Below are 50924 nucleotides of genomic sequence, written 5' to 3' on the forward strand. Positions count from 1 at the left end.
GCGCAGTGAGTTCAGGCGTTCATAAGAAAAATCCCCTTAGATTTATAGAAATACGTAGTCGGAGAGCCGTAGGAATGCCAACTCCCCAATCCCGCGTCTCCGCCTCAGCAAAAAAAAAGACGCCGGGAGTAGCGGCGCCTTTTTTTGGAGTATCTATGTGATTATACGTAGAAGAGTAGGTCTACGTATGTTGGAAATGGCCAATTAGCTGCAGATACCATTGTTTCCAATTCATCTGCTACCATACGAAGTGTTTGCATTGCTTCAAATACATATTCTCTATAGTATTTAGCAAGGTCAAGCATATCTTCATGATTTTTAGCATCAAGTAAAATTTCATCTAATTCATCAATTTTACTCATGAATGACTCTGTAAGGTTTGAGAGTTTAACTGCATAGCTTTGTTCTTTTTCAACACTTACATTTAAGCCAAGGTCTTGTTTTACTTTTAATGTTTTAAATACCTCTTTATTGTATTTTAAAACAACTGGTAAAATCTCTTTTTTAGCCATATCAAGCATTGTTAATGCCTCAATATTAATTGTTTTAGCGTAGCCTTCTAATAAAATTTCTGTACGAGATTCTACTTCTGCTCTTGAGAAGATGCCATGTTTTTCAAATAAAGCAACGCTCTTTTCTGATGCAAATGCTGGAATAGCATCAACCGATGTTCTAAGATTTGGAAGACCACGTTTAGCAGCTTCTTCAATCCATTCATCACTGTAGTTATTGCCATTGAAAATAATGCGTTTATGATTTTGCATTGTGTCTTTTACAATGGCAAGGACTTCTGTTGTAAGATCACTTGCCTTATCTAATCTATCTGCAAATTGTTCAAGTTCTTCTGCAACAATTGTATTAAGTACAATGTTTGGACCAGCAATAGATGCTGTAGAACCTAATGAACGGAATTCAAATTTATTTCCTGTGAAAGCAAATGGAGATGTTCTGTTACGATCAGTTGTATCTTTTGCAAATTTAGGAAGTGCAAGGACACCTGTTTCCATAAATGCTTTAGCTGTGTCATGTGCTTCTTCACCTTTTTCAATACTTTCAAGAATAGATGTAAGTTCATCACCCAAGAACATAGAAATGATTGCTGGAGGTGCTTCATTAGCACCGAGTCTGTGGTCATTTCCAGCACTTGCCACAGATACACGAAGTAAATCTGAGTATTCATCTACCGCTTTGATAACAGCAGATAAGAATAATAAGAACTGTGTATTATCTTTAGGTGATTTACCTGGTTCAAGGAGGTTTTCTCCTTCACTTGTTGAAATAGACCAGTTATTGTGTTTACCAGAACCATTTACACCCGCAAATGGTTTTTCATGAAGTAAACATACAAGACCATGTCTTTCGGCTACTTTTTTCATCATTTCCATTGTAAGTTGATTGTGGTCTGTTGCAATATTCGTTGTTGCAAAGATTGGTGCAAGCTCATGTTGAGCTGGTGCAACTTCATTATGTTTTGTTTTAGCTAAAATACCAAGTTTCCAAAGTTCCTCATCTAAGTCTTTCATATATTCAGAAACTCTTGTTCTAATATTTCCGAAATAGTGATCTTCAAGTTCTTGACCTTTAGCTGGCTTTGCACCGAAAAGTGTTCTACCTGTTAAAATAAGGTCTTTACGTTTTGCGTACATTTCTTTATCGATTAAGAAATATTCTTGTTCTGGTCCAACTGTTGTTGTAACTCTTACAACATCTTTGCCAAACTTTTTAAGAATACGGATTGCTTGAACGTTAATTGCTTCCATTGAGCGAAGAAGAGGTGTTTTCTTATCAAGTACTTCACCGCTATAAGAACCGAAAGCTGTTGGGATATATAAAGTATCATCTTTTACAAATGCATAAGATGTTGGGTCCCATGTTGTATAGCCTCTAGCTTCGAATGTTGCACGAAGCCCTCCTGATGGGAATGATGAAGCATCTGGTTCACCTTTAATTAATTCTTTACCTGAAAACTCCATAATGATTTTCCCGTCACCAGCTGGAGCAATAAATGCATCATGCTTTTCAGCAGTAATGCCTGTCATTGGTTGGAACCAGTGTGTATAGTGTGTTGCTCCTTTTTCAATTGCCCAATCTTTCATAGCACTTGCTACAACATCAGCAACTGAAGAATCCATTTCTTTACCTTCCGCCATTGTTTTCTTAAGTGCCTTATATACATTTTTAGGTAATCTTGCTTGCATTACTGATTCATTAAATACATTACATCCAAAAATTTCACTTACTTGTGTCATAACTAAATCCTCCTCAAGATTCTATTCTTTTATTATTTTTAATATCTCTAATTTATGGTTCTAAACGATGAACATCCCTTGGGAACATACTTGCCTGCCTTACATTTTGTAAATCTAAAAGCTTCATCGTTAGTCTCTCAAGCCCTATCCCCAAACCTCCATGTGGTGGCATACCATACTTATGAATATTAAGGTAATACTTGAAATCTTCTGGGTCCATCCCCATTTCTTTCATCTTATTAACTTGTTCATTATAATCATGTATACGCTGTCCGCCTGTTGTAATTTCTAAGCCTCTAAATAGTAAGTCGAAACTCAGTGCAAATCTAGGATCCTCTCTATCGTTCATGGCATAGAAAGGTCGTTTAGATGCTGGAAAATGTGTGATAAACAAGAATTCACTATTCCAGTGTTCTCTTGCATATTCACAAAGCAATACTTCATCTTCAGGCTCTAAATCATATTTATTTTTACCACCTTTACCTTTAATGAAATCTAATGCTTCAGAAAAAGTAATAGTTGGAATTGTATCAATCACAGGTAACTTAGCGCCTAGTATTTCTAGGTATTCACTGCAATGTGATTCTAAATAAGCTATTAAATACTTCAACATAGCGGTCTCCATTTCCATAACATCACTCATGCTATCAATGAATCCCATTTCAAAATCTAGTCCAATATATTCATTTAAATGTCTTGAAGTATTATGCTTCTCAGCACGATATACAGGGGCAATTTCAAATACGCGGTCAAAAAATGCTACACACGTCTGTTTATAAAACTGTGGGCTTTGTGCCAGATAAGCATCTTGGTTAAAATAATCTAACTTAAAGATGTTTGCCCCACCCTCAGCACCTGCTGCTACGATCTTTGGTGTATGCACCTGCGTAAAGCCTTGGCTTTCCATAAATTCACGAAAACCTGAAACTACACCTTCCTGTACCTTAAAAATTGCTCTTTCATAAGGATTTCTGAGGGCGACTGAGCGGTTATCTAAGTTCGCCTCAAGTCCACATCCTAATTTTTTATGTGCAACATTCAAAGGATATTCTGCTGCAGGTCTACTTAACACTTCAAATTCTAATAAACTCAGTTCAAAACCTAAGTTAGCTCTTTCATCTGCTCTAACTTCACCATTTGCTCTTACGTAGCAACCTTCTTTGATATCATCAAGTGAACTCTTGCATTTATTTTCTTCATAAACCCCCTGTATCACATACTGGCCAGTTCTTAAAAGTACAAATGCAAAGCCACTCATTTTTCTAATCTTGTGTATACAAGCTTCAACAGTTATCACTCTGCCTGGCTGGTCTTTAACCGTCTTAAAATCAATAACTGCTCTAACTTCTTTACCACTGATGGTCTCCATTGTCGCCTCTCCTTTCTAACTTGTTCATCCTGTTTTCTCTATCCTTCACACCTTCATCAACTTACTCTACTCTATTCACATTCCTTTACTTTGCTTATCCTTTAGTTTGCTTAAAGTAAGCTCAAGTGTCCCCTTAATCATCCTTGGATTTGCTCGACCTGCCAAGCGTTTACTGCATTGTCCCATCAAGAAACCAAATAGCTTTTCTTTGCCAGCAAGGTAACCTTCCACCTCGCTAGTAAATTCACCTACAACACTGTTTACTACCTCTACAATCTCATCAGTGTTATTGTTCATTAAGAAACCTTGTTCCTTCGCAATTACTTCTGGATCTTGTGCACCTTCTACCATAAGTTTTAAAATGGCCTTACCGTTATTACGATTCACTACATCTTCCTCTATCATCTTCACAAGCTTTGCAAAATCCTCTGGGGAAAATGGCATTTTACTGCTATCTAATTCACCTTCATTCACATATCTTAAAAGCTCAGCAATAACCAAATTTGCAACTTGCTTATAGTTATTATAGCACTTTACAGATTTATCATAAAAATCAGATATTTTTTTATCTGCAACTAATATCTTTGCATCTGTCTTAGTTAATGCATATTTATTCATATATATATCTAATCTTTCATCAATAAGCACTGGCATTGTTGCTTTAATTTTTGCAATATCATCTTCACTGATATGAACTGGAATAACATCTGGTTCCTTAAAATATCTATAATCATGTGCATTTTCTTTCGAACGCATTGCACTGGTTACACCGCGGTTATCATTAAACTTTCTTGTTTCTTGAATAATAGGTTCACCTGCATTAATTAATTTAGTTTGTCTTTCAATCTCATAATCAATAGCTCTCACAATTGATTTAAGAGAGTTTAAGTTTTTAATTTCAACTTTTGTGCCAAGTTTTTCTGCATCTTCTCTTTTAAGCGAAATATTTACATCAGCTCTAAGTGAACCTTCTTCCATTCTACAAAGGCTTACACCTGCATATTGCAGAAGCCCTGCAATCTTTTCTATATAAGCTCTTGCTTCTTCAGCTGAAGACATATCCGGCTCAGAAACAATCTCTAAAAGCGGTACCCCACATCTGTTGTAGTCCGCAAGGCTTGTATTTTCAATATCATCATGAATAAGTTTGCCGGCATCCTCTTCAATATGTGCATGATGAATACGCACATACTTTTCACCATCTTCTGTATCTATTTTTACTTTTCCAGCTAAACAAATAGGTGCATCAAACTGTGAAATCTGATATGCCTTAGGTAAGTCTGGATAAAAATAATTTTTTCGATCTATCTTAGAATATCTTCCAATCTCACATCCTAATGCAAGACCAGCTTTGATACCGCATTTAACAACCTCTTTATTTAGAACTGGTAGCGTACCAGGTAGCCCCGTGCATACTGGGCAACAACGTGTATTAGGATCACCACCAAAATCTACTTCACAGCTACAAAAGATTTTTGTCTTTGTTAAAAGCTGTGCATGTACTTCAAGTCCTATTACTGGAACTAATTTTGCCATCTTTGTCACCTCCCCTTTCTAAACACTTGCCGCCACTGGTGTAAATTGTTTTTCAAATGCATCAGCTACCCCAATAACCTTAGCATCATCAAATGCTTTACCCACGATAGACATTCCTATTGGCATGCCTTCATGATCATATCCACAAGTTGTTGAAATAGCTGGAAGTCCTGCAATATTTACAGTTACTGTACAAATATCAGCTAAATACATCTTAACCGGATCATTTTCATTGGCGCCTATTTTATACGCAACAGTAGGTGCTGTTGGTGTAATCATAACATCACACTGTTCAAAGATTGCTGCATATTCTGCTTTAATTTTTTCTCTAATATAAAGTGCCTTCTTATAGTAAGCATCATAATAACCACTTGATAAAGCATACGTTCCAAGTAAAATTCTACGTTTTACTTCATCTCCAAAGCCTTCTTGTCTCGTACGTGTAATACGTTCCTCATAGGTTTTAGCCTTAGGTGTACAGTAGCCAAACTTAATGCCATCATATCTTGATAAGTTTGAACTTGCCTCTGCTGATGAGATTAAATAGTATGCAGCAATAGCATATTTTAAGCTTGGCATTGATACTTCTATAACTTCTGCCCCTTGTGATTTATACCAATCAATTGCTTTTAAAACTGTTTCTTTAACTTCTTCCCCTATACCTTCCCCAAAGAATTCTTTAGGAACTGCTATCTTTAACCCGTCGATTTTTTTATCTAATTCACTCGTAAAATCAATTTTTACTGGTACTGATGTGCCGTCATTTTTATCTGCTCCTGAAATTACATTAAGCAATAATGCACAATCTCTCGCACTTTTTGCAAGTGGTCCAATTTGATCTAAAGAACTGCCGAATGCTACCAGTCCAAATCTAGAAACCACACCATAACTAGGTTTCATTCCTGTCACTCCACAAAAAGCTGCTGGTTGTCTTATTGAGCCGCCTGTATCCGAACCAATTGTTACCGCGGCCATTTTAGCAGACATAACGGCTGCACTCCCACCTGAAGATCCACCTGGTACCCTTGTTAAATCATATGGATTCTTCGTTTTTTTATAATAAGAAGTTTGTGTTGATCCTCCCATAGCAAATTCATCCATATTAGCTTTCCCAAGTATTACAGCATTTTCATCTCGCAACTTCTTAATAACTGTCGCATCATAAGTCGGTTTAAAATTATATAGCATTTTAGATGCACAAGTTGTGAGAATTCCTTTTGTACATATATTATCTTTAATGGCTACAGGAATCCCTGTAAACATTTTACTTTCACCTTTAGCAATTACTTCATCTGCTACTTTAGCAGCTTCAAGTGCCTCTTCTTCACAAACAGTGATGAACCCGTCTACCTGTTCATCTGCTTCTTTAATTCTATCTAGGTAATATTTAGTAAGTTCAACTGCTGAAATTTCTTTATCATCTAGCATTTGTCTGAGCTCTATTAGCCCCTTATCACATAGCGACATAAGTCTCCTCCTAACTTATTTACTCCATAATCTTTGGTACAACAAAGAATCCATCTTTTTTATGTGATGCATTCTGAAGAATTACTTCCGTATTATAGGACGCAATACTTTGATCTTCACGAAGTTGTTCAAGTCCTACGACCTGGCGATTTAGGCTATCTTCTTCATTCATTTCAACTTCATTTATCGTATCCATAAGTTCAACAATTGCACTCATTTCAGTAACGAACTTTTCTTTTTCAGCCTCATCCACGCCAAGCTTTGATAAATCTGCTAAATAAGTAATTAATGCTGTATCTAACACTTTTTTCACCACCTACTCCATGATTTCCTTTTCTAATCAGTAACACTCATTAAATTAGTTATCCTGATTTTTGTTGTATAGACTACTCTTGTTCTATACACTACTCTCTGTTCTACTCTCAAAATTTAGGGCTTTTTAGCTTTATTCATTTATTAGCCTTATTTCATTTATAAGTTTATAAGTTATAAGTCACATGCTAAATCTCACTTCAAGTTATATACTGTTAAATTTTTCTAGTTAAACAAGCAAAAAAGACGCTACCTACAAACACCTTGGGGTGTTATAAGATAGCGCCTTTGCTATTTCGTTTATTCTCTTGTGCTCAATTATATATGGTCATTATTAAAAATTCAAGACCTATTTTAAAATATTATTTTGTTTTTATTTAATTTAAAACTTTAACCCATAATTAGCACTATTTAAATTTAAGTATTTATATTTAGAATATTTTATTTATAATTCTTATATTTATTAATATGCAGATTTGTATTAGTCTGTGCTAAAAATTGAATTCCTCTACTAAATTAAAATCAAATTTTACAAGTTTTGTACTTACCTAGTTTCTTTAGTTATTTTATTCTAAATTTTTAGCATTTATGAATTATTACAGATTATATCTTGCAATTTTGTTGACATTATTCCGTATAAATGTTATAAAAGAGGTATACAGATGAACAAAGGCGTTCTTCGAGTAAACCCTACTCGAAGTGCGCCTTTTTTGTTTTTCAAATTTGGAGTATTAAATATGTGTGAAGGAGTAATGAGTATGCTTAAACAAGAAGGTGAAGTTAGAATCCCGTCAGGATGTGCTATTTCTGGTTTCATTAATAAAAATGGTAAACGCATCGCTGGGGATCAAATTGTCAAATCCATATCTTATATGCACGACCGCTCAAATGGTCTTGGCGGCGGTTTTGCTGGTTATGGTATTTATCCTGAATATAAAGACCTCTATGCTTTCCATGTTTTCTATGATAATAGCTTATCTAGAGAAGAAACTGAACGTTTCCTTGAACAGCACTTTGATGTTGTTAACTTAAGCCGTATCCCTACTAGAAAACATAAAAACATTACAAACGAACCACTTATCTGGAGATATTTTCTTTCTCCTCTTCCTACTAAACTTGCAGCAAGTCAACTTGAAGAAGATGAATTCGTGGTTCAATCAGTTATTAATATTAATACAAAAATTAAAGGTGCTTACGTATTTTCTAGCGGCAAGAACATGGGAGTATTCAAAGCCGTTGGTTTCCCTGAAGATGTAGGTGAATTCTACAGACTTGAAGAGTATGCAGGGTACGCATGGACAGCACATGGCCGTTATCCAACCAATACACCAGGCTGGTGGGGCGGCGCCCATCCATTTGCACTTTTAGATTATACAATCGTTCATAATGGTGAGATTTCATCTTATGATGCTAACAGACGTTATGTAGAAATGTTTGGCTATAAATGTACACTTCTTACAGACACCGAAGTTATTACATATATTATTGACTTTTTAAATCGTAAACAACACCTCACTTACGAAGAAATTGCTCAGGTTATTGCTGCACCTTTCTGGAGCAAGATTGATAAAATGTCACCTAAGGATAAGGCAAAAGCTACACAGCTTCGTAATATGTTTGCAAGTCTATTAATTACAGGGCCTTTCTCTATTATTTTAGGCTTTAATGGTGGACTTATGGCGCTTAATGACCGCCTCAAACTACGTTCAATGGTTGCTGCTGAAAAAGATGATATGGTTTATATGGCAAGTGAAGAATGTGCTATTCGTGCAATCTGCCCTGATGTAGATCGCATTTGGTCACCTAAGGGCGGCGAACCTATTATCGTTACTTTAAACAACTACGGAGGTGACAAATAATGGCTATCAATTATTTCTATCCTGACTATGAAATCGTTAGAAATCCAAATAGATGTATTAAATGCGGCGCTTGTGCACGCCAATGTGCAAATGAAGTGCATGCTTTAGATGAAGAATTAGGCATGATGGTTGCAGATGAATCAAAATGTGTTAACTGTCAAAGATGTGTTTCTATCTGTCCTACTCGTGCTCTTAAAATAGTAGAAACAGATAATAAATTTAAACAAAACGCTAACTGGTCACAAAAAATTATGACTGAGACTTACAAACAAGCAGCTACAGGTGGTGTCCTTCTTTCTAGTATGGGTAATCCTGAACCATTTCCTGTATACTGGGACAAAATGCTCATTAATGCGAGTCAGGTTACTAATCCACCTATTGACCCATTACGTGAGCCTATGGAAACACAAACTTTCTTAGGAAAGAAATCATCAACTATTAAATTTGATAAGGACCGTAATATTATCTCAAATGAGCACCCTAATCTAAAACTTGAAGTACCTATTATGTTCTCAGCAATGTCATATGGTTCTATCAGTAAAAATGCTCATGAAAGTTTAGCTAGAGCAGCTGAAGAACTTGGTACTTTTTATAATACAGGTGAAGGTGGCCTTCACAAAGATTTTTATAAATATGGACCACATACTATCGTTCAAGTCGCTTCAGGACGTTTCGGTGTTCACAAAGCATACCTCGAAACAGGTGCTGCTATTGAAATCAAAATGGGTCAAGGTGCAAAACCGGGTATTGGCGGTCACCTTCCTGGTATTAAAGTTGGCGATGATGTTTCTAAAACACGTATGATTCCAAAAGGTTCTGATGCAATCTCTCCTGCACCACACCATGATATTTATTCTATTGAAGACCTCCGTCAGCTCATCTTCTCTCTTAAAGAAGCAACTGACTACAAAAAACCGGTTATCGTAAAAATAGCTGCTGTTCATAACGTTGCTGCTATTGCCTCTGGAATTGCTCGTTCAGGTGCTGATATCATTGCAATCGATGGTTATCGAGGTGGTACAGGAGCCGCACCTACACGCATTCGTGATAATGTAGGTATTCCTATTGAACTTGCCCTTGCCGCTGTAGATCAACGACTTCGTGATGAAGGTATTCGTAATGAAGTTTCTGTAGTCGTTGGTGGTAGCATTCGTTGTGCCTCTGATGTTGTTAAAGCCATTGCCCTTGGGGCAGATGCGTGTTACATCGCTACTGCTGCTTGTCTTGCTATGGGCTGTCATCTCTGCCGTAGCTGTCATACAGCTAAATGTAATTGGGGTATTGCAACACAAAGACCTGACCTTGTTAAACGCCTTAACCCAGAAGTAGCCTACAAACGTCTTGTAAATCTTGTAGAAGCTTGGGACCATGAAGTTAAAGAAATCATGGGCGGTATGGGTATCAACTCCATCGAAGCGCTTCGTGGTAATAGACTTATGCTTCGTGGCATTGGTTTAACAGAAAAAGAATTAGAAATCCTTGGCATCGCTCATGCCGGAGAATAAGGGGAGGCAAAACAATGAAAAGAGTATATGTAAATGAAGATTGGTGCCTTGGTTGTCATCTTTGTGAATACTACTGCAGTTTTGCAAATAGTGGTGAAACGGATATGTTCAAGGCTTTTAATAGAGATAAAAAAACAACACCTCGTATCACGGTTGAAGAAGGTGGCGACATTAACTTCGCTGTTCAATGCCGCCACTGTGAAGACCCTGTTTGTGTAAAAGGCTGTATTGCTGGTGCCTTATCTATTAAGGATGGCGTAATCTCTGTAGATGATAATAAATGTGTCGGTTGCTATACTTGCGTCCTTTCCTGTCCATATGGTTGTATCGTTACAGATAACGAAAAAGTTATCAAAAAATGTGATTTATGTACTTCAAATTCTAACGGTACACCCGCTTGTGTCCAAGGTTGCCCAAATGCAGCAATCGTATTCGAAGAAAGGGGTTAAGCTATGAACTATGTGATTATTGGTAACTCTTCTGCTGCTATCGGCTGCATTGAAGGGATTCGAAAAGTAGATACAACAAGTAACATTACTGTGATTTCAGATGAAACTTATCATACTTATGGACGTCCTCTTATTTCTTACTGGCTTCAAGGCAAAGTTTCAGATGAAAATATTTATTATAGATCAAGTGATTTTTATGAAAAGAATAATTGTAAATTGATGTTAGGTGAAACGGTTACTTCTATTATTCCTAATGAATCAGTGCTTACACTTCAAAGTGGTCAAAAAATCCCTTATGATAAACTACTTATTGCTACAGGTTCAAGGCCCTTCATTCCACCAATGAACGGTCTAGAAAATGTCAAAAATCAATTTACATTTATGAAATATGATGATGCTAAAGCAGTCAAGAAATCTCTTAAACCAGATAGCAAAGTACTTATTATCGGTGCTGGACTTATTGGACTAAAAGCTGCTGAAGGTATTTATAATACAACTAATGATATTACTGTAGTTGACCTTGCAGACCGTATTTTACCTAGCATTCTAGATATTGAAGGTTCTGCAATGGTTCAAAAGCATTTAGAAAGCAAGGGAATTAACTTCCTTTTAAATGATAGTGTGGCTCAGTTTACTTCCAATACAGCTACCTTAAAAAGTGGTGTGACATTATCTTTTGATATTCTCATTATTGCTGTAGGTGTTCGTCCTAATATTGAACTTGCAAAAGAATGTGGCATCAATGTAAATCGTGGAATTCTCATCGATGAAACCTGTCGCACTTCTGCTGTTAACATTTATGCTGCAGGTGACTGCACAGAAAGCGTTGATATTACCACTGGAGAACAAAAAATATTAGCACTACTTCCAAATGCTTATATGCAAGGTGAGGTTGCTGGAATCTCTATGGCTGGCGGCTCTAAGACTTATAGAAAAGCTATTCCAATGAATGCTATTGGCTTCTTTGGACTTCATATGATTACTGCAGGCTCTTATACAGGTGAAGCCGTTACAACTCGCCTTGATGGTAACTACAAAAAATTAGTTTTCAAAGATAATGTGTTAAAAGGCTATATCATGATTGGCGATGTAAAACGTGCAGGAATCTATACTTCTATGATTAAAGAACAAATTCCTCTTGAGGATGTAGACATTAATCTTTTAGAAGAGAAACCTCAAATGATGCTTTTTAATAAGGCACGCCGCGTAGAAAAATTAGGAGGTGTTAAACTTGGTAATTAATGCAGAAGGACTTCACTTTCAAGTTTTAAATGATGCTTTAAAATCAAGCAAGGATTCAAATATTAAAATTACAAACTGCCTTGGACATCGTTATATTGGTTCAGGCGTTACAAATAAAAATATCGATATCTATGGTACTCCAGGCAATGCCCTTGGTTCTTATTTAGCCGGTAGCACAATTAATGTCTATGGTAATGCCCAAGATGCTACTGGTGACACTATGGATAGTGGTGAAATTATAATTCACGGTAACTGTGGTGACACAACTGGTTATGGTATGCGTGGCGGAAAAATATTCATTCACGGCAACGCTGGCTACCGTGTAGGTATTCATATGAAAGCTTATGAAGAACATCAACCTACTATTGTTGTTGGTGGATGCGTAGGTGATTTCTTAGGTGAATATCAAGCTGGCGGTCGTATTGTTATACTTGGTTTAAATAATAATGGCAAAATCCCTGTTGGCGATTTTTGTGGTACTGGTATCCATGGTGGTGCTATTTATATTCGTTCAAATGAATTACCAGATTTACCAGCTCAAGTTGCAGCTTCTGTTGCTACAGATGACGACTTAGCTGATATTATGAGTGACATTGAGGCATTCTGCGAGTACTTCAATGAATCAAAAGAAGAAATTTTAAAGGGAAAATTTTATAAATTAGTAGCTAATTCAAAAAATCCATATAAGCGTCTTTACACTCATAATTAAATCGATTACACTGTTCTTAATTATTTACTTATTGTGAGGAGGAGTTTTTCATGTCTTTTAATAAACTTGGCGCTTTAAGATTTGTAGAAGAAAATGATGTTAAATTCATTAGACTTCAATTCTGTGATCTTTTAGGTGAACTTAAGAATATTTCTATCTCCCCAAAACAACTTAGTAAAGCCTTTGATGAGGGCATCGCTTTTGATGCCTCCTCTATCAAGGGCTTTACTACAATTGAGGATTCAGAACTATTTTTATTCCCAGATCCAACTACCCTTTGCATCTTACCTTGGAGACCTCAGCATGGGAAGGTAGCTCGTCTATTTTGCGATATTAAAACATCTGAAGGTACACCTTTTATAGGTGACAGCCGCTACATTTTAAAACGTGCTTATGAAAAAGCTAAAAATATGGGGTATATCTTTAAAGTTGGTGCAGAATGTGAATTCTTCTTATTTAAAACAGATTTAGAAGGTAACCCTATTCCTGAACCTAGCGATAAAGCTAGCTACTTTGATGTAGCCCCTCTAGATCAGGGTGAAAATACACGTCGTGAAATTTGCTTAACCCTAGAAGAAATGGGATTTGAAATAGAATCATCTCATCATGAATCTGCTACTGGCCAACATGAAATTGATTTTAAATATGATAATGTTATAGAGTCTGCTGACAATATCCTAGCTTTTAAAACAGTTGTTAAATCCATTGCAGGCCGCAATGGTCTCTATGCTTCTTTCATGCCTAAACCTCTTATGAATACAAGTGGCTCAGGTATGCATATTAATATGTCTCTTTACAAAGATGGAGAAAATATATTTGATACAAAATCTCCTACTGCACTTCCTAAAGAGGCTGGACATTTCATAGCAGGTATTCTTAAACATATTAAAGAAATCTCTGCTATTGCTAATCCACTTGTAAACTCTTATAAAAGGCTTAATTCTGGTTTTGAAGCACCTAGACAAGTTTCTTGGTCATTTAAAAATCGTTCTGCACTCATTAGAGTACCATCTAGCACCACTGGATATAATAGAATCGAACTTCGTAGTCCGGATCCTACTTGTAATCCATATCTTACACTTGCGCTTCTTTTAGAAGCGGGTCTTGAAGGTATTCAAAATGAATTGCCACTTATGCCAGAACTTAACCTAAATGCATATAATCTAAATGAAGATGAACTAACTGCTCTAGGTATAGAATCATTACCTGAAAACTTATCTATTTCACTTATGGCAATGAAACAAAGTGATTTTATTAAAAAAGTATTGGGACAACATATTTTTGAAAATTACTTAGCAATAAAAAACGGCGAATGGAATATATATAACCAGACTGTTCATGAATGGGAAGTCCAGAACTACCTGTAAATAATATGAACAAAACCAAAAAAATGATTATAAAGGAGTAGGAAGCGTGGAAAAGATATTAATTGTATCTACCCAAAGAGAGTCTTCGAATGCCTTGTATGATATCATTAGCCCTCTTGGTTTTTCTGGTTATGAATATGCCGCCTCTGGCAATGAGGCAAGAAGAAAGTTTGACTATACTGATTATGATCTCATTATAATCAATACACCTTTAAGCGACGAGTTTGGCTCCGAACTTGTTCTAGATATTGCAGAAAAATCCTTATCTGCTATACTTATCCTTGTGAAGTCAGATATTAAAGAGCAAGTTCAAGATAAAGTAGCTGTAACTGGCGCTTTTGTCGTAGGTAAACCAATTAATAAACAAGTCCTACTGCAATCCATTCCATTCGTTCTTAATTCTAAGCAAATCATCTCTACTTTAAGAGAACAAAATAAAGCTTTGAAGAAAAAAATGGATGATGTAAAGGTTATTGAGCGTGCTAAATTTTCTCTTATTAAGTACTTAGGCCTTGATGAAAAACAAGCTCATAGGTATATTCAAAAGCAAGCCATGGATTTACGTGTTTCACCTAGGGTTGTTGCTGATAATATTCTCAAGACTTACGAAGTATAATTTAAAGGGTGTGAATATATGAAAAAAATTAATTTTACAAAAATGCACGGCATAGGTAACGACTATGTTTATGTTGATGGCTTCAAAGAAACAATTGAAAATCCTAGTGCCTTCTCTGAATTTATCAGTGATCGCCATTTTGGAATTGGTGCTGATGGCTTAGTAATGATTTTACCATCTGAGATTGCTGATTTCAGAATGCGTATGTTCAATGCTGATGGTTCTGAAGGTAAAATGTGTGGTAATGCCACAAGATGTATTGGTAAATTTGTATATGAAGCTGGTTACACAGATAAAACTGATATTTCACTTGAAACCTTAAGTGGTATTAAATACCTTAAACTAAATGTTGAAGATAATAAAGTTGCTTCTGTCGAAGTTGATATGGGGCATGCTATCCTTGCTCCAAAGGAAATTCCTATTCTTTCTGATAGCGAAACTTTCATTAATCAACCTATCAACATAGATGATACAACTTACTTTATTACAGGTGTCTCTATGGGAAATCCTCATGCCGTTCTATTCTGTGACACTGATATTGATAATCTCTCTCTTGAAACAATTGGTCCAAAATTTGAGTTCCACGAACTGTTTCCTGAGAGAATAAATACAGAGTTTGTACAAATAATAAATGAAAATACAGTAAAAATGCGTGTTTGGGAACGTGGTTCTGGTGAGACTTGGGCCTGTGGAACAGGTGCTTGTGCTGTAGCAGTAGCTTGCGTCCTCAATGGTTATTGCAAACAAGGTGAAGAAATTACTGTTAAATTACGCGGTGGCGACTTAAAGATTACTTACAACAACGACGGAACAGTCCTTATGAAAGGGCCTGCTACTAAAGTATTTGACGGTACCATTGAGTATTAAAATACTCAATGCATTAAAATACTCAAATGGAGTATTAAAAATTTCAATATGATATTAAAATCTCAAGCGAATACTTAGTATTCGCTTAAAATTACAAAGCGTTTAAAGGGAGGCTTAAAATGGCTTTTATTAATGATAATTACTTAGAGCTTAAAGACAGTTACTTATTCTCTACTATTGCTAAAAAAGTTAACGAATTCGTAGCTGCACATCCAGAAAAAAAATTAATCCGTATGGGTATTGGTGACGTTACTCGTCCACTTGTTCCAGCCGTACTTTCTGCCATGCATTCTGCGGTAGATGAAATGGGGCAAAAAGAAACATTCAAAGGTTATGGGCCAGAACAAGGTTATAACTTCTTACATGAAGCTGTTCAAAACTACTATGCTAAAATGGGCGTTTCTCTTGAAACAGATGAAATCTTCATCAGTGACGGTGCAAAAAGTGATGTTGGTAACATTACAGATATCTTTGGTAATGAAAATATTGTTATGATTCCAGACCCAGTATACCCTGTATATGTAGATACAAATATTATGTCAGGTCGTGAAATCGTTTATTTAGATTCAAATGCAGAAAATAATTTCTTACCACTTCCTCCAACAGATGAAGAAGTAACTCCTGACCTTATCTATCTCTGCTCACCAAATAACCCTACAGGATCTGTTTATAACAAAGAACAACTTGCTGCATGGGTTGAATATGCTAAAAGTAATGGTGCGATTATCCTTTATGATGCAGCTTATGAATGTTTTATTCATGATGCTTCTCTTCCAAGAAGTATTTTTGAAATCGAAGGTGCTAAAGAATGTGCTATCGAATTCTGTAGTTTATCTAAAACAGCTGGTTTCACAGGAACACGTTGTGGTTATACAGTTGTTCCAAAATCACTTACAGCTATGAATAGCGAGGGCGACTCAGTTGTTCTTAATAAACTTTGGCTTAGAAGACAAACAACTAAATTTAATGGTGTACCTTATATCATTCAAAAAGGTGCTGCTGCTGTTTTCACAGAAGAAGGCCAAGCTCAAATCAAAGAAAACATTGCTTACTACATGGAAAACGCACGTATCATTGCCGATGCCATGAAAGCAAAAGGTATTGAATACTATGGCGGAGATAACTCTCCTTATATCTGGCTCAAATGCCCAAATAATATGAAATCATGGGATTTCTTTGATTATCTCCTTAACGAAATTGCAGTAGTTGGTACACCAGGTGCTGGTTTCGGTAATAATGGTGAAGGATTCTTCCGCCTCACAGCTTTCGGTGACCGCGAAGCAACTATCGAAGCTATGGAACGTTTCAAATCATTAAACTTCTAATGCACAACTAAAAAAGGATTTGTCACGAAACTGTTTTCGTAACAAATCCTTTTTTTATGTTATTTTTTTCTTCCTATACCAGCTATTAATTATTTACTTAATACAACTACATTTCCTTCAGTAAAGTTAGTGAAATTAGACCAGTCTGAATTTGCACTACGTGTTTGAATGCTTACTGTACCACCCTGTGGTTTTAAAATTATAGTACTATCAATTGTTATTTCAAGATATTTACCTTCACTATCTTCACCAAATGTTCCATTTACATTTGATGTAAGTGCTTGATACCAAGGTGCTTCATTTAACTGCGCTGCTGCATGATCACACCAGAATTGCATTGATGTACTATCATCCTTATTAAAGTAATAACGAATTGCTAAATTAGATAAATCAATACTCTCTGAACCTGTAGCTGAAATAGTATATGTTTGTGCAATAGAGTTACTTACCTGAGTTGTAACATTTACTTCTACACCATCTACAGTTGTCCCTGGATTTGGATCAGGGGTTGGTGTTGGTTCTGGCGTTGGGTCTGGAGTTGGGGTTGGATCTGGTGTTGGATCTGGTGTTGGTTCTGGTGTTGGATCTGGTGTTGGTTCTGGCGTTGGTTCTGGCGTTGGGGTTGGATCTGGTGTTGGATTAACTACGCTAATATCACCATCCGTAATAATTCCAGCTAATGCCATAACTAAACCTGCGTTATAGTCAATACCTACCTCTGTTTCTGTATATTGATTTGGATCATTTGAATATGAATCACCATTTCCAGGACCACCTACTAAAGCGCCCGTTAATATATGTTTTGCATCTTTTAAGTTATTATTATCATTAAATCCTTGATAGCCATTAGCTGCTCTATGATGTGGTTTAGTTGGATACTTGCTACCAAAACCAATCATATAAGACATGCTATTAGGATTATCTCCTAAAATATAATTAACTTGACTCATTGCTAAATCTTTAGCCTTTGTATCTCCTGACATCTTGTAGTATTGCATTGCAATAGCTGATGCAGCTGCAGAGTATCTTAATGATCCCCAGCTATTTAAAATCTTTAAGCCCCCTGGTGTTTCTGACATATTGTACCAATATTCCATATTATGTTTAACAGAGTCTTTATACTTTTCTTCCCCTGTTAACTTATATAATTCAACCGCAGTTGGTATGTACATATCATCCCAACACATCGTCCATTCATTAGTTGCTACTACATTTGCATTAGTTGATGAAGCCGAATACTTTTCAGCATCAGTTAAATATTTTGCTTCACCAGTTGCTCTATATAGCCATGTTGCAGCCCATGCTAAATCATCCTTATAACTACTACTTGAATAAAAACTCTGATATTGAGCTATTCCTTGATTAGATATTCCTAGTACGTATAAAGATTTAGCTGCTGATAAGCATCTAGATGCATATTCAGGATCTCTATCTTTACTATTTAAGTACATAATAGATAATGCTGCTGATGCACCACCTGCAATATCTGAACCTGCTGAACCAGAATTTAATGTAAAGTATGTTTGTCTATCACCTTGTAATTCCGGTGATCCCCAATAACTGTGATCTACATTTCCATCTCCTACTTGATAATAAAATGTATTAGCATTTGGATGACACTTTAATAAATAATCTGTAACATATTTTAATGTGTCATACATCTTATCAGAGTTACCTGTCTTCTCAAAAGCATCTCTATAATCTAAATAAGTCCAACCAAGTACACTCGCTGCGTAGTTTTGTGTTATACCAAATTTTACATGGTCACCACAGTCATGAAAACCACCAGTTAAATCAATTCCCTTATCACTACCATCATTAACATGGCATGCACTACGCCAATCAAATTCATTATTATCAGCTACATTTGGTCCACATTTATTTGCATCATAGAAAATAACACTGTCTTTTAAGGCTAAATTATAATCAAATGCTGATGCAGTTGATGAAGCTATCAGCGGCATTCCTGCAAATGCTGATAATAACATACTAAAACTTAAGAAATATACCCCTTGTTTTTTCATTCTTTGTAAAAGTTTCATATTACTCCTCCTATTATTTATATTTTTCCTTTCTTATGTACCTTAATTTCTCCTTTTCATTTCCCCTTTTGCTATTATCTAAGTCACCTTTACTCTAGACTTATTATAAAACTTATTCATATTTACATGTTTAAAAATGATTAACATGTAAAATTTTGTGACATAACATAATTTATTTACTTTCCCAACAAAAAAAGTGTACTAGATGATGAATTTTCTTCCTCTTCTAATACACCTTTTGTTAATTTATTCTATATTTAAACATTTACACTTTCATTAAACTTCTTCTATATTAACTTCTCTTTCTAAATTAACATGATCTGGTAAACCTTGCTCTCTGGCCTTAAGATGATCCATATACTTCTTAGTTTCTGCTACAACTACACCTGATAGGAGAATAAGTCCAACTAAGTTTGGAAAAGCCATCAATCCATTTACGATGTCTGCAAGTACCCAGATTACTTCTAATTTAATGAATCCACCTATTGCAACCATTGCTAAAAATATGATTCTATAAATTGTGATTCCTCTTACACCTGCTAAGTATTCTAAACAACGTTCACCATAATAGCACCAGCCTAAAATTGTTGTAAACGCAAATAGTGTTAAACAAATCGTTACTAAAATTGGCCCTGCAGTTGGTAAGACTTGTGCAAAAGCATCTTGTGTCATGTTTGCTCCAACGTTTTCACCTTGCCATACACCAGTTACAATAAGTGTAAGGCCCGTTAATGTACAAATAATGATTGTATCAATAAATGTACCTGTCATTGAGATAAGCCCTTGTTCTGCTGGCCATTCTGTCTTAGCAGCAGCTGCTGCAATTGGCGCGCTACCAAGGCCAGATTCATTAGAGAATACGCCACGTGCAATACCTGCTTGAATAGCTTTCGCTACTATTGCACCTGTAAATCCTCCAACTGCTGCTGTTGGTGTAAATGCACCTTTAAAAATCATTGCAAGTGCAGGAATAACCTGCCCTGCATTATTTCCTAAAATAATAACTGTAAAAATAATATATGTGATTGCCATAAATGGTACAACTTTTTCTGCTACCTTAGAAATACTTTTAATACCACCAAATACAATAACGCCAATTAAGATTGCCACTATAACACTTGTAATTCTAGTATCTACACCAACTGTAGACTGAATACTTGTTGCAATGGAGTTAACTTGCGAAAATGTCCCGATTCCGAGTAATGCTACTAAAATACCACTTACTGCAAAGAAAATTGCCAACGGTTTAAACTTCTTGCCAAGTCCACGTTCAATGTAATACATAGGTCCACCTGATACTTGGCCATTATCATCAATTGTTCTATATTTAATTGCAAGTACGCCTTCTGCATACTTAGTTGCCATTCCAAAGAATGCTGCAACCCACATCCAAAATAATGCACCAGGTCCACCTGCTCTAATAGCAGTTGCCACACCAACAATATTTCCAGTACCAACGGTTGCTGCCAGCGCTGTACATAATGCACCGAAACTATTAATATCACCTGTTCCATTATTTTCTGCCTTAAAGATTAACTTGAAGGCTTTAGGTAGTTTAATTACTTGTATAAGACCTAATCGTATTGTAAATAAAATACCTGTACCTACTAATAAAGTTAAAAGTACTGGTCCCCATACAATATCATCAACACCTTGTAAAAATCCTAAAATATCCATAAAAAAATACTCCCTTCTTTAATTAAAAATTCAAAGTCGAGGAGTTCCTTAAGTTTATAGACTATTGCGGTACATAATATTTTCATTCCTATAATTTAACCCTATATAAATAAAATCATATAATATTATAGATTCCCAGTTTCTATTACCTATATCATCTAAGAATAACTAATAAACTAAAATAGACACATCTATATAATTTTTATTTACCCTAAGAAAATATAAATAAGATTCCTCCGGAAATACTTTATTTATATCTAAGCTTCATATCACGTCTTTAATATTATGTACTATGCTCTGTCCTTTTGCCTGAGAGATTAAACAATTTCTATTGCAAAAATTGCTTTTGCCCCTTCGGCGCCCATAACTTGAGTCTCTCCAGAGTCCGTCAGCCATGCAGTTCTCACTTTATTAAGTACCTGAGAGTGTTACTCCTTCGGTGGATCTTAATGTTTATCATTTTAATCACTCTTCTGTATAGCTTCATCCGGTTATGTATCCTAATCATATAATATTAAAAAAATAAAGTCAACAAATTTATGTTGATACACATAGTATGTTGACTCTACTTTAATTTAACTTGATTATACATTTATTTCATAAGATATCTTATGTTCTTTTAATTTTTCTTCCATATTATATAATTCATTACTAGATATTCTGTTAACTAAGCACGCTTTTCCATAATGATAAATACTGTAAATAGGTTTTACACTATATACATTCTCTAAAAATGATATTTCAAACCATTTAAGTTTTTCTGTATAACTATCTACTTCATCTTGGACAAACTGTTTTATTTCTGGCGTAATTTCACCTATATACCATTGCTGCTGACTCGTCTCACAAGTTTTAATCCTTCTACATTTAAGATAGAATAATAATTCTTTTATTTTTTCTGTTTCATTTTCCCAGCATCCAATACTAATATACTTACTTTCTCTAAAACCAATTGCTAAAACTTTTTTCATAACATGATTTTTAAATATCTCATTTTTTTCTTCATCATTATAAATACGTAAGCATATATCTTGCTTTAAATTAACTTCTTCTATTAAATACGTATCTTCTGTACTACTTATTTTATTACTACTTTGATATATCTCCTTGCATAATATACTTTCAAATGTAAGCTTGGGCTTATTATCTTTTATTTCTAATACTACAAAATGTCCCCTATCATTTTTATCTTTCATCAATGCCCCTGGTTCAATAATATTCGTATTAAAAAATGGTTCTTTAACATGAATTAATTGTTGTAAATGCCCCCCGCTACAGAAAATATAATCATAGTACTCACCACTAATAATTTTTCTATTACTATGAGCTATTTTCTGGGAAATTTCTGCGAAACCATTGAGATGCATCATTAATATTTTCATATTACCTAATTCAATACTCTTAATGCTTGGTAGTTGCCTAATTTTCTCCTGTAGGTCTAAACTGAGCTTTTCCCTTGCCCACTCTAAAGTCCCTACCCCTTCTTCCTGTACATTACCTTCTAATATTTTATCCTCATCATAACCTCGGATATTAATAAACCTTTTATCCTTTAATACCTTTTCAACTACCTCACAAGGATATGGCCCCTCACTCACAAAATCTCCTAGGTTTATTACTAATTCAATTTTTTTCTTTTCTACATAATTTAAGAAAGTATCCAACATATACAGGTTTGCATGGAGGTCTGAAATAATAGCAATCTTATTATATTCCATATCACTCACCCCTATTTTCCTCTTACTATTATTTCTTTCGGTCCATTATTAAATTAACTTAATGTTCTCTGTAAACAACTCAAGGTTATAAGTACTGAATCTATATAAATATTTACCTCATGCTAATATTTACTATTCTAAATTCAAATGCTTGCTCAAAATAGTATTAATGCCGAAAAATAATCCTATGCATATTATTATTACGACAGTTATTCCGCTTAAAATTATAGCCTGAGCAGATGCTTCACTAAGGTTTATGCAACGTGCAAAAATGGCTGTTAATACATTATTAACTAAAATATTAAGTACAAAAAATGTTCCAAAAGCACTCAGCCCTCTATGTTTAGAAAATACCGGAAGTTGTGCAACTGTGAGTGAACCGTAAATTATTAAAATAAATTCTATATAACTTGCAGCTCCGCCTATTGCTATACAACTTATAAATACCCCTGCATTCATGTGAATTTGCTCTGTAATTTCTTCATTAAAACTATGCCATAAAACTTGTATTTGACTAATTACTTCTTTTATAGAGTACCAATCAATATATGCACTAAATAGAATAATAAAAGATATTATAGCTACCAAACCACTAATCACTGTCCACATAAGTGTCACAAGCAACTTAGAAATAATAATTTTCTTACTATCCACAGGTAACGTAAACATCAAATATCCTTCATCCCCCAGTAAATTTTTATTAAATCTTTGTACTGCCATAATTACAGTTGTTACACCTAATGCTACAAACAAGGCTACTACAATACATCCTGTTAAAACCTTTCCCCTCTGAAAATTAAAGGTATTAAATAGCTTGTTAAATATTGATAACCCTATAATTGCGAGATACATACATACAAATACCATAGCTGTAGCCTTCACTTCATACTTTAATAGTTTCCTTAACATACGAATACCTCCCTAAACAATGCATCTATAGACTTTCCTCTTTCTTCTCGGATTTCATCTACGCTCCCTTGTAATACGATGCTGCCATATGCTAAAAATATAATCTCATCACATATACTTTCTATTTCTTGGATTAAATGTGTTGCTATTAAAATTGAACTCTCAGATGTATAATTCTTAATAATTGTTTTTAAAATATAATCCCTTGCTGCTGGATCAACCCCTCCAATAGGCTCATCTAAAATATATAAATCTGCCTTACGTGACATAACTAAAATAAGTTGAACCTTCTCTTTGGTTCCTTTTGACATAGTTTTAAGCCTATCATTAATATCTATCTTTAACTGTAACAACATATCTTCTGCTCTTTGCCTGTCAAAGTCCTCATAAAAATCCTCAAAAAATTGAAGTAAATCTTTAACCTTCATCCAATCATTTAAATACGTACGTTCTGGTAAATAAGCAATTATTTTTTTTGACTCAATCCCTGGTTTATTCCCCTTAATGGTTACGGTACCACTAGTTGGTTCTATTAAACCATTTATAATTTTAATCAAGGTGCTTTTACCACTTCCATTAGGTCCTAATAAACCAACAATCTTACCTTTTCCTATATTTAAATTTAATTCCTTTAACGCTTCCTTTGCACCATAACTTTTACTTAATCCCTCTATCCTTAACAAATCCTCCATTTTAATACCCCCTTATCTATTTTCTAATTACAACTACCTATCCCTAATACGCCCCTTAAAATATCTCTAATCTCATCCTTGCTATATCCTAAAGATGTTAATACTTCATTAGTTTCTTTAAGCTTTTTGACTGCTACACTTTCCTTGATATCTGCTATAACTGTATTCATTATATCTGAATATGTTGAACTAACCCCTAAATATTTTTCCATACTAACTTACCTCCTCCAAAAAAACACTAACCAGTTCAATTAATTCTTTTCGTGTATATCCTAGCTGTAATAATGCCGTCGTTAATTCTTTTACTTTTTCCTGGGCATATTCATTTCTTATACGCTTAATAAGTTCCCTATCTTCCGTAACAAATCTCCCACTTGTTCTTTGAGTAAATACCAATTCTTCTCTTTCTAATTCTGCTAATGCCCTCTGCATTGTATTTGGATTAACACCAGCTTCTTGCGCTAAGTCTCGAACTGAATCTAGCTTGCTGCCTGTTTCAAGGACGCCTGATATAATTCTTAATTTAAGTTGATCTAAAAGCTGCCTATAAATCGGCTCGTTATTATTAAATTCCCACGCCATTCAAATACCTCCTTTTATACTCCCAACTGCTACATCTATTTTGTAATATTAACTTATTGTATTAATCACTTAATACAATAATATTCCCGTATTTCATAATTGTCAATTTATTTTTAGATTTTTTATATCATATAGATTTCACATTTATAAATTTTAGTTATAACTCACTATTCACCCCTTAATTTTATTTGTCTCCACTCATCCTCAAGGATAGCCATTAAAATATCATCTGCATACTCTTCGCCATCATAAATGGCATCACGTAATACACCTTTACGCTTAAATCCCACTGATTGATATGTTTTTTCCATGACCCAATCCCTTTTTGTCGCTCACTTGTCTGAAAGATTGCAATACGGAAATTAGCACTGCGTAGTTTCCAATCAATTTCATTAATAACACTCTCTCCTACAATGCTCCCATCTGGTGCTATTATAAGAAAATCATAGCGGTCATTATCTTCTACATTTTGTAAAAAGAAATTAACTATCTCATCATATGTAAATACTTCTTTGCATCCCGTAAGTCGTGCACCTCTGAATCCAAAGGATTAAATTTTTGATAAAAATATTCTTTAGCATCTTCTGCTCGTGCAGGCCTTAGGATAAAACCATCTTTTGTCCATATTTGATTTAGTTTACTCATTATATCTATTTCCTCCAAGATTAATTATTTACTTTTATAATTTCATCATTTCAAACCTTGAGTTGAAATTCTAAAGATAGAAGACCAAATTTTTCACTTCAAAAAGAGGGCATTGTATACTTATCACAATGCCCTCTCCTCTACTACTTCTATATTCAATTCATAGGCTAATTACTTGCTTTTAAGAGCTTGTTCAATAGCTTCAATTTCTTCATCAGATAAATTATACGTAGATTTTCCATTTCGAATAGGTTTAGCATATGTATAAGACCCATCTCTACTGTATATGCCGTTTAAAACAATACCATCATTTTGATGATCTAATAAAGCAATTGCAAATGATAAATCTGCCCCTGTATTAGCAATTGCTTTATATCTTACAATGCCTACCTTTTGTATGCAGTAGTTTAATTTTTCATTTACAGATTTCATTTCTGCTCGAACTTCTTTTTCACTTTCTAGTAATGCATTTATATCGTTTGTATATCTTCCTAAAAGACCTTCTAAGTCTAATTCATCGCCACCCATGAAAGTCTCAAATCTTCTTTGTAGCTTTTTTAATTTGCTTTGTGTCATACACACACAAATTAATAATATTAGTACTAATGCGCCTAAACTTGCTACAATATACATTGCATAATCATTAAATATCGCTATAGCCTGTTCCATCATTTTTCTCTTCTTCCCTTTTATATTAATCCATGTTTATTATTTGTATAATTCTAGCTAATTCTTCATCTGAATAATATTCGATTTCAATCTTTCCTTTTTTAGCCCCTTTAGAAATAACTACTTTTGTCCCTAATATTTTTTGTAAATTTTCTTGTATTTCTCTATAAAAAGGATTATATTTTGCTTTATCTTCTTCTTTTTTCTCTTTTTTATTACTTAAAAGTAACTGAATATACTTTTCAGTTTCTCTTACACTTAGAGACTTTTCAATAATTAAATCTGTTACTTGTTTCTGTGTTTTAATATCTTTTAATGCTAATAACGCCCTAGCATGTCCAAATGTAATTTCATCTTCTCTTAATTTTTCTTGTACATATGGTGTTAAATTAAGTAATCGCATAATATTTGCAACTGAAGATCTATTTTTACCTACTTTATCAGCTACCTGTTCTTGTGTTAAGTCAAAACGCTCCATTAGTAAACTATATGCACAAGCAAGCTCCATTGCATTTAAATCTGAACGTTGAATGTTCTCTACTAAGGCTATCTCTAAAGTTTGTTGATCCGAAAAAGACTTAATAATAATTGGTATCTCTGTTACCTTTGCCATTCTCGCTGCACGATATCTTCTTTCCCCCGCAACAATTTCATATTTACCATTTTTCTCCCTTACAATAAGAGGTTGTAAAATACCATGTTCTAATATAGATGAACTTAATTCTTTTAATTCTTCTTCATCAAAATTCTTTCTTGGTTGTCCAAAATTAGGCTCTATCTCATTAATATCGACGATTTTAATTGTCTCCTCCTTAGCATTTGATGCACTTACAAGCTCATCTGATAATAATGCATTAAGCCCTCTTCCTAATCCTCGTTGTTGTTTCATTAACATTAATTCCTTTCCACAAATTCTTTTGCTAATTGGCGATATTGCTCACTACCTTTAGCTCTTGAATCATACTTAATACAAGACATTCCAAAGCTAGGTGCCTCACTTAATCGTACACTTCTTGTAATCTTAGTTTGATATACCGTATCACTAAAATGTGTTTCTACTTCTTTTACTACCTGTGCTGATAAATTTGTTCTATTATCAAACATTGTAAATAATATTCCTTCTAGTACAAGCTGCGGATTAATGTTTTTCTTTACTAACCCTACTGTTTGTACCAATTGAGATAGTCCTTCTAATGCATAGTATTCACATTGCATAGGAATTAGTACGGAATCAGAGGCTGTTAATGCATTGATTGTTAAGATATTTACGGCTGGTGGACAATCTATGAAAATATAGTCGTATTCATCTTTTATTGTATCTAATTGTTTCTTTAAAATGAATTCACGCTGTTTAGTATTCACTAATTCCACTTCTGTCCCCGCTAAATTCATATTAGATGCAACAATATTAATTGGTTCATTTTCTGATTGTTGAATTGCCTCTTTTATATTTGTGTTATTTACTAGTATATCATATACTGTACTACTTACTTGATTTTTTAAAATACCACATCCACTTGTTGCATTTCCTTGTGGGTCAATGTCTACAATAAGTACTTTATAATCCATTTCAGCTAATGCAGCTGATAAATTTACAACTGTAGTCGTTTTGCCGACTCCTCCTTTTTGGTTAACAACAGCAATTACTTTACCCATAACATTCTCCTTTTTTATTTTTCTCTATCCGACTAAAATTAGTATAGCATATCCCTATTTTTTTATAAATATTTGAACCCTGATTTCTATAAATTAATTCATATTCTGTTTAAACTTTTTCTCCAATATTCCTTAATATGGCATCCTTCTATCTTTTTTCTTTATTTATTTCTTTTTACTTTAAGCATTTTATGTGATTAAGAATGTTCCACGTGGAACATTTATCTTCTTACATTATTTATCTTCTTCTTTACAAATTAATAAGGCTGATTAGATTGTTCCACGTGGAACATCTAATCAGCCTCATTAATTATTACTATAGAATTTATTTTTATGTATACTGCATTACTGCTGACTTATTCATGTCACAAATATAAATGATATTAACAGCTTTGCCCTTATCTCTTAATTTTAAAGTCATTTCTATATAGAGAAACCAACTAAAAACTTGAAATATACATGTACGTAAATTGTTTTCTCTCGTTGATTACACATTGCTAAAAACTATGAATAACTAAAACTTATAAATGTGAAATCTATAGAGAAACCAACTAAAGGCTTGAAATAACATGGAGGTAAATAAGTTTCTCTCAATGATTTCACATGACTAAAAACTATGAATAACTAAATTTTATAAATGTCAAATCTATATATAAGTAATATAGCATCATTAACCCACTCATTATTAGCATAATCAAATACGCTCTCTGAACTTTCCTCAAAGCCACATTTTATATGAGTACGTCTAGATGCTACATTATTTATATTTACATAACTTCTCATCTCAAAATCACCATCTTGCTTTAATTCTTCTATTACACTACTTATAAGTTTTTCAGCATATCCTCTTTTTCTATATAATGGATGAGTTTCTAATGCTTCCATAAAATATATACTGCCTTTAATTTTATAAAGACGCATAGCACTTACCCATATACCATTATCCTTCCAAATATAATAGCATGTATTATTTCTTTTAAGAAAATCATTTCTTATATATTCCAAGTATGCTTTATTTGCTTTTTTTATTCCCTCTTCTATATCTATTATTTCAGGAAAAAAATATGATACATTGTTTTTACTACTTTCCTGATATATGTCCATTAATGAGGTAGTATTACTATCTAATAATTCTCTTATTTTTAGTAACATTATTTTTCCTCCCCTTATTACAAGAGTGTTCCACGTGGAACATTTTAATATGTTTCTTCTAAAATCATATATACTACTTATTTTTTAGCTTGTTTTTAGCAAGAAGTTTCTTTTCTATCATATCTCTTGTCTGTTCTACTTGCAGTTTTTCTAAGTCTCTCTTTGGCAGGATTATTGCTTGTTGAATATTAACGAAGATCATAAAGTATTTCTTATTCTCATAAGCTCTGTACATTAAAGGCCATTCATATTTACTCGTTGAATTAATACTTTGAGTTATAATACCTTCATCATTGATGACTATTTGCTGTGCTACTCCTAAGCTCATCTTATCTGTCTTAGCCATTCTTCTACATATAAACTCTACCTCTATAGGTAATAAAATCATAATAACCACTACAAAATAATCAAAATATAGTTCAAATCCTTCCACTCTTCTAATTCCTGCTAAATGTAATACTAGCTCAAATACTACAATTAAACTAATTATAATAAAAAATGCTGCTCTAATTTTAGTCTTAGTAAAGATATTAAAATATACAATTGAACGATAATCTTCTTTATTAATTGTTGTTTCTAACCTTATTTCATTATTTTCTTTTTGCATCTTTGCCTCCCTTTCTACTTTCTTTCCTTATACTATTAATTTACTGTTTTAAACAATATACCATTATAAATTTTCCTGTTATGTTGCTCTTATAGAGAAACCAACTAAAACCTTAAAATATACAGGTAGGTAAATAGATTTCTCTCAATGATTTCACATGACTAAAAACTATAAATAACTAAATTTTATAAATGTGAAATCTATATATAAAAGTATATCATAAATATAATCTATTTATAGAGGAATAAACTATAACCTTAATTTATACATCACATAAATAGGTTTCTTTCAATGATTTCACATGACTAAAACTATGAATAACTAAATTTTATAAATGTGAAATCTATACATAATGAATAACTATCTTTTGCAAATATGAAATCTATACTCTCACACTACATTAAAAACAAAAACCCTATCACGAAACTAATTTCGTGATAGGATTTTTATTTAACGTTATTACATTTGAACTGGTGCACTAATTCCTAATAATGCTAATGCATTTTTAAGTGTGTATTTAGTTGCAGCTACGATTGCTAAACGTGAATTTTTAACTTTTTCATCTTCTACTAAGATTGGGTTTTCATTGTAGAACTTATTGAATGCTTGAGTTACATCTACAGCATATCTAGCAATGTAAGATGGTTCATATTTATTTCCAGCTTCTCTGATTGTAGCTTTGAAGTCTGCAATTTCTTTGATAAGTGCTACTGTTGATTCATCTGCAAGTACTGTGTAATCAACTTCGAAGTTAGGAATATTATCTACTTCAATACCAGCTTTACGAAGTACGCTGCAAGCTCTTGCATGAGCATATTGTACATATGGACCCGTTTCTCCATTGAAATCTAATGCTCTTTCCCATGAGAATTGAATATCTTTGATAATGTTATTATACATATCATCGAAGATAATTGCACCAATCCCTACTTGTCTAGCAACTTCTTCTTTATTTTCAAGACTTGGGTTTTTCTCTTCAATAATTTGTTTTGTTTTATCTACTGCTTCTCTTAAGATATCTTCTAAGAAAATTATGTTACCATTTCTTGTAGATAATTTAGCGCCACCTTCCATACTTACCATACCAAATGGTACGTGCACTAAATCTTTATGCCATTCATGGCCCATTTTTTCAATAACTTTAAACCATTGTGCAAAGTGAAGGTTTTGTTGAAGTGCTGTAACATAAATACATTTTTTGAAGTCATAAGTTTTTTTACGGTACTCAGCAGCTGTAATATCACGAGTTGCATATAATGAACTACCATCATTTTTAGTAATTAAACATGGTGCCATGTTTTCTTCATCTAAACGAACTAATTTTGCTCCTGCATCAACTTCGATAAGACCTTTGTCCTCCATCTCTTTGATAACTGCATCCATTTTATCATTGTAGAATGCTTCGCCATTATAGCTATCAAATTCTACTCCTAATAATTTATACACACGTTCGAACTCTTTTAAGCTTACTTCTTTGAACCACTTCCATAATGCTAATGATTCTTCATCACCTTGTTCCATTTTTGTAAAGTAATCTCTAGCTTCTTGTTCCATTTCTGGATGTTCTTTAGCTTCATCATGGAATAATACATAGATTCTAAGTAATTCAGAGATACCCTTTTCTTCAATTTCTTCTTTACTAGAATATTTTTTGTAAGCTACAATTAATTTACCAAATTGTGTTCCCCAGTCTCCTAGGTGATTAATCCCTACACAGTTATAACCAAGTGCTTCAAAAATTTGATATAAGCTATTTCCAATTACAGTTGAACGTAAGTGACCTACGTGGAAAGGTTTTGCAATATTAGGTGAAGAATAGTCGATAACTACATTTCCTAAGTTTTTCTCTTTAGCGAAACCATATGTTTCTTTTTCAGCTAATACATCTGTAATAACTTCTTTTACGAATTCTACTTTATTAACGAAGAAATTGATATATGCATTTACGTTTTCAACTTTTTCTAAGAAGTCTACTTCACCTAACTCATCAACAATATCTTTTGCAATCATTGGTGGTGCTTTTCTTAACTCTTTTGCTAATTTAAAACAAGGGAATGCATAATCACCCATTGCTGCATTTCCTGGCACTTCAATCATGCTATAAATTTCTTCTACTGATAAACTACTAATTTTACTGCTTAAAAGTTGTGCGATTTCTAATTTAAAATCTTTCATCTGTATGCTCCTTCGACCTTGATTTATATTATTATATTGTAACTAAATATCTATATCATAGCAAGTTTTACGCTTAAAGAATTAGGTTTCTTTCCTTATATATTAGCATTGCCTAATTTAGGAATTTTTAAAATGACTTTACCTTAGACAACATTATTATTTATAATCTACTAAGCTATTTCCTTATAAAAGCAGCTACTTCTATAATTAGTAGCTGCTTTTATAAACCTTACACTCTATTTTTTATTTAGTTAATAGGAATTTTAATTCTTATTTCATATCCATCGGCTTGTTCTTTCATGGTGTATTTAGCATCTACACCTGCTTGTTGAATCATATTTACAGCTTGAGTAATTGTATTTGTTACAAGTCTCATGTCCTTGATATATGATTTAACTTTTTGATTTGATTTATGCTGAATCATATTATCTCTAGTAATGTCTACTAGCATCTGTTCAATAAGCTGCTCAGATTTCTTTACGTTAAGTTCTTGTTTTATAATTTTTTCAAGAGCTACTAATTGGAACTTTTCATCTGGCAATTTTAATAATGCCCTTGCATGTCTTTCAGTTAAATTATTTTCTACTAACAACTTCTGAATAGTTGGTGATAATTTAAGTACCCTTAGCTTATTTGCAACAGTCGATTGATTTTTTCCTAATGTATTAGCGAGTTCTTGTTGTGTATATCCGTAGTCTTGCATGATTGTATAATATGCTTGACTTTCTTCTAAAAAGTTTAAGTTTTCACGTTGTAAGTTTTCAATTAGGGCTAGTACTGCACTATCTTTAGTATTCACTTCTACAATTACTGCAGGAATTGTCTCAAGCCCAGCTAATTTAGATGCTTTTAACCTTCTCTCACCTGCAATAAGCTCATATGAATCACCTATCATTCTTACAGTAATAGGTTGCATAAGTCCATGTTCTAAAATAGAATTTGCAAGTTCTTGTAGAGCGGCATCAGAAAAAACCTTTCTTGGTTGATAAGGATTTGGTCTAACACGGTCCACAGCAACATTTTCTATTTTTAAATCTTTTTGCATTCATTCTGCTCCCCTCTAAAATAACGTTTTTGCTACCTATCAGTATAACATATTTTGTCCACAAAAACTATATTCACTCAAAATCATTCACAATTCAGCAAAAATATCCACACGTTAAAAGGAAATTACATCTCCTGTGTAAAACCTGTGACTTATGTGGATATTTTTCACTCAAAAAATTTTTCACTTTTATCCACAGGCTTTTTCCTATTTTTTATAAAAAAATTATCCACACCTCTCAACACCTAAAAAAGGCTGTCAGCACTTTTGTGCGACAGCCTAATTCTTCTATACCCCAAGAGGTGACTTCGTTGGTTCCCCTGCTTTTCTAGGATATTTACTAGCAGTTGGTTTTACCTTTTTAATTTTAGCGATTTTATGATTTAAGTCTGTAAACGGTACTCTAGCATCTACTACTTCATCTAATTCGCCACCTAGAATCTTAATAGCTTTTCTACCTTGTTCTAATTCTTCATCTAACTTTTGCCCTTTTAAAGCGATTAAATAACCATCTACTTTAACAAATGGTAATGTATATTCGCTAAGTACTGCTAAGTTAGCTACAGCTCTAGATGCACAGATATCAAAGCCTTCTCTATAAGTCTTATTCTTTCCTAAATCTTCTGCTCTTGAATGAATACATTCAATGTCTGTAAGCTCCAATTTAGAAATAACTTCTTCTAAGAAAACTAATCTTTTCTTTAATGCATCTACTAAAGTTACTTTTAAATTTGGAAAGGCAATTTTCATTACAAGACCAGGAAACCCTGCTCCTGTGCCAATATCAATAACAGTTTTTTTCCCACTCATATCTAAAGCATTTTTTACTGTCATACAGTCTAAGAAATGTTTTGTAATAACCTCTATATCTTCTGTAATAGCCGTTAAATTCATCTTTTCATTCCACTCTTGCAGTAATGCTTTATACATCATAAACTGTTCTACTTGTCTTTCTGAAAGCTCAATACCAAGCTCTCTTGCACCATTAACTAATAACTCTTTTTGATCCATTAACATTCCTCTTTTTCACTATTTTGAGCTTTTTCCATACGACCTTTTTGCTCTAGGTAAACTACTAGCATAGAAATATCTGCTGGAGAAACCCCCGATATACGAGAAGCTTGTCCAATTGAGATAGGTCTTACTTGTTCAAGTTTTTGTTTTGCTTCAATTCTTAAGCTATAAACATCTTCATAGTTAATATCTTCTGGAATTAAGCGACGTTCAAGGCGTTTAAATTGTTCTACTTGACGTTGTTGTCTTACGATATATCCTTCATAACGAAGCTCAATCATAACCTGCTCAATAACTTCTTTTGGAAGTTCTGGTCTATCTGTATCTACTTCCTTAAAATCATCATATTCAAGCTCCGGTCTCTTTAAAATTTCATTTAAAGAAATACCTGAACGAAGTAATGTACTACCTTTTGCTTCTAAGATAGCTTGTACTTTTTCACTTGTTCCTACGAATACTGTTTTTAATCTTTCAAGCTCAGCTTCAATAGCTTCTCGCTTAGCTATGAATCTTTGATATCTTTCTTCTGAAACAAGACCTACTTCATAACCTTTTTGTGTTAATCTAAGATCCGCATTATCTTGTCTTAAAAGTAATCTATATTCAGCTCTAGAAGTCATCATACGGTAAGGTTCTCTTGTTTCTTTAGTTACTAAATCATCAATTAAAACTCCGATGTAACCTTCTGAACGGTCAATAATCATTGGCTCTTTACCTTCAATTTTAAGGGCGGCATTGATACCCGCAACGAGTCCTTGGGCTGCTGCCTCTTCATATCCTGAACTCCCGTTCATCTGGCCTGCACTAAAGAATCCTTCAATATGTTTGAACTCTAATGAATGTTTTAATTGCATGGCATTGAGACAATCATATTCAATCGCATAACCAGTTCTCATAACTTGTACATTCTCTAATCCTTTGATAGAACGAAGCATTTCTAATTGTACTTCTTCTGGAAGAGATGAACTCATCCCTTGAACATACATTTCAGTTGTATTTTCACCTTCTGGTTCAATAAATACTTGATGTCTTTCTTTATCTGCAAATCTTACTACTTTATCTTCAATAGATGGACAGTATCTTGGTCCTACCCCTTCAATAACACCTGAATACATTGGTGAGCGGTGTAAATTGTCACGAATAATTTGATGTGTTTTTTCATTTGTATAAGTTAAATAACAAGGGAATTGCTCACGTTTAATATCATCTTCTTTGTTCTCAAAAGAAAACGGTACGATATGCTCATCTCCATGTTGAGGTTCCATCACAGAAAAATCTACAGTTCTTGCATCTACCCTAGCAGGTGTTCCTGTTTTAAAGCGCCTTAATTCCACACCTAAGGCCTTTAAGCTTTCACTAAGTGCATTTGATGTCTTAAGTCCATTAGGGCCTGTATACTCAATATGCTCGCCTGTAAGGCATCTAGAACGCACATAAGTCCCACCAGCTAACACAACTGCTTTACATGGGTATACTGCTCCTGTACTTGTAACAACACCTTTTACTTTACCATCTTCAACTTGAATCTCTACAATCTCTTGTTGTCTAATGCTTAAATTATCCACACGTTCAAGTACCTCTTTCATTGTGTGGCTATATTTTGTTTTATCCGCTTGTGCACGCAATGAATGCACAGCTGGCCCCTTAGCTGTGTTTAACATACGAGATTGGATATAAGTCTTGTCGATATTTTTACCCATCTCACCGCCAAGTGCATCAATTTCTCTTACAAGATGCCCTTTTGATGTTCCCCCTACATTAGGGTTACATGGCATCATTGCAATACTATCTAATGACATTGTAAACATAGATGTTTTATGGCCCATACGAGCTGCTGCAAGTGCTGCTTCGCAACCAGCATGTCCTCCACCTATGACTGCAACGTCTATTGTTTCTGCAATATACGTCATTGTTTCTCTCCTACTTTCCTAAACAAAATCTACTAAATAATTGATTGATAATTTCTTCCTTTAATGATTCTCCTACAATCATACCTAAATGTCCATAGGCATCATGTAAATCTATAGCTAAACAATCTTCAGGTAATCCGCAAGCAATGGCATCTAATACCTTCTCTAAGCTCTTAATTGCATTAATAAGTGCTTGTTTTTGTCTCTGATTAGAAATAGTTGCTTCGTTGCTAATTGAAGTATTGCCTTTTATCACGAAGTTTTTCATTTCTGTACGTAATTCATTTAAACCGCTTTGCTCTTTAGCAGAAATACGCGCAACTGTTCCATTATTTAAATACTCTTTGAACATTTCCTCGGTAATATTATTATCTAAGTCTATTTTATTAAGAACATAAATAACCTTTTTATCTTTAATTTGCTCTAAAATCTCTAAATCCTTTTCTACTAATCCAGCATTGCTATCCACTAACATGAGTACAAGATCTGCTTCTTCAATAGAACTCTTTGATCTTTCCACACCAATACGTTCTACAACATCGTCAGTTTCGCGTATTCCAGCTGTATCTAATAATTGGAATGGAATACCGTCCACATTAAGATAAGCTTCTACAACGTCTCTCGTAGTCCCTGGGATATCTGTAACAATAGCCTTATTTTCTTCTAATAAAGCATTTAATAATGATGATTTCCCAACATTAGGTCTTCCTACAATAGCAGTTTTAACCCCATCACGAATCATCTTTCCTGTATCCGCTGTCTTTAAAAGTGTTTGTAGTTTGCTAAGAAGCTCTTCAAGTTCCTGATCAAACTCCTCTGTAATAGGTTCATCTTGATCATACTCTGGATAATCAATAGAAACCTCAATACGTGCAATGATTTGGATTAATAAATCTTGATATTCTTTAATCTTCTTAGATAAATTACCCTCTAACTGACCAATAGCCTGTGATAATGATAATTCAGTCTTAGCCTCAATAACATCCATAATGGCCTCTACTTGTGCAAGGTCAATGCGGCCATTTAAAAATGCACGCTTTGTAAATTCACCACTGTCTGCAATTCTAGCCCCCGCACTTACTACTTCCATAAGTACTGCATTAAGTGGTACAGGGCCACCATGACAGTTGATTTCAATAACGTCTTCTCTTGTAAAAGTTCTAGGCCCTTTCATGAGCATAACTAAAACCTCATCTAAAACCTTACCATCTTTATTAACAATATGTCCATAGTTAATTGTATGGGAATCTACGTCAAAAAGCGATTTTTTATTAGCTGCTCTAAAAATCTTATCTACAATGCTAATAGCTTCACTTCCACTAACTCTAATAATTCCAATGCCTCCTATACCTACAGGCGTAGATATAGCTGCTATAGTATCTTCAAATAACATAATTTTATCCTTTCTAAGAAAAAAACCCAGTATAGCACTGGGTTTATCTGTATGATCTATTTTGATAGCTTGGAGTAATCACCACTCGTCTAAATGGTTCTTTTCCCTCACTATGCGTTTTTACAATTTTACTATCTTGCAAAGCTGAATGAATAATTCTTCTATCATATGGATTCATTGGCTCTAATACAATAGGCTTTTTACTTTGTTGTGCTTTTTTACTTAACTTATAAGCAAGTCTCTTAAGCGTTTCTTCTCTTCTTGCTCTGTAGTTTTCTGTATCAAGCATAATCTTAACATACTCTGTACGTTCCTTATTAGCAACAATATTAACAATATATTGAATCGCATCTAGTGTTTCGCCTCGTTTACCGATAATAACACCCATATTTTTACCTTCAAGGCTAATGCTTAATCTATTGTTATTAACTACCTCAGACTTCACAACTGCTTCAATATTCATTTCTTTTAAAAGCTTGTATAAGAACTCTTCCGCTAAGTGTTGAACATGTTCTATTTCTTCTTTAGTCACGACAACTGCATCCTCAGAATCCTTTTTTTCTTCATTCTTAACTTTATTTGGGCTTGGTGGCATTTCAGCTACTTTATTTGCATCGGTAACTTTAACCTCTTCCTTAATTTCAGGGATTACTTCAATTTGTGGTTCAACTTCTACTGGAGCTTTAAGTGTAACTCTGACTTTAGCATTTTTAGCCCCAAATCCGATAAATCCTTTTGAGCCTTTTGAGATAATCTCAATATCTACTTCCTCAGTACTAGCACCTAACTCGATTAATGCCTCTGTTATAGCATCGTTTACGGTCTTACCTACCTTTTCAACACTTCTCATGTTTATACCCCCAACCTTTGTGAATTTATTGGTTTGTTTCTACCACTTCGCTCTACTGTTATTTTTGGTTGTCTTTATCACTATGTTCAGTTTTTTGAACTGGTACCTTTTTTCTTACTTTCTTAGTAGTAATTTTACCACTCTTAATAGCTTCTTCACGATCTTTTTTTAATTGTGCTTCCATTTTTTCATCTTGCTTAGCAAGCATTTTATTTACAACCCATTGTTGTCCCATCATAATCACGTTACCTGCTATCCAGTAAAGTGCTAAACCGATTGGCATAGTATAAGACATAAATGCTGTCATAATTGGCATTACAATATTCATTGTCTTCATCATAGATTCACCAGGATTTTGCTGACCTGATGCACTGCTTTGTACTGCACCATTAGCTGCCATTGTAATCTTAGAGAAAATGTATGTTGATGCACCAGCAATAATTGGTACTAGAATAGCAAGCCACATACCTGAACTCATAAGTAATTTAGGTGTATCTACAACGTTCATTGTTAAAAATGTTTCATAGCTATGTTTTAATTCTAAAGCTTGTTCTAAACCTGGTACTGAACCAGCACTTTGTAAAAACTCATTCCATTGTACAGTAGTTAAGTGACTTAAGAATTGAGATACTCCCTCTACTTGTGATAAATCATAGTTTTGACGAGAGTTAATATATACTGCATCAGAAAATGGTTGTAATAAACTTTGATAGTTTGCAATGTTAGTTGTTACAACTTGTGCAATATTAGTATATACATCACCTAATTTATTAATATATTGCGCTGGTGTACGAAGTACATTAAATAACGCAATAATTAATGGAAACTGAATTAATAATGGTAAACATCCAGCAAAAGGATTAATCTTATACTTTTTATATAAAGCTTGCATCTCTTGACTCATTTGCATCTGAGATTGCTGATCCTTTTTATTCTTATACTTGTCTTGAATTCTTTGTAACTCAGGTTGAATTTTGCTCATACCTCTACTTGTTCTTTGCGAAGAAAGTTGTAAAGGAGTCATTAAAATACGTGCTACCAATGTAAATAAAATAATTGAAATCCCAAGTGCCTGTGCTGGAGATATAAGGGTTACCCCTTCAAAAATTACATTAAGTATTGCCCCAAAAAATTGATTAATAAAACTCATTCGTTTCCTCCTAGTTTTTTCTTAACAACATTCATGTTGCCTTTTAACATTAAGGTTGCTTTTTACTCCGCTTCACTTTTTTCTCTGGTACTGGATCATACATTACTGGATGAAATGGATGACATTTTAAAATCCTTTTAATCCCTAAAAATGTTCCTTTTAAAAAACCATGAATTTGTATCGCTTCGTAAGTATATTGTGAACATGTTGGAAGGAATCTGCAATTTCCTCCAAGCATGGGGGATATTCCTTTTTGATAAAATCTAATAAGTAAAAGTGCTACTTTTTTAGGTAAGTTTTTCATTTTCACCGATCCCTTCGTAGCAATTATATCCTATTATTATAAAACTATTATAAATCTTCTTGTATGTCATATACCCTATGTTGTTTTAACAAATGAATTAATGCGGAAGAAATGTCTTGATAGGACGCTCCATTAGCGTTAGATCTGGCAACGATAACAAAATCCCAGCCTTGTTTTTCAATATATTCTTCGTTTAATCTATAGCTTTCTCTAATGAGTCTAGTTGTACGGCTACGTACAACACTATTTCCGACTTTTTTACTAACCGATATGCCTAATCTATTATTAGACTTATTATTTTTTAATTTATACACTACTAAATATTTGTTAGCAAAAGATTTTCCTCTTCTATAAACTACTCTAAACTCGTAGTTTTTCTTTAGTGATTCTGCATATTTCATACAATGCTCCTAAATTTTTATAGCAAAACAAGGCCACAAAAGCGGCCTTGTTTTATGCTGTTAATTTTTTTCTACCTTTTGCTCTTCTTCTAGCTATTACCGCTCTACCGTTTTTAGTTCTCATTCTTTTACGAAAACCATGTTCTTTACTTCTTTGACGTTTCTTTGGTTGGAAAGTCATTTTCATTGCGCGTACCTCCTTTATGGGATAAGTTACCACACAATATGCACATTAAAATTGATAAATAACCAAACGGATGATTATCTATCACACACAAATAAAAAAATATTTACATTCATTTATAGAAATGTAAACAAGCACTGTAACCAGTATAATTTATTTATTTTCCAACGTCAAGATATACATCTAATATTGGCTAAATAAATATTTGGTAATTTTATATGCCACATTAATCCTATTTTTAATTTCTAATTCCCAGAATCGCAGGTTTCTATACATGTTTTTAATAAAAAAAATAAGTCTCTTCCTTATTATAATGTATTATTTACTACCCGCCCTTCTCTCTTACGCTATCTGACCCCTCTTCCCTTTTTCATTTTCCTATTAATCTCTTTCTCTTCTTAATTATTATCTTTTTATCCACTTTTTACTCATTTTTATCATCTTTTTTTCTCATTCCACTCATTTTTTCTTTTATGCCATCCCCAATTATCCCCGCCCTATTCTCCTTATTTCATTTCTATTTAGTCACTCTGCTAAAATATCCACAATTTTTTCGCCAGTATTGCTGTGGATATTTTTATTCTACTGGTTGATTTTCCACAGGTAATTTGATATTATTAGATTACTTGTAGATAAGTTGTTGATTAAGTAATGTTATTCACATTCTGTTGATAAAGTTGTGTATAACATCTACTTTTTTTATTTTTTTTGCATTTTTTATTACTTATTTTTAACTTTCCTATCTGAATAACTTTATCCACACCCTGTTTCTATCTTGTTTATTCTTTTAGGAATTTTAATTTTTTAAGATATATGTTGATTATTTTATGCACATGTTGACAACACTTGAATAAGCTGTGCATAAATTTTGTAATTAGGAGGATTAAGAATGTCATCAGTGTATGAAAAACAATGGGAAGCCATTCTTAGTATTATCGAACTAGAGACTTCTAGTGTCAGCTTTAATACTTGGTTTAAAGATACGCAAATCCTTGATATTCAAGACAACGTCTTAATATTAAGCGTAAAGAATGAATTTACTAAAGAGATTCTCAATACGCGTTATCTTGAACTCATTCGTAATAGTGCTCTTCAAGTTCTAAATAAAGAGTACACGATTAAGTTTGTGCTTCCTAATGAACAAACCAAATTAGAACAAAAAAATAATAAGAAAACTGAACAATTACAAGATCCATTAAATAACCCAAGTAATCTTAATCCTAGATATGTATTCGATAGCTTTGTCGTAGGTAATAGTAACCGCATGGCCCACGCTGCAGCTTTAGCTGTTGCTGAAGCACCTGCTCGTGCTTACAATCCGCTCTTCTTATATGGAGGCGTAGGTCTTGGTAAGACCCACCTTATGCATTCTATTGCGCACTTTATTCTAGATCAGAACCCTAATGCTAAGGTTATCTATGCTTCTTCAGAGAAGTTCACTAATGAGCTTATTAACTCAATTCGTGATGATAAAAATGAAAGTTTTCGCAATAAATATAGAAATATTGATGTCCTTTTAATTGATGATATTCAATTCATTGCTGGAAAAGAACGTACTCAAGAAGAATTTTTCCATACTTTTAATGCATTACATGAAGCTAATAAGCAAATCATTATATCTAGCGACCGTCCGCCTAAGGAAATTCAAACACTTGAAGATCGTTTGCGTTCACGTTTTGAATGGGGACTTATCGCAGATATTCAAAGTCCAGATTTAGAAACAAGAATTGCTATTTTACGCAAGAAGGCTGAAATTGAAAGCTTATCCGTACCTGAAGATGTACTTCTATTTATTGCAAAAACAGTTATCTCTAACATTAGAGAACTTGAAGGTGCTTTAAATAGAATTCTTGCGTTCTCTTCATTAACTAATAAACCTATTACAGTTGAACTCGCTAATGAAGCACTTAAAGATCTTATTTCTAAGGACAAACCTAAAGTAATTACAGCAGAATACATTCAAGAGACTGTAGCAACCTACTTCCATCTCAAACCTGAAGATCTTCAATCTTCTAAGAGAACACGTAATATTGCTTACCCTCGCCAAATTGCAATGTATCTTTGCCGTAAGCTTACAGACCTTTCTTTACCTAAGATTGGTGAAAAATTCGGTGGTCGTGACCATACAACAATTATTCATGGTTTCGAAAAAATTTCACGTGAGCTTCAAACAGATATTGAACTCACACAAATTTTAAATGAACTTGAAGCTAAAATTACATCTAAATAACCTGTGTATATTCATGTGAACTTAACGTGAACTATTTGTGGATTATTTTTGTTACTTTAACTTCAATGTGAACAATGTGGATAAAGTTAAAGTTTTACTTCAACTTGTCCACATCTATATATACATGCTTTTTATTAATGACTTCAAGGGCTCGCTAGGGTTATCCACAACACTAACAAGTCCTATTACTATCATTGCTAAAAAACATATTATTATTGTATTTGTTTTACCCGAAAGGAGATTATCCACATGCATATCTATTGCAGACAAGATTTATTGCTTAATAGTATTAATACTGTTCTTAAAGCATGTTCAACTAAAACAACAATGCCTATACTTGAATGTATTCTATTACAAGCAGCTAACAATAAATTAACTTTAGTAGGTAACAACCTAGAGCTAGGTATTGAAAGTACTATTGATGCTGAAGTTATGACAGAAGGCTTTATTGCCTTAGAAGCTAAAATTTTCTCTGAAATCATCAGAAAGATGCCAGGAGAAATCGTTGAAATCTCATCAGATGATCACTTTATGACAAGCATTGTAAGTGAGAAATCTAAATTCCAAATTGCTGGTCAATCAGGTAAAGACTTCCCAGCACTTCCATCTGTGGAAAAAACTAATTCATGCACAGTAAGCCAAGTCGTTTTAAAGGATATGATTCGCCAAACAATCTTCTCTGTTGCGCAAGATGAAACAAGACCTATCCTCACAGGTGAGATGTTACAAATTAAAGATAACAGCTTAAACCTCGTATCTGTGGATGGTTATCGTATCTCTTACAGAAAGACATTACTCTCAATTGAGAATGCAAATGTTGAAGTTGTCATTCCAGGAAAGACACTTGTTGAGATCAACAAAATATTATCTAGTGAAGAAGATGACGAGGTTACAATCTATTTTGAAGACAAACATGTGCTCTTTGACTTAGGTGACAGTAAAGTTGTTTCTAGACTTCTTGAAGGAGAATTCTTAAAATACGAACAAGTTTTCTCTTCGGATTACGAAACACAAATTGTTGTAGACCGTAAAAATTTACTCATGAGTATTGAACGTGCGGCACTTATTTCTAGAGAAGGTAAGAAAAATCCTATCAAATTAGAGATGGATGGTGATAAAGTAATCATCACATCTAATGCAGAGCTTGGAACAGCTAGAGAAGAGATTGATGTAGAACTTGAAGGTAAGTGTATTACGATTGCATTCAATCCTAAATACTTAATTGACTCACTTAAAGCAATAGATGATGATAAAGTATGCATTAACTTTATCTCTGCTTTAACACCTTGCATTATTAAGCCAGAAGAAGGCGATCACTATAAATATTTAATATTACCAATCCGTGTAAATGCATAATTAAAATTAAGTCGCTCTAAAATTCAATTATGAATCATAGAGCGATTTATTCATTAGTATTTTGTATACAATATACGCATAAAAGATAAGGAGTACAAAAAATGAAAGAGATTAAAATCGATACAGAATTTATTAAATTAGACCAGCTTATGAAATATGCCTCAATGGTACAAACAGGTGGAGAAGCAAAAATGCTTATTGCTCAAGAACTTGTTTTAGTAAATGGAGAAATCTGCACACAAAGAGGTAAAAAGATTAGACCTGGTGACGAAGTACAATTTGACGGAGAAACTTATAAAGTTAATTAATCAAGAGGGAGAGCTTTATGTATATAAAGGAGCTATCTTTAAGTGACTTTAGAAACTATGATGAGTTAAAAATTCAGCTTGATCATGGTATCAATATTTTTAGAGGGGATAATGCTCAGGGGAAAACGAATGTCCTTGAAGCAGTATATCTTTGTGCAACAGCGAGATCGCACCGCACCCATAAAGAAAAAGAAATTATTAGATGGAATCAAGAAGCTGCTCACGTAAAAATCAATGTACAAAAACATTATGTTGAGGATGTCATTGATTTTCATCTTACCCAAAAATCTAAATCTGCACTTATCAATAAAATGCCTATTAGCCGATTAGGGGAGCTATTTGGCTGCCTCAATATTGTAATGTTTTCCCCAGAAGACTTGCAGCTTATTAAAAATAGTCCTAAGGAACGCAGGCGTTTTATGGATATTGAATTATGCCAGATTGATAAGATGTACTACTATGCCCTTAGACAATACCATAAAGTTTTAAAACAGAGAAATCTTGCACTCAAAGAATGCTTTAGAACAAAGGATTATTCGATGCTTGATGTTTGGGATATGCAATTGGAAGAATATGCAAAGACAGTCATTGAGAAACGAGAAGCCTTTATTGAAGAAATTAATGAGATTGCATATGCAATTCACAAGGATATCTCTGGTAATAAGGAAACATTGCAAGTGATTTATGAGCCAAGTGTTAAAGCTGAGGATTTTAGCGAAAAAATGTTAAGAAATAGAGAAAAGGATTTATTATATCAAAATACGTCAGTAGGTCCTCATCGTGATGATATGACATTTTTAATAAATGATATGGATGTTAAGACTTATGGCTCACAAGGACAACAACGTTCCGTAGTTTTATCTATGAAGCTGGCAGAATTAAATATTATGAAAAAGTACATTGGCGAAGAACCTGTACTTTTACTAGATGATGTACTCTCTGAGCTAGATGATAAGCGCCAACGGGACTTATTTAAATACACACAAAGCATTCAAACACTAATTACTTGTACAGGAATTGAACAAAGTGTATGGAATACACAAAAAATTGGAAAACTATATAATGTAAAAGCTGGAAGAATCACACCAGATGACAGGAAATAGTTAAAAAATTAAGTAAATTTGCCTTAATTAGTATTTTGATGTATAATAAATGTTGGATTATTATGTTTATGAGTAATTATTAAAGGAGTGAGATCTTAGTTATGGCAGCAACGTACAATGAAAATCAAATACAAATATTAGAGGGGCTGCAGGCAGTACGAAAAAGGCCTGGTATGTATATCGGTAGTACTTCCGCAAAAGGTCTTCACCATCTAGTATATGAAATCGTAGATAATGCCGTAGATGAAGCATTAGCAGGTTACTGTGACACTATCAAAGTAACTATACACCCAGATAATACAATATCAGTTTTAGATAATGGTCGTGGTATCCCAGTAGGTATTCACCCTCAAAAGGGAATTTCTACTGTAGAGGTTGTATTTACTATCCTACATGCAGGTGGTAAATTCGGCGGCGGCGGATATAAAGTATCTGGTGGTTTACATGGTGTAGGGGCATCAGTTGTAAATGCGCTCTCAGAATGGCTTACTGTAGAAGTTTATACTGACGGTAAGATTCATCAAGAAAAGTTTGCAAGAGGAGAAGTTGTGCAACCTTTAACTGTAATCGGAGAAACAGACAAGGTTGGAACATATGTCCACTTTAAACCAGATGCGGAAATATTTGAAGAAACTGTATTTGACTATAAAGTTTTAGAACAAAGATTAAAAGAAACAGCTTTCTTAACAAAAGCACTTAAAATTCAATTAATCGATGAACGTGAAGATAAAAAGCAAAACAAAACATTCCACTATGAAGGTGGTATTAGAGAGTTCGTTGAACAACTCAACAAACATAAAACACCACTATACGATCAAATCTTCTACTGCGAAGGTGAAAAAGATGGTATAGCAGTTGAAGTATCGTTCCAACATAATGATACTTATGTTGAAAACGTATTTAGTTTTGTAAATAACATTAATACTATTGAAGGTGGTACACACCTTTCAGGATTTAGAACAGCTATTACTAAAAACCTCAATGACTATGCTAGAAAAATGGGACTTTTAAAAGAGTCAGATAAGAATTTAACAGGTGATGATATTAGAGAAGGTATGACAGCTGTTATTAGTATTAAAATCAGTGACCCTCAATTCGAAGGTCAAACTAAAACAAAGTTAGGTTCAAGTGAAGCAGCAGGTGCTGTACAATCAGTATTTGGTGATCAACTTACTTACTTCTTAGAACAAAATCCTAATGTAGGTAAGGTAATTGTTCAAAAAGGTATTATGGCAGCAAGAGCTAGAGATGCTGCACGTAAGGCAAGAGAACTTACACGTAGAAAGAGTGCCTTAGAGGGTAACTCACTTCCAGGTAAACTTGCAGACTGCTCTGAAAAAGATGCATCTAAATGTGAAATTTACATTGTCGAAGGGGATTCTGCGGGTGGTTCAGCTAAGAGTGCTCGTTCACCTAAAACACAAGCAATCTTACCACTTAGAGGTAAAATTCTTAACGTAGAAAAAGTTAGAATTGATAAGATGCTTGAGAACCAAGAAATTCGTAATATGATTACAGCTTTTGGTGCAGGTATTAGTGATGACTTTGATGTGACAAAGCTTAGATATGGCAAAATCATTCTCATGACCGATGCCGACGTCGATGGTGCACACATTAGAACACTTTTACTTACATTCCTATACAGATACTATAGAGAACTTATTGAGCAAGATCACGTATACATTGCTCAACCACCACTCTACTTAGTAGAGAAAAACAAAAAGAAACATTATGCATTTAATGATAAGGAACTTGAAAAATTACTTGAAGAAATTGGTAGAACAGGTATTTCTCGTATGCAACGTTACAAAGGTCTAGGGGAAATGAATGCAGAGCAGCTTTGGGAAACAACAATGGATCCAGAAACAAGAGTACTTGTTAAAGTAAGTATTGATGATGCAGCAGCAGCAGATGAAATCTTTACAAAGCTAATGGGTGACGATGTAGAACCAAGAAGACAGTTCATTAATGAACATGCACATAAAGTAACCTACTTAGACATATAAAAAAGGGCAAGGAGAATAATAAATGGATACAAATGATGTAACTTATGACAGAATTATTCATAGAGATATCAACGATGAAATGCAGACATGCTATATTGATTACGCCATGAGCGTAATTGTATCTCGTGCCCTCCCAGATGTACGAGATGGCTTAAAACCTGTTCATCGTCGTATTTTATACTCTATGAGTGAGCTAGGATTAGGCTCAGATAAACAATACAGAAAGTCAGCACGTATCGTTGGGGATACAATGGGTAAATATCACCCACATGGTGACTCTTCTATTTATGGTGCCATGGTACGTATGGCGCAAGACTTTTCTACAAGATATCCATTAGTAGATGGCCAAGGAAACTTTGGTTCTATTGATGGAGATAGTCCTGCCGCAATGCGTTATACAGAAGCACGTATGAGCAAAATGACAGCTTTAATGCTTGCAGATATCGATAAGGAGACGGTTGATTTTAGACCAAACTTTGATGAATCATCAAAAGAACCATGCGTTCTTCCAGCTAGATTCCCAAATCTATTAGTAAATGGTTCATCAGGTATCGCTGTAGGTATGGCAACTAATATTCCACCACATAACTTAACAGAAGTTGTGAATGGTGTTATTAAAATGATTGATAACTACAGAGGCGAGAATGAAGAGAATGAAGTACGTGAGACTGAACTTGACGAACTCATGGCAATCATTCAAGGTCCAGATTTCCCAACAGGCGCAACAATTTATGGACGCTATGGCATTGAACAAGCTTACCGTACAGGTAGAGGTAAAGTAAAAGTTAAAGCCAAAGCAGAAATTGAAGCAATGCAAGCTGGTAAATCTAGAATTGTAGTCACAGAAATTCCTTATATGGTAAACAAATCTGCCTTAATTGAGAAGATGGCAGACCTTGTAAAAGATAGAAAAATTGATGGAATCACAGATATTCGTGATGAGTCTGATAGAAATGGTATCTCTATTGTTATCGAACTTAGAAGAGATGTAAACCCAACTGTTATACTCAACCAATTATATAAATATACACAATTACAAGATACATTTAGCATCAACATGCTTGCACTTGTGGATGATAAACCTAAAACACTTAACCTTAAAGAAGTACTTGAACAATATTTAAAACATCAAGAAGATGTTGTAACAAGAAGAACACAATACGATTTAAATAAAGCTGAAGCAAGAGCTCATATTTTAGAGGGGTTACGCAAAGCCTTAGATAAGATTGACTTAATTGTATCTCTTATTCGTAGTTCTAAAACAGTTCAAGAAGCTAAAGAAAGACTTATTGAAGCAATTGATTTAACAGAAATCCAAGCTCAAGCGATTGTTGAAATGAGACTTCGTGCTTTAACGGGCCTTGAAAGAGAAAAAATCGAAGAAGAGTATCAAGAGTTACTTGGAAAAATTGAATACTTAAAATCAATTTTAGGTAGTAAGTTCAAGTTACTTGGCGTTATCAAGGATGAGATATCAGAAGTAAAACAAAAATATGGTGATGGACGTAGAACAGATATCACTATTGATGAAGATGAATATGATATCGAAGACTTAATTGATGAAGAAAACATTGTTGTTACAATTACTCAACTTGGTTACATTAAACGTATCCCACTTGATACTTATAAAAACCAAAATAGAGGTGGTAAAGGTATCATTGGTCTGAATACAATTGAAGATGACTTTATCAAACAACTCTTCGTAACAACTAACTTTAACTACATTATGTTCTTTACTAATAAAGGGAAAGCATACCGTATTAAGGGTTATAGAATCCCAGAGGCAGGAAGAACAGCTAGAGGTACAGCTATTGTTAACTTACTTGAGTTAGACAAGGATGAAACAATTACAGCAGTATTCCCGGTTAAAGAGTTCGAAGAAGATATGTTCCTAACAATGGTAACTAAAAAAGGACAAATTAAGAAAACACCACTTAAAGACTTTAGAAATATCAGAAAAGGTGGACTTATTGCGTTGTCTTTAGCTGAAGAAGATGAACTTGTAGATGTACAAAAAACAAAATCAAGAGATTCTATTTTAGTAGCAACTAAATTTGGCCAAGGAATCATGTTCGAAGGCACAGATGTTAGACCAATGGGTAGAACAGCTAGAGGTGTACGTGCAATCAATCTTAATGAAGGTGATGAAGTTATAGGAGCTACTGTGCCTAAAGAGGGTGAACAAGTTCTTACAGCTACAGAAAAAGGGTTAGGAAAGAGAACACAAATTGATGCCTTTAGAGCACAAAAACGTGGTGGTAAAGGTATTAAGGTTAATAAGATTACAGAACGTACAGGTAATGTAGTGGGTATTACGGCAGTTAAAGATGAAGACGAGTTATTAATGATTACATCAGAAGGTGTTATTATTCGTATTAAAGTAGCTCAAATTTCATCAATCGGACGTAATGCACAAGGGGTAAAATTAATTAATGTATCTGATGATGTAAAAGTTGTTTGTATAGAAAAAGTAGATGAAGAATTCATTGATGATAGCATTGAAGAGTCAGTAGTAGAAGTAGATGAAGAAAATACTTTAGAATCTGACACAGAAGGCAACACAGAAGAATAATGAAAAAAGCTAGTATTATTTTACTAATATTAGTATTAATAGGTGGAGCAGTTGGATATTATATTTATAATAATTATCCAATGGCTCTGCCTAATTTTATAGAACAAACATCATCAGCCTATAAATATGTTATAAAAAGATCTGGAAAAATCGTAGCAGTAGCCAATAAACAAGAAGAAGCTATAGAAAAAGCTAAAAAGATATCTAGGAGTATAGCTGTTAATACATACAATAATGAGTGGATTTATACCAATCTACAGCCGTTCCTTATTTTAACTGAAGATGCTACACATGACTTTGCAACATTTGAAGAGGCTTACAAATATGCAAGGAGAAATGGCTATACGAAGATTTATTATAAGAAGGGAAATAAACCTTTATGGAAGGAAGGCGGAGCGACGAAGGAAAGCAAACCTTTAGATGTGCCTTTAGTTTTACAACTTCCAGAGCTCCCTAGAGGATGTGAAGTGACATCATTAGCCATGCTGCTTAAATACTATGGGACAGATGTATCTAAAATGACGTTAGCAGAGAAAGTGAAAAAAGATACAACGCCATATAGTAAAGATGAAACAGGTAGACAATATTATGGAAATCCGTATGATGGTTTCGTTGGAGATATGTATAATAAAAATAAAAATGGCTATGGTGTATATCATGGACCTATAGCTGAATTAGGCAAAGAATATTATGGCGAAGATCTAATAGATATAACAGGGGTAGAGTTTGAAGACTTATTGTATTTTTTAAGCCAAGGAAAGCCAGTATGGGTAATTACTAATGCAACATATAAGCCTCTAGGTGATACATATTTTGAAATGTGGCATACTCCCACAGGCGTAGTAAAAATTACTAAGAAGCTTCACTCCGTTATAATGACTGGTTATGATGAGCAATATATTTATATAAATGATCCATTATATAGTCAAAAAAATAGGAAACTAAACAAAATAGATTTTCAGAAAGCCTGGGAACAAATGGGTAATCAAGCTATTATTATTGCCAAGTGATAAAACAAAGTAGAGTTAAATAATAAAGTTAAACAAAGTAAGGGTTATTGTATTAAGTAATTAATGCAATGGCTCTTTTTTATTAATACAATAGCCTTTTATAGAGCAGTAAGTTAGATAAGCTATGTTTATAGATGAATTTACAGCGATACAATATTGATGAATAATTAAAAATTATAGATATAAAGTACATGTTTAGAAAAATATATATAGATAATAGAAATAAAATAGGACTTAAAACGTTGATAAATCAATGTTTGCTTAAAAAAATAAAAATATGTTAGAAAAAAGCTTGACGTAAGCAAAAAGCTTTGATAATATATATATTGTCCTGAGCGACAGGACGAGACAAACAAACAATGTTAGTTCGGAGAAGTACTCAAGTTGGCCGAAGAGGTGCCCCTGCTAAGGGTATAGGTCGGGTAACCGGCGCGAGGGTTCGAATCCCTCCTTCTCCGTTTATTTCTGTCTTAAAGATAGAAATAAAAAGTACTTGACATAAAGCAAAAGATGCGATATACTAATCAAGTACCAAAAATGAACTTTGAAAACAAAATAGTAATCATATAAACCAGTCGATTCATTAACTGCTTTAAGTAGTAAAATGAGTACAACACTATGTACTAAGTAATTTAGCTAGCAACATTAGTTGCAAGAGCAAACTTTTTTATGAGAGTTTGATCCTGGCTCAG

45 protein-coding genes, 1 tRNA gene and 1 riboswitch are annotated in these 50924 nt (G+C 33.7%); of the genes, 17 read left to right on the forward strand and 29 right to left on the reverse strand.

The window, feature by feature from the left end; all coding sequences use genetic code 11:
* Nucleotides 1–161: 161 nt before the first annotated feature.
* The 5 genes from AC1VAQ_RS12920 to gatC all read right to left on the reverse strand — a co-directional run bounded on the left by AC1VAQ_RS12920 (nt 162) and on the right by gatC (nt 6934).
* Nucleotides 162–2249: a glutamine synthetase III family protein gene (locus AC1VAQ_RS12920; protein ID WP_479904010.1), complete on the reverse strand. Its 2088-nt coding sequence runs from the start codon at nt 2247–2249 to the stop codon at nt 162–164.
* Between the two features lie 52 nt (nt 2250–2301).
* Nucleotides 2302–3618 carry an aspartate--tRNA(Asn) ligase gene (gene aspS / locus AC1VAQ_RS12925; protein WP_479904011.1) on the reverse strand — a complete coding sequence of 439 codons (1317 nt, stop codon included), beginning with the start codon at nt 3616–3618 and terminating at the stop codon, nt 2302–2304.
* A 75-nt stretch (nt 3619–3693) separates the two neighbouring features.
* On the reverse strand, nt 3694–5154 hold the full coding sequence (gatB, locus tag AC1VAQ_RS12930) for an Asp-tRNA(Asn)/Glu-tRNA(Gln) amidotransferase subunit GatB (protein ID WP_479904012.1): 1461 nt from the start codon (nt 5152–5154) through the stop codon (nt 3694–3696).
* 18 nt (nt 5155–5172) lie between these two features.
* Nucleotides 5173–6621: an Asp-tRNA(Asn)/Glu-tRNA(Gln) amidotransferase subunit GatA gene (gatA, locus tag AC1VAQ_RS12935; protein ID WP_479904013.1), complete on the reverse strand. Its 1449-nt coding sequence runs from the start codon at nt 6619–6621 to the stop codon at nt 5173–5175.
* 19 nt (nt 6622–6640) lie between these two features.
* Entirely contained in the window at nt 6641–6934 is a 294-nt protein-coding gene (gene gatC, locus AC1VAQ_RS12940) for an Asp-tRNA(Asn)/Glu-tRNA(Gln) amidotransferase subunit GatC (protein ID WP_302598301.1), read from the reverse strand.
* A gap of 757 nt (nt 6935–7691) precedes the next feature.
* On the opposite strand from gatC, the gene AC1VAQ_RS12945 reads away from it, so the two are divergent.
* The 9 genes from AC1VAQ_RS12945 to AC1VAQ_RS12985 all read left to right on the forward strand — a co-directional run bounded on the left by AC1VAQ_RS12945 (nt 7692) and on the right by AC1VAQ_RS12985 (nt 16872).
* Entirely contained in the window at nt 7692–8792 is a 1101-nt protein-coding gene (locus AC1VAQ_RS12945) for a class II glutamine amidotransferase (protein ID WP_302598303.1), read from the forward strand.
* Complete coding sequence (locus AC1VAQ_RS12950; RefSeq protein ID WP_302598304.1) at nt 8792–10297, forward strand: glutamate synthase-related protein; 1506 nt, start codon at nt 8792–8794, stop codon at nt 10295–10297. The genes AC1VAQ_RS12945 and AC1VAQ_RS12950 overlap by 1 nt, the downstream gene beginning before the upstream one ends.
* Nucleotides 10298–10311: 14 nt before the next feature.
* Nucleotides 10312–10746: a 4Fe-4S dicluster domain-containing protein gene (locus tag AC1VAQ_RS12955; protein WP_302598305.1), complete on the forward strand. Its 435-nt coding sequence runs from the start codon at nt 10312–10314 to the stop codon at nt 10744–10746.
* A 3-nt stretch (nt 10747–10749) separates the two neighbouring features.
* The gene (locus tag AC1VAQ_RS12960; RefSeq protein ID WP_479904014.1) at nt 10750–11988 is read left to right on the forward strand and encodes an NAD(P)/FAD-dependent oxidoreductase; all 1239 of its coding nucleotides are present in this window, start codon (nt 10750–10752) and stop codon (nt 11986–11988) included.
* A complete protein-coding gene (locus AC1VAQ_RS12965) occupies nt 11978–12697 on the forward strand; it encodes a GltB/FmdC/FwdC-like GXGXG domain-containing protein (protein ID WP_302598307.1) in 720 nt (239 codons plus the stop codon). The genes AC1VAQ_RS12960 and AC1VAQ_RS12965 overlap by 11 nt, the downstream gene beginning before the upstream one ends.
* Before the next feature lie 50 nt (nt 12698–12747).
* Nucleotides 12748–14064 (forward strand): type I glutamate--ammonia ligase, encoded by a 1317-nt coding sequence (gene glnA / locus AC1VAQ_RS12970; protein ID WP_302598308.1) that lies wholly within the window; start codon nt 12748–12750, stop codon nt 14062–14064.
* 46 nt (nt 14065–14110) lie between these two features.
* Nucleotides 14111–14680: an ANTAR domain-containing response regulator gene (locus AC1VAQ_RS12975; RefSeq protein WP_302598309.1), complete on the forward strand. Its 570-nt coding sequence runs from the start codon at nt 14111–14113 to the stop codon at nt 14678–14680.
* 27 nt (nt 14681–14707) lie between these two features.
* Nucleotides 14708–15547 (forward strand): diaminopimelate epimerase, encoded by an 840-nt coding sequence (gene dapF, locus AC1VAQ_RS12980; protein WP_302598333.1) that lies wholly within the window; start codon nt 14708–14710, stop codon nt 15545–15547.
* Nucleotides 15548–15666: 119 nt separating this feature from the next.
* Nucleotides 15667–16872, forward strand: a complete 1206-nt coding sequence (locus AC1VAQ_RS12985; RefSeq protein WP_302598310.1) for an LL-diaminopimelate aminotransferase — start codon at nt 15667–15669, stop codon at nt 16870–16872.
* A gap of 89 nt (nt 16873–16961) precedes the next feature.
* Here AC1VAQ_RS12985 and AC1VAQ_RS12990 read toward each other — a convergent pair whose 3' ends face one another.
* The 24 genes from AC1VAQ_RS12990 to rpmH form a co-directional block, all read right to left on the reverse strand.
* A complete protein-coding gene (locus AC1VAQ_RS12990) occupies nt 16962–18914 on the reverse strand; it encodes a glycoside hydrolase family 9 protein (RefSeq protein WP_479904015.1) in 1953 nt (650 codons plus the stop codon).
* Nucleotides 18915–19190: 276 nt separating this feature from the next.
* Entirely contained in the window at nt 19191–20591 is a 1401-nt protein-coding gene (locus tag AC1VAQ_RS12995; RefSeq protein ID WP_479904016.1) for an alanine/glycine:cation symporter family protein, read from the reverse strand.
* A gap of 287 nt (nt 20592–20878) precedes the next feature.
* Nucleotides 20879–20983, reverse strand: a riboswitch (glycine riboswitch).
* A gap of 192 nt (nt 20984–21175) precedes the next feature.
* On the reverse strand, nt 21176–22309 hold the full coding sequence (locus AC1VAQ_RS13000; RefSeq protein ID WP_479904017.1) for a metallophosphoesterase family protein: 1134 nt from the start codon (nt 22307–22309) through the stop codon (nt 21176–21178).
* Nucleotides 22310–22441: 132 nt separating this feature from the next.
* Complete coding sequence (locus tag AC1VAQ_RS13005; RefSeq protein ID WP_479904018.1) at nt 22442–23218, reverse strand: hypothetical protein; 777 nt, start codon at nt 23216–23218, stop codon at nt 22442–22444.
* Entirely contained in the window at nt 23212–23910 is a 699-nt protein-coding gene (locus AC1VAQ_RS13010) for an ABC transporter ATP-binding protein (protein WP_302598317.1), read from the reverse strand. The genes AC1VAQ_RS13005 and AC1VAQ_RS13010 overlap by 7 nt, the downstream gene beginning before the upstream one ends.
* A 23-nt stretch (nt 23911–23933) precedes the next feature.
* Entirely contained in the window at nt 23934–24122 is a 189-nt protein-coding gene (locus AC1VAQ_RS13015; protein ID WP_303243846.1) for a hypothetical protein, read from the reverse strand.
* A gap of 1 nt (nt 24123) precedes the next feature.
* On the reverse strand, nt 24124–24492 hold the full coding sequence (locus AC1VAQ_RS13020; RefSeq protein ID WP_302598320.1) for a GntR family transcriptional regulator: 369 nt from the start codon (nt 24490–24492) through the stop codon (nt 24124–24126).
* Between the two features lie 167 nt (nt 24493–24659).
* A complete protein-coding gene (locus tag AC1VAQ_RS13025) occupies nt 24660–24803 on the reverse strand; it encodes a GNAT family protein (protein ID WP_302598322.1) in 144 nt (47 codons plus the stop codon).
* Between the two features lie 175 nt (nt 24804–24978).
* Entirely contained in the window at nt 24979–25137 is a 159-nt protein-coding gene (locus AC1VAQ_RS13030) for a hypothetical protein (protein WP_302598324.1), read from the reverse strand.
* 171 nt (nt 25138–25308) lie between these two features.
* Nucleotides 25309–25806: a DUF4446 family protein gene (locus AC1VAQ_RS13035; protein ID WP_479904019.1), complete on the reverse strand. Its 498-nt coding sequence runs from the start codon at nt 25804–25806 to the stop codon at nt 25309–25311.
* Between the two features lie 25 nt (nt 25807–25831).
* The gene (locus AC1VAQ_RS13040) at nt 25832–26695 is read right to left on the reverse strand and encodes a ParB/RepB/Spo0J family partition protein (protein ID WP_302598327.1); all 864 of its coding nucleotides are present in this window, start codon (nt 26693–26695) and stop codon (nt 25832–25834) included.
* Between the two features lie 5 nt (nt 26696–26700).
* The gene (locus AC1VAQ_RS13045; protein WP_302598329.1) at nt 26701–27462 is read right to left on the reverse strand and encodes a ParA family protein; all 762 of its coding nucleotides are present in this window, start codon (nt 27460–27462) and stop codon (nt 26701–26703) included.
* Between the two features lie 624 nt (nt 27463–28086).
* Nucleotides 28087–28614 (reverse strand): GNAT family N-acetyltransferase, encoded by a 528-nt coding sequence (locus AC1VAQ_RS13050; protein WP_479904020.1) that lies wholly within the window; start codon nt 28612–28614, stop codon nt 28087–28089.
* 73 nt (nt 28615–28687) lie between these two features.
* Complete coding sequence (locus tag AC1VAQ_RS13055; RefSeq protein ID WP_302598331.1) at nt 28688–29221, reverse strand: YcxB family protein; 534 nt, start codon at nt 29219–29221, stop codon at nt 28688–28690.
* Between the two features lie 459 nt (nt 29222–29680).
* The gene (gene argS, locus AC1VAQ_RS13060) at nt 29681–31396 is read right to left on the reverse strand and encodes an arginine--tRNA ligase (protein WP_302599242.1); all 1716 of its coding nucleotides are present in this window, start codon (nt 31394–31396) and stop codon (nt 29681–29683) included.
* A 247-nt stretch (nt 31397–31643) separates the two neighbouring features.
* A complete protein-coding gene (gene noc, locus AC1VAQ_RS13065) occupies nt 31644–32441 on the reverse strand; it encodes a nucleoid occlusion protein (protein WP_302599243.1) in 798 nt (265 codons plus the stop codon).
* A 288-nt stretch (nt 32442–32729) separates the two neighbouring features.
* Nucleotides 32730–33452, reverse strand: a complete 723-nt coding sequence (gene rsmG / locus AC1VAQ_RS13070) for a 16S rRNA (guanine(527)-N(7))-methyltransferase RsmG (protein ID WP_302599244.1) — start codon at nt 33450–33452, stop codon at nt 32730–32732.
* Complete coding sequence (gene mnmG / locus AC1VAQ_RS13075; protein ID WP_302599245.1) at nt 33452–35365, reverse strand: tRNA uridine-5-carboxymethylaminomethyl(34) synthesis enzyme MnmG; 1914 nt, start codon at nt 35363–35365, stop codon at nt 33452–33454. Before mnmG ends, rsmG begins: the two co-directional genes overlap by 1 nt.
* A 10-nt stretch (nt 35366–35375) precedes the next feature.
* Nucleotides 35376–36758 carry a tRNA uridine-5-carboxymethylaminomethyl(34) synthesis GTPase MnmE gene (gene mnmE / locus AC1VAQ_RS13080; RefSeq protein WP_302599246.1) on the reverse strand — a complete coding sequence of 461 codons (1383 nt, stop codon included), beginning with the start codon at nt 36756–36758 and terminating at the stop codon, nt 35376–35378.
* A gap of 43 nt (nt 36759–36801) precedes the next feature.
* Nucleotides 36802–37608 carry an RNA-binding cell elongation regulator Jag/EloR gene (jag, locus tag AC1VAQ_RS13085; RefSeq protein WP_302599247.1) on the reverse strand — a complete coding sequence of 269 codons (807 nt, stop codon included), beginning with the start codon at nt 37606–37608 and terminating at the stop codon, nt 36802–36804.
* A 58-nt stretch (nt 37609–37666) separates the two neighbouring features.
* Nucleotides 37667–38758 (reverse strand): YidC/Oxa1 family membrane protein insertase, encoded by a 1092-nt coding sequence (locus AC1VAQ_RS13090; protein ID WP_302599248.1) that lies wholly within the window; start codon nt 38756–38758, stop codon nt 37667–37669.
* Nucleotides 38759–38807: 49 nt separating this feature from the next.
* A complete protein-coding gene (gene yidD, locus AC1VAQ_RS13095; protein ID WP_302599249.1) occupies nt 38808–39062 on the reverse strand; it encodes a membrane protein insertion efficiency factor YidD in 255 nt (84 codons plus the stop codon).
* Nucleotides 39063–39109: 47 nt separating this feature from the next.
* On the reverse strand, nt 39110–39463 hold the full coding sequence (gene rnpA, locus AC1VAQ_RS13100) for a ribonuclease P protein component (protein WP_302599250.1): 354 nt from the start codon (nt 39461–39463) through the stop codon (nt 39110–39112).
* Between the two features lie 52 nt (nt 39464–39515).
* Nucleotides 39516–39650, reverse strand: a complete 135-nt coding sequence (gene rpmH / locus AC1VAQ_RS13105; RefSeq protein WP_054743209.1) for a 50S ribosomal protein L34 — start codon at nt 39648–39650, stop codon at nt 39516–39518.
* Between the two features lie 886 nt (nt 39651–40536).
* Here rpmH and dnaA point away from each other — a divergent pair.
* The 8 genes from dnaA to AC1VAQ_RS13145 all read left to right on the forward strand — a co-directional run bounded on the left by dnaA (nt 40537) and on the right by AC1VAQ_RS13145 (nt 50690).
* Nucleotides 40537–41877: a chromosomal replication initiator protein DnaA gene (dnaA, locus tag AC1VAQ_RS13110; protein WP_302599251.1), complete on the forward strand. Its 1341-nt coding sequence runs from the start codon at nt 40537–40539 to the stop codon at nt 41875–41877.
* Between the two features lie 249 nt (nt 41878–42126).
* Nucleotides 42127–43233 carry a DNA polymerase III subunit beta gene (dnaN, locus tag AC1VAQ_RS13115; RefSeq protein WP_302599252.1) on the forward strand — a complete coding sequence of 369 codons (1107 nt, stop codon included), beginning with the start codon at nt 42127–42129 and terminating at the stop codon, nt 43231–43233.
* A gap of 101 nt (nt 43234–43334) precedes the next feature.
* Nucleotides 43335–43541 carry a S4 domain-containing protein YaaA gene (yaaA, locus tag AC1VAQ_RS13120; protein WP_302599253.1) on the forward strand — a complete coding sequence of 69 codons (207 nt, stop codon included), beginning with the start codon at nt 43335–43337 and terminating at the stop codon, nt 43539–43541.
* 17 nt (nt 43542–43558) lie between these two features.
* Nucleotides 43559–44644 (forward strand): DNA replication/repair protein RecF, encoded by a 1086-nt coding sequence (recF, locus tag AC1VAQ_RS13125; RefSeq protein WP_302599254.1) that lies wholly within the window; start codon nt 43559–43561, stop codon nt 44642–44644.
* Nucleotides 44645–44745: 101 nt separating this feature from the next.
* Complete coding sequence (gene gyrB, locus AC1VAQ_RS13130; protein WP_302599255.1) at nt 44746–46650, forward strand: DNA topoisomerase (ATP-hydrolyzing) subunit B; 1905 nt, start codon at nt 44746–44748, stop codon at nt 46648–46650.
* A gap of 22 nt (nt 46651–46672) precedes the next feature.
* Nucleotides 46673–49222 (forward strand): DNA gyrase subunit A, encoded by a 2550-nt coding sequence (gene gyrA / locus AC1VAQ_RS13135; protein WP_302599256.1) that lies wholly within the window; start codon nt 46673–46675, stop codon nt 49220–49222.
* Nucleotides 49223–49302: 80 nt separating this feature from the next.
* The gene (locus AC1VAQ_RS13140) at nt 49303–50232 is read left to right on the forward strand and encodes a C39 family peptidase (protein ID WP_479904021.1); all 930 of its coding nucleotides are present in this window, start codon (nt 49303–49305) and stop codon (nt 50230–50232) included.
* Nucleotides 50233–50601: 369 nt separating this feature from the next.
* Nucleotides 50602–50690 (forward strand) — tRNA-Ser (locus AC1VAQ_RS13145).
* Nucleotides 50691–50924 lie beyond the last annotated feature (234 nt).

Source organism: Cellulosilyticum sp. (assembly GCF_982396655.1).

Excerpts from the sequence above, each read along its gene's own strand:
- mnmG (WP_302599245.1), bottom strand. The coding sequence starts at position 35,365 with ATGACGTATATTGCAGAAACAATAGACGTTGCAGTCATAGGTGGAGGA.
- gyrB (WP_302599255.1), top strand. The coding sequence starts at position 44,746 with ATGGCAGCAACGTACAATGAAAATCAAATACAAATATTAGAGGGGCTG.
- glnA (WP_302598308.1), top strand. The coding sequence starts at position 12,748 with ATGTCTTTTAATAAACTTGGCGCTTTAAGATTTGTAGAAGAAAATGAT.
- dnaN (WP_302599252.1), top strand. The coding sequence starts at position 42,127 with ATGCATATCTATTGCAGACAAGATTTATTGCTTAATAGTATTAATACT.
- AC1VAQ_RS13140 (WP_479904021.1), top strand. The coding sequence starts at position 49,303 with ATGGCTCTGCCTAATTTTATAGAACAAACATCATCAGCCTATAAATAT.
- AC1VAQ_RS12920 (WP_479904010.1), bottom strand. The coding sequence starts at position 2,249 with ATGACACAAGTAAGTGAAATTTTTGGATGTAATGTATTTAATGAATCA.
- gatA (WP_479904013.1), bottom strand. The coding sequence starts at position 6,621 with ATGTCGCTATGTGATAAGGGGCTAATAGAGCTCAGACAAATGCTAGAT.
- noc (WP_302599243.1), bottom strand. The coding sequence starts at position 32,441 with ATGCAAAAAGATTTAAAAATAGAAAATGTTGCTGTGGACCGTGTTAGA.
- argS (WP_302599242.1), bottom strand. The coding sequence starts at position 31,396 with ATGAAAGATTTTAAATTAGAAATCGCACAACTTTTAAGCAGTAAAATT.
- mnmE (WP_302599246.1), bottom strand. The coding sequence starts at position 36,758 with ATGTTATTTGAAGATACTATAGCAGCTATATCTACGCCTGTAGGTATA.
- AC1VAQ_RS13015 (WP_303243846.1), bottom strand. The coding sequence starts at position 24,122 with ATGGAAAAATATTTAGGGGTTAGTTCAACATATTCAGATATAATGAAT.
- recF (WP_302599254.1), top strand. The coding sequence starts at position 43,559 with ATGTATATAAAGGAGCTATCTTTAAGTGACTTTAGAAACTATGATGAG.
- aspS (WP_479904011.1), bottom strand. The coding sequence starts at position 3,618 with ATGGAGACCATCAGTGGTAAAGAAGTTAGAGCAGTTATTGATTTTAAG.
- AC1VAQ_RS12945 (WP_302598303.1), top strand. The coding sequence starts at position 7,692 with ATGCTTAAACAAGAAGGTGAAGTTAGAATCCCGTCAGGATGTGCTATT.
- AC1VAQ_RS12990 (WP_479904015.1), bottom strand. The coding sequence starts at position 18,914 with ATGAAACTTTTACAAAGAATGAAAAAACAAGGGGTATATTTCTTAAGT.
- rpmH (WP_054743209.1), bottom strand. The coding sequence starts at position 39,650 with ATGAAAATGACTTTCCAACCAAAGAAACGTCAAAGAAGTAAAGAACAT.
- AC1VAQ_RS12985 (WP_302598310.1), top strand. The coding sequence starts at position 15,667 with ATGGCTTTTATTAATGATAATTACTTAGAGCTTAAAGACAGTTACTTA.
- AC1VAQ_RS13050 (WP_479904020.1), bottom strand. The coding sequence starts at position 28,614 with ATGTTACTAAAAATAAGAGAATTATTAGATAGTAATACTACCTCATTA.
- AC1VAQ_RS12960 (WP_479904014.1), top strand. The coding sequence starts at position 10,750 with ATGAACTATGTGATTATTGGTAACTCTTCTGCTGCTATCGGCTGCATT.
- AC1VAQ_RS12955 (WP_302598305.1), top strand. The coding sequence starts at position 10,312 with ATGAAAAGAGTATATGTAAATGAAGATTGGTGCCTTGGTTGTCATCTT.
- AC1VAQ_RS12950 (WP_302598304.1), top strand. The coding sequence starts at position 8,792 with ATGGCTATCAATTATTTCTATCCTGACTATGAAATCGTTAGAAATCCA.
- yaaA (WP_302599253.1), top strand. The coding sequence starts at position 43,335 with ATGAAAGAGATTAAAATCGATACAGAATTTATTAAATTAGACCAGCTT.
- gyrA (WP_302599256.1), top strand. The coding sequence starts at position 46,673 with ATGGATACAAATGATGTAACTTATGACAGAATTATTCATAGAGATATC.
- AC1VAQ_RS13045 (WP_302598329.1), bottom strand. The coding sequence starts at position 27,462 with ATGGGTAAAGTAATTGCTGTTGTTAACCAAAAAGGAGGAGTCGGCAAA.
- AC1VAQ_RS12995 (WP_479904016.1), bottom strand. The coding sequence starts at position 20,591 with ATGGATATTTTAGGATTTTTACAAGGTGTTGATGATATTGTATGGGGA.
- AC1VAQ_RS13000 (WP_479904017.1), bottom strand. The coding sequence starts at position 22,309 with ATGGAATATAATAAGATTGCTATTATTTCAGACCTCCATGCAAACCTG.
- AC1VAQ_RS13020 (WP_302598320.1), bottom strand. The coding sequence starts at position 24,492 with ATGGCGTGGGAATTTAATAATAACGAGCCGATTTATAGGCAGCTTTTA.
- AC1VAQ_RS13025 (WP_302598322.1), bottom strand. The coding sequence starts at position 24,803 with ATGGAAAAAACATATCAATCAGTGGGATTTAAGCGTAAAGGTGTATTA.
- jag (WP_302599247.1), bottom strand. The coding sequence starts at position 37,608 with ATGAGAAGTGTTGAAAAGGTAGGTAAGACCGTAAACGATGCTATAACA.
- AC1VAQ_RS13090 (WP_302599248.1), bottom strand. The coding sequence starts at position 38,758 with ATGAGTTTTATTAATCAATTTTTTGGGGCAATACTTAATGTAATTTTT.
- AC1VAQ_RS13005 (WP_479904018.1), bottom strand. The coding sequence starts at position 23,218 with ATGTTAAGGAAACTATTAAAGTATGAAGTGAAGGCTACAGCTATGGTA.
- AC1VAQ_RS13055 (WP_302598331.1), bottom strand. The coding sequence starts at position 29,221 with ATGCAAAAAGAAAATAATGAAATAAGGTTAGAAACAACAATTAATAAA.
- dnaA (WP_302599251.1), top strand. The coding sequence starts at position 40,537 with ATGTCATCAGTGTATGAAAAACAATGGGAAGCCATTCTTAGTATTATC.
- gatB (WP_479904012.1), bottom strand. The coding sequence starts at position 5,154 with ATGGCAAAATTAGTTCCAGTAATAGGACTTGAAGTACATGCACAGCTT.
- AC1VAQ_RS13040 (WP_302598327.1), bottom strand. The coding sequence starts at position 26,695 with ATGAAACAACAACGAGGATTAGGAAGAGGGCTTAATGCATTATTATCA.
- AC1VAQ_RS13035 (WP_479904019.1), bottom strand. The coding sequence starts at position 25,806 with ATGGAACAGGCTATAGCGATATTTAATGATTATGCAATGTATATTGTA.
- yidD (WP_302599249.1), bottom strand. The coding sequence starts at position 39,062 with ATGAAAAACTTACCTAAAAAAGTAGCACTTTTACTTATTAGATTTTAT.
- AC1VAQ_RS13010 (WP_302598317.1), bottom strand. The coding sequence starts at position 23,910 with ATGGAGGATTTGTTAAGGATAGAGGGATTAAGTAAAAGTTATGGTGCA.
- rsmG (WP_302599244.1), bottom strand. The coding sequence starts at position 33,452 with ATGGATCAAAAAGAGTTATTAGTTAATGGTGCAAGAGAGCTTGGTATT.
- rnpA (WP_302599250.1), bottom strand. The coding sequence starts at position 39,463 with ATGAAATATGCAGAATCACTAAAGAAAAACTACGAGTTTAGAGTAGTT.
- AC1VAQ_RS13030 (WP_302598324.1), bottom strand. The coding sequence starts at position 25,137 with ATGAGTAAACTAAATCAAATATGGACAAAAGATGGTTTTATCCTAAGG.